A 57,671-nucleotide genomic window follows, 5' to 3' on the forward strand; every position below is an offset into this window, starting at 1 on the left:
AGGGCTCACCCGTGCCGGTGCGCGCGCGGCAGCCGCAGCGGCAGGTGGCTGGTATGCCGGTGCTCGGGGCGCTCCTTCGACGCCCGGTCGACGCTCGCGCCGTAGCGCCGGCTGGCCCAGGCCGCGCTGAGGCCGTGCAGGTAGACGCTGAGCAGGATGGTCCAGCCGGCGACGACGAAGATCTCCTCCCCCATGGCCAGCCCCGCGGTCGTGACGACGAGGACGGCGTAGACGATCGAGGCCAGGCCGCGCGGACCCGCCCACCCGACGTAGAGCACCGTCGCGGCGCTCACCCCGCTGCCGAGCAGGGCGAGCGCCGTGGCCAGCATCCGCACGACGAGCAGGCTCGCCAGGGCGTAGACGACGTAGCGCCACTCCAGGTCGGCGAGGATGTCCCCGACGATCGCCACCCCGAAGAGCAGGAAGGTCAGCAGGGCCAGCAGCTGGCCCTCGGACCGGGCGAAGGTCGTCGTGTGCTCGAGCACCGGCCGGGCCGTCGCCCCGACGACGGCCCCGGCGACGAAGGCGGCCACGAAGCCGTTGCCGCCGAGCACCTCCGCCGCGGAGTAGGCGACCCCGGCCACGGCGACCACCCCGAGGCGCAGCGACGCCGCGGTGGTCCACGAGCGGTCGTGCGCCCAGCGGAGCAGCCGGCCTCCGAGCCACCCGCTCAGCCCGCCGACGAGGAAGCCCAGACCGACGATCTGGGCGAGGAGCACGGCGTAGTCGCCGGACGAACCGGTCCGGCCCAGCGCCACGTCGATGAGGATGACGACGAAGGGCACGGCCAGCCCGTCGTTGAGCCCGCTCTCCACGTTGAGGGTCTGCCGGATGCGGCTCGGCACCGAGGGGCTCTCGACGAAGGACTGGCCGAGGGCCGCGTCGGTCGGGGCCAGGGTGGCGGCCAGGACCGCCAGGGCCACCAGCGGCAGACCCGGCAGCAGGAGCCACCCGGCGCCGGTCCCGATGAGCACCGCGGCCGGCAACCCGACCAGGAGCAGCCGCAGGGCCATGCTGTGCTCGCGGACCACCGTGCGCAGGTCCAGCCGGGAGGCGTCGGTGAAGAGGACCACGACGAGGGTCGCCTCGGCGAGGACGCTGACCAGCTCGTCCTGGGGGTCGAGGCGCACGACGTCCAGCAGCGCGGGACCGAGCAGGATCCCCGCGGTCGTGAAGATCATCGGCATGGTGACTGGGGTGCCGCCGAGCCGCCCGGCCAGCACGCTGAAGGCCAGCACAGCCAGGGCCACCACGAGGATGTCGGTCATCCGCTCAGCGCTCCCACTCGTCGAAGACCAGCCAGGTGCGGGTGGCGCGGACCCCCGGGACACCCTGGATCCGGCCCAGGACGACGTCGCGCAGCTCGTGGTTGTCGCGCGCCCGCACCTCCACGAGCATGTCGAACTCCGCACCCACCAGCGCCACCTTCTCGACCCCGGGCAGCGTCTCGAGCGCGTCCAGGACCTCGCGCCACGCCCCCTGCTCGATGGAGACCGACACGTAGGCCGCGGTCGCCAGGCCGAGCTTGTCCGCGTCGACGCGGGCGGCATACCCCGTGATCACCTGCTCGCGGTGCAACCGCTCGAGCCGGGAGTATGCCGTCGCCCGGCTGATGTGCACGCGTTCGGCGAGCGCACGGACCGACAGCCGGCCGTCGCGGCGCAGCTCGGCGACGATGGCGTGGTCGGTCTCGTCCAGGGCCGCGGCAACCTGTCCGGTCCCCCTCCGGAGGACCGGACCGTCACCGGACGTACGGTCCTCTGCCATGCGCCCATCCTGCCACTCGTCCAGGATTCTCGCCTGATGTCGTCACAGTGTGCGCCGACGCGGGACGATGACCCCTAGACGTCTACGTGAGGACCGAGGACTCGACGATGAGTGACATCACCGAACTGCTCCCCTGCCCCACCCCGGTGCAGCTGCTCGCCGCCGACGGCAGCGCCGTCGACCCGGGCGAGCAGGCGCGGGCCCGCGGCTACGCCATGCCGGCACCCGAGGACCTGCTCGCCGTCTGGCGCGCCATGGTCGTCGGCCGCCGCTTCGACGCCCAGGCGACCGCGCTGACCAAGCAGGGCCGCCTGGCGGTCTACCCCAGCTCGCGTGGGCAGGACGCCTGCCAGGTCGCGCCGGTCCTGGCGCTGGCCCAGCAGGACTGGCTCTTCCCGACCTACCGCGACTCGATGGCGCTGGTGACCCACGGCATCGACCCGGTCGAGGTGCTCACCCTGCTGCGCGGGGACTGGCACTGCGGCTACGACCCACGGGCCACCCGCACCGCCCCCCAGTGCACGCCGCTGGCCACCCAGGCGGTGCACGCCGCCGGTGCGGCCCACGGGCTGACCCGGCGCGGCACCGACGGCATCGCGCTGTGCCTCATCGGGGACGGCGCGACCAGCGAGGGGGACTTCCACGAGGGCCTCAACTTCGCCGCGGTCTTCGGGGCCCCGGCGGTCTTCCTCGTCCAGAACAACAAGTACGCCATCTCCGTGCCGCTCGCCAAGCAGACCAAGGCCCCGGCCCTGGCCTACAAGGGCGTCGGCTACGGCGTGCGCAGCGAGCAGGTCGACGGCAACGACCCCGCGGCGGTGCTGGCGGTCATGCGGGAGGCCTACGCGCACGCCCGGTCCGGGCACGGCCCGGTGCTGGTCGAGGCGCACACCTACCGCATGGAGGCGCACACCAACGCCGACGACGCCACCCGCTACCGCACCGCCGACGAGGTCGACGGGTGGACCGGGCAGGACCCGATCGTCCGGCTCCAGGCATACCTGGTCGAGCAGGGGCACCTCGACGACGCGCGCATCCAGGAGGTCCGCGACGAGGCCGACGCCCTGGCCGCCGACCTGCGCACCCGGATGAACGCCGAACCGACGGTCGAGCCGCTCGAGCTCTTCGACCACGTCTACGACCGGCCGACGCCGCAGCTGCTCGAGCAGCGCGAGATGGTCCGCAGCGAGCTGGACAGCCACGTCACCCAGCAGGAGATGGAGAGCGCGCGATGAGCCCGACCACCTACGCCAAGGCCCTCAACACGGCCCTGCGCGACGCGCTCACCGAGGACCCGGACGTGCTCGTGCTCGGTGAGGACGTCGGTGCGCTCGGCGGCGTCTTCCGCATCACCGACGGCCTGACGAGGGACTTCGGCGAGGACCGCTGCGTCGACACGCCCCTGGCCGAGGCGGGGATCGCCGGTTTCGCGGTCGGCCTGGCCATGCAGGGCTTCCGCCCGGTCGTCGAGATGCAGTTCGACGCCTTCGGCTACCCGGCCTTCGAGCAGGTGGTGTCGCACATCGCCAAGATGCGCAACCGCACCCGCGGCGCGCTGCCGATGCCGATCACCATCCGGATCCCGTACGCCGGGGGGATCGGTGGCGTCGAGCACCACTGCGACTCCTCCGAGGGCTACTACGTGCACACCCCCGGTCTGCACGTCGTCACCCCGGCGACGCCGGCCGACGCCTACTCGTTGCTGCGCGAGGCGATCGCCTCCGACGACCCGGTGGTCTTCATGGAGCCCAAGAGCCAGTACTACGCGAAGGCCGACCTCGAGCTGCCCACCCGTACCGAGCCCATCGGGCAGGCCGTCGTGCGTCGCGAGGGCGCCGACGTCACGCTGCTCACCTACGGCCCGCAGGTCGCGGCCGCGCTCAAGGCCGCCGAGGTCGCGGCCGCGGAGGAGGACTGGGACGTCGAGGTCGTGGACCTGCGCTCGCTCGTGCCCTTCGACGACGCGACGGTCGAGGCGTCGGTGCGCCGGACCGGCCGGGCCGTCGTCCTCGCCGAGGCGCAGGGCTTCGCCGGCATGGGTGCCGAGATCGCCGCGCGGGTGCAGGAGCGCTGCTTCCACAGCCTGGCCGCGCCCGTCCTGCGGGTCACGGGGCTCGACATCCCCTACCCGCCCCCCAAGCTCGAGCACACCCACCTGCCCGGGATCGACCGGATCCTCGACACCATCGCCCGGCTGCAGTGGGACGACGAGCCCGACCTCACCCACGCCCCCGACGAGCACGAGGTGTCGGCATGACGCAGGTCTTCCGCTTGCCCGACCTCGGCGAGGGCCTGACCGAGGCGGAGATCGTCGAGTGGCACGTCGCCGCCGGTGACGAGGTCGGCGTCGACCAGGAGGTCGTCACCGTCGAGACCGCCAAGGCCGCCGTGTCGGTGCCCTGCCCGTATGCCGGCACCGTCGCCCGGGTGCACGCCGAGGCCGGCCAGGTGCTGCCCGTCGGCGAGCCGCTCATCACCATCGGCGAGCCGGACGGGTCGGAGGGCGCCCCGTCGGGCGCGACCGGCGGCGCCGGGGCCACGGGCGGGGCCGGGGCCACGGGCGGGGCCGGAGGCGGGGCCGGGGCCGGGGGCGAGCAGTACCGCGAGGAGGAGCAGGCCGGTGCCCGCCCCTCCGGCGGCCCGGCCCCGGGCGGCCAGGGCGAGGACCAGCCGGAGCGACCGCTCATCGGCTACGGCGCCGGCGAGGGCCCCGCCCGCCGCACCGGCGGCCGCCGCCGCCGAGGCCGCACCACCACGCCCCCGACCGCCCCCACCACCCCACCGAGCGCCGCCAATGGTTCCCCCACCACCCCACCGAGCGCCGCGAATGGTTCCCCCAGCACCCCACCGAGCGCCGCCAATGGTTCCCCCACCACCCCACCGAGCGCCGCGAATGGTGGTCGCGCCGTGCGCGTCATCTCTCCCCTCGTCCGCCGGCTGGCGCACGAGCACGGTGTCGACCTGACGACGGTGACGCCCGGCCCGACCGGGGTCGTCCGCCGGGCGGACCTGGAGGCATACCTCGCCACCCGGGACGCCGGTGACCAGCAGCGCAACGCGCCGGCCGCCGACCCGGTGCCGCCGGCCGGCCGGGACGGGAGCGACACGCGGATCCCCATCCAGGGCGTGCAGCGGCTCATGGTCGAGCGGCTGTCCACCTCGCGGCGCGAGATCCCCGACGCCACCACCTGGGTCGACGTCGACGCCACCCGGCTGATGAAGGCCAAGGACGCCCTCAAGGCCGCGCGGCCCGACGCCGGGATCGGCGTGCTGCCGCTCCTGGCCCGCATCGCCGTGGCGGGCCTGCAGGCCTACCCGGCGCTCAACTCCTCGGTGGACACCGAGGCCGGCGAGATCGTCCACCACGGCGCGGTCAACCTCGGCTTCGCCGCGCAGAGCCCCCGTGGTCTCGTCGTGCCGGTCGTGCACGACGCGGACGCGATGACGACGAGCGAGCTGGCCGCCGCGCTGCGCGAGCTCACCGTCAAGGCCCGCGACGGCAAGGTGTCGCCCGCCGAGCTGACCGGCGGCACGTTCACCCTCAACAACTACGGCGTCTTCGGCGTGGACGGCTCGACACCGATCATCAACCACCCCGAGGCCGCGATGCTGGGCGTGGGGCGCATCGTCGACAAGCCGTGGGTGCACCGGGGCAAGGTCAGAGTCCGCAAGGTCACCCAGCTGTCGTTCTCCTTCGACCACCGGGTGTGCGACGGCGGGACGGCGGGTGGCTTCCTGCGGTTCGTCGCCGACTGCGTCGAGCAGCCGGCCGCCCTGCTCGCCGACCTCTGAGGGGGCGGCGCCCCCGTTCAGGAGGTGAGCCGGAGCAGGGCTCGCCGCACGTCCTCGCCGACCGCGCCGGAGCCACCGGTGAGCACGACCCGCTCGGGCCGGATCCGCTCCAGCGCCTCGCGGGTCGCGGTGGGGACCCGGTCGGGCGCCGTCAGCAGGACCGAGCCGCCCTGGGCGGCGGCGACCGGCCCGGCGGCGAGCGCGTCGGCGAAGGACACCCCGGACCCGACGTGCAGCACCTCGGCGCCCTGCCCGGCGAGCAGCGCCGCCGTGGCGTAGCGGTCGCTGCCCCCGATCCGCTCGACGCTGCTGCCCAGGGACTCCAGGTCCTCCGCGACCGCGCTCGACACGGCCCCCTCACCGCCGACGACGACGATCCGCGCCGGGTCGAGGTCCCGCAGGGCCGCCGCGGTGGCCTCCGGGACCTCCGTCTCGCGCACCAGCAGGATCGGGGCGCCCTGCTGCCCGGCCCGGCCCGCCGCGGCGAGCGCGTCCGGGAAGTCCGCGCCGGTCGCGACGACGACGATGCCCCGCTCCTGCACCGGCTCGACGAGGGCGAGCGCCGCCGCGGTCTCGTGCCGGTCACGGCCCGACACCCGGTCCACCGGGGCCAGCTCGGCGACCTGCTCCGCGACCGTCTCGGGGACGGCGTCCTCACCACCGACCACGACGACCTCGCTCGGGGCCAGCCGCAGCAGCGCCTCGCGGGTCGCGGACGGCAGCGCCGGGCCGCCGGTGAGCAGCACCGCCTCGCCGCCGGCGCCGGCCTTGGCCGCCGCGGCGAGGGCGTCCGGGAAGTCGCGTCCGCTGGTGAGGAAGACCCGGCCACCGGGCTCGACGTCGCGCGTCAGCAGGGCGGCCGTGGCATACCGGTCCGCACCGCCCACGCGGTCCACGGAGGGCCGGTATGCCGCCACCCCGGCCTCGTGCAGGCGCTGGTGCAGCGGGTCGGTCAGGGTGGCGGTGTAGGTCGGGACGAGGTGGGAGCCGCTGCCGTAGAGCTGGGCGCGGCCGACGACGGCAGCGCACCGCGGGCTGAGGTAGGTGGTCGGGCACACCCAGTCGCGCAGGTCGACGAACATCGCGCCCGGCACCCGGTCGGCCGCCTCGCGCATCGAGGGGTTGCCGCTGCGCGACTCCCGCAGCGACACCGCGCAGGACCGCAGGTCACCCCCGTCCGCCAGGGTCTCGGCGACGCAGGCCGAGGGGTTGCCGTCGCTGGGGACCGGTGAGTCCCACAGCCCCACGACCTGCTCCACCCCGAGCTCCTCGCGCAGCCACGTCCAGGTGCGGGTGTAGCCCTCCGGGACCTCGCGCCGCATCCCCCCGGTGAGGACGAGGTCGGGCCGGTGGTCCTGGAGGTGCTCGCGGAGAGCGACCTTGTAGGCGTCGCACTCGGGGTAGCTCGGCTCCGGCTCGTCGACGAAGGAGCAGGCGAGCTTGGTGTACATCCGCAGCCGCCAGCCCTCGCGCAGCGCGATCTCCTCCAGGGCGGGGAAGTACTGCCCCACCTTGGAGGAGCCGAGCACGGCCACCTCGACGTCGCCCTCGGGATCCCCGTAGACGCACCCCTGGGCGACCTCCGTGCCTCGTCGCCCGACGTGGCAGCCGTCGGCGTAGTAGGAGGGGTACATCCGCGTCACGGCGCTCAGCGGCGGTGTCATGGGGTGCACCGGCGCAGCCTGCGTCAGGTCGGCGAGCTCCAGCGACGGCTCGCTCCACCCCTCGTCCCGCAGCGCGCGGGCCCCCAGGTCGTCCTCGTCGCCGGTGAGGGCGGTCGCGGGCAGCGCGGTGAGCGCGGTCAGCGCCACGACGCCGCCGAGCAGGGCGGCGAGGCCGGTGCGCCGGGCAGCACCACGGCGGGGGCGCCGTGCGCGGGGTCGGGGGGACACGCCGGCGAGTCTACGGTCGGGGACATCTGGCACCATCGCCCGCGTGGACCAGTCGGAGGTGGTGGCGGTGGCGCGGGCCCGCCCGTGGGCCGACCAGGAGTGGGCGGCCGCGCTGCTGCAGCGGTTCCCGGACGTCCTGGCCGCGACGGTGCGACGGTGGGACCTGGTCATCGAGCGGGCGCACACCGACGGCGTCGGGCTGCCGGTGCTCGAGGTCCGACGCGGCGGGGAGCCGGCCGCGGTGAAGTTCGACGACGCGGGCACGGACCTGGGCCAGCAGGTACGGGTCATGCAGGCGGCGGCAGGGCGCGGCTACTGCCGGGTCCTGGACCACGAGGCCGACCTCGGCGCAGCCCTCCTCGAGCGACTGGGGCCCTCGCTCGCCCGCACCACCGCCGACGGTCTCGCCCAGGTCGAGGTCCTCGTCGGCCTGCTCGAGCAGGCGTGGGAGCTGCCGCTGGAGGTCGCGCAGGACGAGCAGCCCGGCGAGAAGGCCAGCCAGCTGCTCGCCATCGTGGAGACCGAGATCGCCGACGGCGGCTGGGTGCACCGGCACACCGCGGCCTTCGACCGGGCCGCCGCCCTGTCCCGCGAGCTGGTCGAGCACCCGGACCCGGACCGGGTGGTCGTCCACGGCGACGCCCACAGCCTCAACGCGCTCCAGCGTCCCGGCGGCGGGTATGCCTTCATCGACCCCGACGGCTTCCTCTGCGAGCGCGACTACGACGTCGGCGTCGCGCTCCGCGACCTCATGGCCGAGCTGGAGCAGATCTCCGGCGCCGACGGACCGGCGGCGGCGCGGGAGTGGCACCGCCGGCAGGTCGCCTCGGTGAGCCGACGGCTCGGGCTGGAGCCGGACCGGGTCGACGCCTGGGCCTTCGTGGAGCGGGTGACGACAGGGGTGTGGCTGCACCGGCTGGGCTACGTCGAGGAGGGCGAGCGCTGGCTGAGCACGGCCGGCCTCCTCACATCGCACGCACGGTAGGTCGCGCGTCCGGTGTGTCCCCGTCGCGCGTCCGGTGTGTCCCCGTCACGCGTCCGGTGTGTCCCCGTCACGCGTCCGGTGCGGCCCCGTCACGCGTCCGGTGCGTCCCCGTCGCGCGTCCGGTGCGTCCCGGACGCGCGTCCGGTGCAGATGAAGCAGGGCTAGGAGAGCTCCTCCAGGACCGCCGGGATGACCTCGTGCATGTCGCCGATGACGGCATACCTCGCCTTGGTCACCATCGGGGCCTCGCCGTCGGTGTTGATCGCGATGATCGTCTTGGACGAGCTGCAGCCGGCCCAGTGCTGGATCGCGCCGCTGATGCCGCAGGCCAGGTAGAGGTCCGGCGCGATCCGGCTGCCGGTCTGCCCGACCTGCTCGTGGTGCGGCCGCCAGCCCAGGCTGGTGACGACGCGCGAGACACCGACGGCGCCGCCGAGCCGCGCCGCCAGGGCCTCGACGTCGTCGAACTGGTCGGCCCCGCCGACACCACGACCCGCGCCGACGACGACGTTTGCCCCGGTCAGGGCGGAGGTGTCCCCGCCCTCCTTGGCCTCCACGCGCACCACCTGCGCGACCAGGTCGGCGTCGGTCAGCTCGACGGCGACCTCCTCGACCCGCGCCTCGCCCGGGCTCGGCGCCGGTTCGGGGGCGACAGCATGCCCGGCCACCGAGGCGACCGCGAGGCCGCCCTCGGCCCGCAGCGCGACCCGCTCCAGGACCGCGCCGCCGACGACCTGCCGCTCCACCTCGAGCGGCTCGGTCTGCACCACCGCCACGACGTTGCACGGCATCGGCACGCCGCGGCGTGCGGCGACGTGCGCCAGCACCTCGTTGCCGCGCGCGGTTCCGGCCGCGAGGAGGTATGCCGTTCCACCCGCCTCCGCGGCGGCCTCGACGACCCGCGCCCAGGCGCGGGCGGCATACCGCTCCAGCCGTGGCTCCGAGGTGACGTGCAGCGTCCGCACCCCCTGCTCGCGGCAGTGCGCGAGCACCGCCTCGGGAGGTGTGCCGACCGCACCCACGAGCACGGCGTCGACGTCCTCGCCCGGCAGCGACCGGGCGAAGGTGAGGACCTCCTGGGAGACCACCGACAGCCCGGCGCCCGCGTCGCCCACGTCCTCCGGCTCCACCACGACCAGCACGCTCATCGCACGACTCCCAGCTCTCGCAGCACGTCGACCAGCCGCGGCGCGGCGGCCTTCCCCTCGCCGAGCACCTCGACGTCGCTCTCCGGCGGCGGCAGCACCCGCAGCCCTAGCCGGCCGCTGCCCTGCGGCGCGCCGGAGGGCTCGAGCACCTCGATCCGCGCCTTCTTGGCCCGCATCCGGCCGCTGATGTTGGGGTAGCGGGGCTCGACCCCGCCCTCCCAGATCGTGAGCACGGCCGGCAGCGGGACGTCGAAGACCTCCGTCGGGCCGGACACGCTGGACCGCACGTCCAGCCGGTCGCCGGACACCGCGACCTCCTGCGCGCCCGCCACGACGGGCCGGTCGAGCAGGTGCGCCAGCCGGATCCCGACCTGGTGGTCGCCGGTGTCGGCGGCGTCGTTGCCGACGAGCACGAGGTCGAACGGCCGCCCCTCGGCCTCCCTGGCCCGGACGACCTCGGCGATGGCGGTCGCGACGTCGGCCGGCCCGTAGTCGTCGGCCACCGCGTCGATGCGCACCGCCTCGTCGGCCCCGACGGCGAGCGCGGCGCGCAGCTGCTCGACGCTGTCGTCGTCACCGAGGGTCAGGACGGTGACCGAGCCGCCGGTGTCCCCGGCGACGGCGACCGCGATCTCGACGGCGCACTCCTCGTGGCTGCTCATGGTCCAGCCGGCGTAGCGGCCGTCGACACCGCTCCCGTCGGCGGTCAGGACGACCTCGCCGGAGGTGTCGGGCACCCGCTTCACGCAGACCAGGACGTCGGTCATCAGGCCACCCCCACCGGCTCGGCCGCCGCCGCGGGATGCTCGGCGGGCTGCTCGAGCTCGGCGTACCGGCCCTTGACCCGCAGGTTCTCCGGGTCGAGCAGCGGCGTCGCGTCGACGCTGGCGACGGTCACCGGGTAGAGCTCCTCCATGTAGGACACGGCGAGCCCGGTGCCGACGACGGCCTGCTCGGGCGGCAGGAAGGCCATGAGCACGTGCTTGCCGAGGCTCGGCGCGGAGGCCGCCGAGGTGACGTAGGGGTGGTGCCCGTGGCCGTCGGTCAGCGGCTCGCCGTCGCGCCCGAGGATGGGCTCGCCACCGAGCATGTAGCGCTTGACCCCGCTCGCGGAGGTGTGGTCGTCCACGGTCAGCGCGCAGAGCACCGCCTTCGGGGGCTGCCCGGCCTGGGCCAGCACGGCCTCCTTGCCGATGAAGTCGGCGTCCTTGACCTTGGGCCGCTCCATGCCGGTCTCGGAGAGGGTGCGCTCGGCGTCCAGCTCGGCGCCGTAGGCGCGGTAGCCCTTCTCGATCCGCCCGGTCGCGGTGTAGACCCCGATGCCGACGGGGACGACCCCGTGCTCGCGGCCCGTCTCGATGAGCCGCTCCCACAGCTGCGCGCCGGTCTCGATGGGCACGTAGAGCTCCCAGCCGAACTCGCCGACGTAGGAGATCCGCGAGGCCAGCACCGACAGGTCGCCCACCTCGATGAGCCGGCAGGTGCCGAACCGGAAGGTCTCCGGCGACAGGTCGTCGTCGGTGAGCGCACCGAGCACGTCACCGGCGCGCGGACCCCATACCCCGATCGTGGAGTATGCCGAGGTCAGGTCGACGAGCGAGGCGCCCTCGGGCAGGTGGTCGGCGAACCACTTCTTGTCCACCATGCCGTGCGCCCCGCCGGTGACGACCCGGAAGTGGTCGTGCCCGAGCCGCATGACCGTGAGGTCGGAGCGGAAGCCGCCGGTCTCGTCCAGCACCGGGGTGTAGACCACCCTCCCGATCGCGACGTCGGCCTGGGCGACGATGATGCGCTGCACCGCGTCGAGCGCGGCCGGTCCGACGACGTCGAAGATCGCGAAGGCGGTGAGGTCGACGATGCCGCCGCGGGCCCGCAGGGCCAGGTGCTCGGCGTTGATGACCGGGCTCCACCAGCGGGCGTCCCACTCGTGCTCGCGCGGCATGACGGCGTCGCCGAACTCCTCGAGCAGCGGCTCGTTGGAGGCGTACCACTGCGGGCGCTCCCACCCGGCGGCCTCGTAGAACACCGCGCCGAGCTCGCGCTGGCTGGCGTGCATCGGCGAGAGCCGGATGGGCCGCGAGCTCTGCCACTGCTCGGAGGGGTGGACGATGCCGTAGGTCTTGTTGAACGCCTCGCTGGTGCGGGCGCGGACGTGGGCGCGGGTGCGCTGGTGGGGGTAGAAGCGGGCGATGTCGCTGTGCCCCAGGTCGATCTCCGGGTGGCCGTGGGTCATCCACTCCGCGACCGCGCGGCCGACGCCCGGGCCCTCCTTGATCCACACCGCGGCGCAGCTCCACAGGCCCTTGACCTCGGGGGTCTCCCCCAGCACCGGTGCACCGTCCGGGGTGAGCGAGAGCAGCCCGTTGATGGCGTAGCGGATCTCGGCGCGCTCGTCGCCGAGCAGCTCGGGCATGAGCTCCAGCGCCTGCTCCAGCTGCGGGTCGAAGTCGTCCTCGGTGAAGGGCATCTCGGTCGGCGACAGCTTGGCCTGCGCGATCGAGGGGATCTCGTCCGGCTCGTGCAGGATCGCGCGGTGGGCGTAGGACCCGACCTCCATGTCCGAGCCGTGCTGCCGCTCGTAGCAGAAGGTGTCCATGTCCCGGATGATCGGGAAGCTGATCTCGCCCGGCTTCTCGGCGAGCGGCTCGCAGGGGCCGACCGAGATCATCTGGTGCACGGCCGGGGTCAGCGGGATGTGCGCGCCGGCCATCCGGGCCAGCCGCGGGCTCCAGACGCCGCAGGCGATGACGACGACCGGCGCCTCGATGTCGCCCTTGTCCGTCTGCACGGCGCTGATCCGACCCTCGGTGACGGTCATCCCGGTCACCTCGACGTTGGGGACCGTGGTGAGCACGCCCTTGGCCTGGGCGTTCTCCCGCATGATGGTGCCAGCGCGCAGCGAGTCGACGACGCCGACGCTGGGCGTGTAGAAGCCGCCGACGATGACGTCGGGGTCGAGGAAGGGCACCATCTCGGCGACCTCCTCCGGCGTCACCAGCCGCGACTCGATCCCCCAGGCCCTGGCCGAAGACATCCGCCGCCGCAGCTCCTCCATCCGTTCCTCGGTGCGCGCCACCTCGATGCCGCCGGAGGTGGTGAGCACGCCCATCTCGTCGTACTGCCGCATCGAGTCCAGGGTCAGGTCGGTGATCTCCCGGCTGTGGTCCACGGGGAAGATGAAGTTGGAGGCGTGGCCGGTGGACCCGCCGGGGTTGGGCAAGGGGCCCTTGTCGATCTGCACGATGTCGGTCCAGCCCAGCTCGGCGAGGTGGTGGACCAGCGAGTTGCCGACGATGCCGGCCCCGATGACGAGGACGTCGCAGCGGACGGGGAGGGAGGAGGTGCTCATGGTCGCCCTTCTGGTGGTGCGTATCGCGCAACTGTGCGCGTATCACGCAACCAGTCTCATCACTGGCGACGAGGGTGTCAAGCGTTCGCGCCGCCCGGCGTGCACACGGACGACCACTGCGGGTATGCCCTCACGCACCGCAGACGTGCACGTCGGGTGGTCCAGCGCCGGTCACCGGCAGGGATTGATCCATGGCACCTCGGGGAAGCGGGCGAAGTCGCTGTCGGCACTGACCACCGGCACGCCGTGCTGGAGCGCGAGCGCGGCCAGCTGGGCGTCAGGGATGAGGTTGCCGGTGACACCGTCCTTCATGATCAGCCGTCGCAGGATCGCCCAGGTCGAGGCGTTGGTCTCGGGCATCCAGGCCGCCGGAGCGTGCATCCAGTCGTCGACCAGGGTCGCCGCGAAGGCCGGCTCGAGCGGCTCGGCCATGATCCGGGGGTGGGTCGAGATCCGCAGGAAGGCGGTGACGCTCTGCGACGGTATGCCGACGCGGACATCACCGTTGAGCCGCTCCTCGAGGAAGGCCCTGCTCGACTCGTGGTGGGACGAGGTGCTGTCGACGGCATACAGCAGGATGTTGGCGTCGACGATCACTCGGCGTCCAGAAGGTCGAGCACCTCGCCGATGTTGGTCACATCGACGCGGGAACCGAGGCGCGAGGTGCGTTGCGTGAAGGGCATCGGGGAAGTCTGCCGCGACCGCAGCATCCCGCGACGGGCGAGGAGGACGACGGCCTCGCTCACGCTGAGGCCTGACTCCCGCAGCCGGGCCACTTCAGCTTCGACGTCCGGCGTGAGATTCACCGTGGTGCGCATCACACCAATCTACATCAATGACGCGCATCAAGGTGCATCATTGATGCACCTCAGACCCCTCCACCTCAGGAGGGGCGGGTGCCCTCCGGGGCGACACCGTGGAGGTCGGCCCAGACCTCGGTCATCTCCCGGGTCGCCCCCTCGGCCCCGTCCACGAACATCGCCAACTCGACGTGGGCCGTCAGCCCCTCGACCAGACCGGTGACGTGGGTCCGGCACGCCGCGCGCCCGCGGTCCGCGACGAGGTCTCGCCGGTAGGCACGAGGCGGCTGGTGAAGCCCGGCGCCAGCAGGTCGGGCAGGTCCTCCCATCGGTGGGCGTCGATCGTCTGGACGAGCCGGCGGATCACGTCATCGGCATGCGTGGCCCACTCAGGTGCGTTCGAGGACCTCCACCGACAGGACCGTCGGCAGGTGCCGCGCGATCTCCTGCCAGCTCTCCCCCTCGTCGGCGGTGGCGAAGACCGACCCGGTGTTGGTGCCGAAGTAGAGCCCCGCCGGGTCCCCGGTGTCGCCCGCCATCGCCTGGCGCAGCACGGTGAAGAAGCACGACTCCTGGGGCAGCCCGGCCCGCTGCGCCTCCCACGTCGACCCGCCGTCGGTGGAGCGCCAGACGGCTGCGGCGGCGTCCGGCGGGTAGCGGCCCTCCATGTCGCCGTTGAGCGGGATGGTCCAGATCGTGTCGGGGTCGCGCGGGTGCACCCGCATCGGGAAGCCGAAGGTGGAGGGCAGACCGGCGGTGATGTCGCTCCAGGTCAGTCCGCCGTCACCAGAGCGCCACACCCCGACGTGGTTGCGCTGGTAAAGGACGTCGCCCGGCCCGGGCGCACGGACGATGTGGTGGACGCACAGCCCCACCTCCCCGCCGCCCGGTCCCCCCGGGTGCTCGGCCGCGGCCGCGGCGTCCGGCTCGTCGGGCAGGGCCAGCGCGTTGCGCCGCTCCCACTGGCCGCCGGCGTCCTTCGTGGCGAAGACCCCGGCGGCGGAGATCCCGAGCCACACCCGGGACGGGTCTCCGGGGTCGGCCAGGATGGTGTGCAGCACCAGCCCCGCCGCGCCCGGGTTCCAGTCCTCCGCCGAGGGGTGCTGGCGCAGGCTCTCGACCTCGGTCCACGTGACCCCGCCGTCGTCGCTGGCGAGGAGCGCGGCCGGCTTGGTGCCGGCATACACCCGGTCCCCGGCGAGGCCGAGCGACCACACCTGGCTGAACTCCTCGCCGAACGGCACGTCCTTCGGGCTCCACCCGACCGCCGTGGCGAAGTCGGGGTCGCCCGCGGCCCAGGCGTCCATGGCGCCGGTCGTCAGCTGGCTGAGCTCCCACGTGCCGCCGCCGTCGGTGGAGCGCCAGACCCCCGCGCCCGACCACTCGCCCCCGCCGCCGGCCCAGATCGTCCCGGTCACCGGGTCGCCGACGACATGGTTGATCGGCCACCCGTCGCAGAAGGGGCCCCGCACCGCCCAGCCGACACCGCCCTCTCCCTCGCGCTGCTCGAGGACGAACGCCCCTTTGGTCGTGCCGACCAGCAGCACCGGCCCCCTCGCCATGGCTCCGCCCTCTCCGCGCCGCCGCCGTGGCGGCGCCTCCGTCCCGATCCTGGCACGGCTTACCGACAGACGTCAGCCCTCACCGGGAGCAAAGACACGGCGGCGACACGCCATACGTTGCGTATGACGAAGTTCATTGCACAAGACGAAACCTCGGGTGTAGCGTCCGAAGTACGCTGGAAAACAGCCCACCACCCCGTCGACGCCGATGTCGACCCCGCACGACAGGAGGGCGACGCCCATGGCGGCAACCCCGATCATCACCACGACCGACGACGCGTCGCGGGCCTCGGCCCCGGAGCACGACCAGCCGGTCAACCACAACCACCCGACGGTGCAGCAGGGACGCTCGGTCCCCGTCAACCTCCGGCAGACCGGGCCCACCCCGATGCAGCTGCTCATCTCGACCCGCATCCGCAAGTCGCCCTACTGGCACCTCTCGGTCGAGGCGGGGGCCTGGCGGGCGGAGGTCTACAACCGCGTCTACCACCCCCGGGGCTACCTCTCCATGGAGGAGGGCGGGCCCCTGGCCGAGCACCGGTCGGTCGTCGAGGACGTCACGCTGTGGAACGTCGCGGTCGAGCGGCAGATCCAGGTCAAGGGCCCGGACGCGGAGGACTTCGTCAACTACGTCATCACCCGGCAGGCCAAGACCATCACCCCGATGCACGCCCGCTACGTCATCCTGTGCAACGAGGCCGGGGGGATCCTCAACGACCCGGTGCTGCTGCGGATCAGCGAGGACGAGTTCTGGTTCAGCCTGTCCGACTCCAGCCTGATGTTCTGGCTGCAGGGGGTCAACATCAGCAAGGGGTACGACGTCACCATCGACGAGATCGACGTCTGCCCGGTGCAGATCCAGGGGCCCAGGTCCGAGGCCCTCATGCGCGACCTCATCGGCCCCATGGTCTCCGACATCCCCAACTACGGTCTCGCCGCCGCCGAGGTCGCGGGGCTGCCGGTCATCGTCTCCCAGACCGGGTTCACCGGGGAGAAGGGCTACGAGATCTACCTCTACGACGCCACGCTGCACGCCGAGGAGATGTGGAACGCCATCCTGGAGGCGGGCGAGGCGCACCACCTGCGGGTCATCGCCCCGGCCCACCCGCGCCGCGTGCAGGCGGGCATCCTCTCGTGGGGGCAGGACATGGACGCCGAGACCTCGCCGCTGCAGACCAACCTGGCCTACCAGGTGCCACGCAAGAAGGAGGAGGACTACATCGGCAAAGCGGCGCTCGAGGCGCAGCGCGAGCAGCTCGAGGCCGGCCAGCCCCCGTTCGACCTCATGCTGGTCGGGCTCCGGCTGGGCGGCAAGCCCATCACCGACTACGCCCCCGACTTCTGGCTGGTCAGCACCACGGACTCCGACGACCCGGTCGGTTACCTGACCTCTCCGTGGTACTCCCCCGAGCTCGAGACCAACATCGCCCTGGGCTACGTGCCCGTCGGCATGAGCGGCACCGGCACGCAGGTGCGCGTGTGGCTGCCGGAGGAGTATGCCGAGACGCCCGGGCAGCCGGTCGACGCGGTGATCGTGGACGTGCCGTTCCGCCCGTCCGTCAACCCGAACACCCGCGAGGTGCTCAAGCAGGGACAGCAGTCGTTCTGAGCCCCTGCCGCCGGCCCGCCGGGCCCTGACCGCCGCCGCGGTCGGGGCCCGGTGGGGCGTCAGGCCGGTTCGGGCGCGGAGGCGGCGGGGCCGCGGTGCCAGCCCAGCCGCGACGACACCTCGTCCGCGGCGCTCAGCAGCGACGGGACGAGCTCTCGGATCCGCTCGGCGTCCATCCGGAAGCTCGGACCGGACACGCTCATCGAGGCGCAGACCTCGCCGTGCGCGTTGCGCACCGGTGCGGCCACCGCACTGAGCCCCACGTCGAGCTCGTCCTGCACCACGGCATACCCCTGCTCCCGTGCCGCGTCGACCAGACGGTCGAGCTCGTCGGGATCGGTGACCGTGCGCTCGGTGTATGCCGTGAGGTCGCCCCAGGTGGCCCGCCTCTCCCGGGCAGGCAGCTCGCTCACCAGCACTCGCCCGTTGCTCGTCGCGTGCAGCGGGATGTGCTGGCCGACCCAGTTGTGCGAGGTGATGGTCGACGGTCCGATGACCTGGTCGATGTAGAGCGCCGAGCGTCCGCCGAGAACCGCGATGTTGACCGTCTCGTTGGTGTCGGAGGCCAGCTCCTGGCAGACCGGGCGAGCCTCCTGCACCAGGTCCAGCCGTGCGCTGGTCGACCCCGCCAGGCGCAGGACGCCCACCCCGAGGCGAACCCGCCCACGCTCACCCGTGAGCTCGACGAGATCGTGGGCGGCGAGCGTCGACACGAGGCGGCTGGCCGTGGACTTGTGCACGCCCAGAGCCGCCGCCACCTCACCGACCCCCGCCTCGCCCACCCTGGCCAGGATCTCGAGAACCGTCAGGGCGCGGTCCACGGACTGGACCGCAGACCCGGTGGTCTCCTCGTGATTGCGCATGACGCAACTCTACGCGTCCTGCGCAACGGGGTGCGAGACCGACGCGCCACCCCTTCTGCGCCGGTTTCCCCACCCTCTCACGGACCGACGCTCCGGTCGCGCAGCCGCGCCACAGCGCCCAGCTGCTCGCGACGCCAGGCCTCGGTCTTCTCGATCTGGTTGAAGCTGTAGAGGTGGAGCCCGCCGATGTTGAGGCGCTGGGTACCGGCCAGAGCGGCGATGCGTCGCACGAATCGGGTGGTCGAGAACCCGGGCAGCGCGATCCTGGCGAAGACACCGCGCTGCTTGCGCAGAAAGCGCACCGAGTCCCCGACCCCGATCATGCTCGCCATCCGCAACAGCTTGGCCGGGTCGACCGGTCCGGGAACGCCGACCCAGACCGGGTGCTCGATGCCGCGGCGGCGGACCCGCTCGAGCCACTGGCCCACCTGCTCGTCGTCGAAGGTCATGTTGGAGACGATGTCGGTCGCGTAGCGCCGCTTGTCCCACATGGACTGGACGATGACGTCGTCGTCGATGCCCGGGTGCGACTCGGGGTAGCCGGTGATCCCCACCCGCTCGAAGGGGCGGCCCATCTGCTCCAGCTCGACGAGCAGGTCCAGGGCGTTGGTGAAGGTGGTCTCGGTCGGCACTGCGTCACCCCCCGGAACGAAGACCTCGGTGACCCCCAGGCCCTGGAGGTGCTCCACGAGGCCCGGCAGGTGGTCGCGCTGGATCATGCGCGCCGCCAGGTGGGGCACCACGTGGTAGCGGTCGGCGAGCTGCTCGGTGACCGCGAGGGTGGCCTCCAGCCCCTTGGCGGGGGAGGCCGTCACGGTGACCGTCCGGCCGGGCTCGACGTGAGCATGGACCTGCTCGGCCACCGACGCCGTGGGCAGGATCTCCAGGCGCGCCCGCTCCAGCAACCACTCCAGGGAGGCGGAGGGATATCTGTTGCTCATCATGCAATGCGATTCGTCATACGCACAGCATCAGCCTAGGAGCAGCCTGGGCCCCTGACAAGACCCCGCCGGGCTCAGGTGAGCCGCAGTGTGGTGATGCAGGTCGCGCCCTGCGGGCCGGTGTCGAAGGCCGCCGATCCCGTGTCGCCCTCTCGGGTCATGGTCACGGTGCCCGAGGTACCGCTGGGGAGCCAGTAGCCGACGAATCCGTTGGCGTAGGTCGTCGCCGTCTCCTCGACCAGGACCTCGCCCTGCTCGTCGGTGATGCGCACCTGCACCTCGGTGTCCGCCAGCTCGCCCTGGCACCCCCCGAGCGCGTGGTGGAAGCAGTCGTGCGTGGTGCTCTCGTACGGGGCGACCGACACGTAGACCTCGTCGCCCGGGATGGGCACGACCACCTCCTCCTCGCCGTCGCTGAAGACCACCTCCTGCGCCCGCACCGACCCGGTCACGGCCAGCGGACGCTGCTCCGGCACCTGGTCGAGCGCCTCGATCGCCTCGCGCACGTCGTCACCAGGGATGCCGTAGGGCTCGAGCATGGCGGTCAGGTCCGACACCCCCTCCTCACCCCCTGGTGACGCGGCCACACCCGGATCCTGCGCGTCGGCCGAACAACCCCCGACCACCGCCGTCAGTGCCACCAGCATGGCCGCACCCACCATCCTGCCTACTGCCACCCATCCGTACCGCATACCTCCCCAGGGTACGCACCCGCCCCCTGATTCCGGGGCAGGGGTCAGCGCCGCAGGTGGGTGTCGAGGAACGCCAGGGTGCGCGGCCACGCCGCCGCCGAGGCCTCGGCGTGGTGGAAGGCGGGGTGCGGGTTGTCGAAGGCGTGCCCGGCGCCCTCGTGCCGGACGAACTCCACCCCGTCCCGGTCCAGGGCACGCTCGATCTCCTCGACCGTGGCCGGGGGGATGAACGCGTCCTCGGTGCCCCAGTGGTGCAGGCTCGGGGCGGTGACCTGGGGCGCGAGGTCCAGCAGCTGCGGCAGCGCGGACCCGTAGTAGGACACCAGGGCGTCGACCTCGGTCCGCGCGGCGGTCGCGAAGGCGACCCCGCCGCCGTAGCAGAACCCGACCAGACCGACCCGTCCCGCGAGCTGCCCGCGCAGGTGCTCGGTCGCCGCGAGGGTGTCACTGACCGCGTCGTCCCAGTCGGTCGCGGCCATGAGCTCCATGCCGCGCTCCAGCATCCCCTCGGCCTCCTCGTCGACCTCGTGGTCCGGGATCCGCCAGTAGAGCTCGGGGACGTGTACCTCGTACCCCTGCGCGGCGAGGTCCCTCGCACGGTCGCGCACGTAAGAGGAGACGCCGAAGATCTCCTGCACGAGGACGATGCCGGCGCCGGACGGTTCGGCGGGGCCGAAACGGTGCACCGGCAGGTCGCCGTCCGGTCGGGTCAGGGTGATGACGTCAGGGGTGGACATGGGCCCAGTCTGCGCGGCGGCGGGCGCGGGGGCCACCGGACCGGGGCCCCGGGTCCGTCGGTCGGCGTGGATAGGGTCGGCGCCGTGACCCTGTTCGTGCACCGCGACACCAGCACGGCGGCCCTGGCGGAGGGCCTGGCCGACCTGCTGGCGACGCCGCTGCCGGACCCGTTCGCCGAAGAGGTGGTGGCGGTCCCCGCCAAGGGGGTCGAGCGCTGGCTGGCGCAGCGGCTCTCGCACACGCTCGGGGCCGGGCCGGCGGGGCACGACGGGGTGTGCGCCGGGGTCCGCTTCCTCCACCCGCACTCGCTGGTCTCGATGGTCCTGGGCATCGAGCGCGACGACCCGTGGCACCCGGACCGCCTGGTCTGGCCGGTGCTGGAGTCGATCGACGCCAGCCTGGACGAGGGGTGGGCGGGCACGCTCGCCACCCACCTGGGTCACGGCTCGACCGACCCGACTGCCGGGCTGCGCCGCGGTCGGAGGTATGCCGTGGCGCGCCGCCTGGTGGGCCTGTTCGCCTCCTACGCCTCCTCCCGCCCGGCGATGCTCACCGACTGGCGGGGCGGCGGTCAGAGCGACGGTCTGGGAGGAACGGTCGAGCCGGACCTCGCCTGGCAGCCCCCGCTGTGGCGGGAGGTGCTGCGCCGGGTGGACGCCGAGCCACCGGACGTGCGTCACGACCGGGTGGTCGGGGCGCTGCGGGCAGCCCCGGGCGACCCGACCGGGGCGGGCACCCCGCCGCTCGACCTGCCGGGCCGGCTCTCGCTCTTCGGGCACACCCGCATCGCCCGCAGCGAGGTGGAGGTCCTTGCGGCCATCGCGCAGCGGCGCGACGTCCACCTGTGGCTGCCGCAGGCGTCCCCGGCGGCGTGGGACGCCCTGGCCGGTACCCACCCCGCAGGGCCGGTCCCGCGCGAGGAGGACGACAGCGCCCTGCTCGTCGACCACCCGCTGCTCGCCAGCCTGGGGCGGGACGCCCGCGAGCTGCAGCGCACCCTGGCGCTGGCACCCCATACCCCCGGCGAGCCGCACGCGCGGACCCCGGCCGCCTCCGGCCCACCCGGTCGCGCCGGCGGCCGCACCCCCTCCTCCCCCACGCTCCTGCAGCTGCTCCAGGCCGATCTCGAGGCCGACCACGTCCCCACGGACGCCGAGCGGACCGACCGGCAGGTCCCCGCCGAGGACCGCAGCGTCCAGGTGCACGCCTGCCACGGGCGGTCGCGCCAGGTCGAGGTCCTGCGCGACGTGCTCGCCGACCTGCTGGAGCACGACCCCACCCTGGAGCCGCGCGACATCCTCGTCATGTGCCCGGACATCGACACCTACGCGCCCCTCGTCCACGCCGGGTTCGGGCTGGGCGAGGTGGCGCGCGAGACCGGTCCCGGTGGGGAGGTTCCCGCCACGCACCCCGCGCACACGCTGCGGGTCCGGCTCGCCGACCGCTCCCCGACCGTGGCCAACCCCCTGCTCGCGCTGGCCGCCCGGCTGGTCGGGCTCGCGGGGGGCCGGCTCGGCGCCGGAGAGGTGCTCGACCTCGCCCGCACCGCGGCGGTGCGTCGCCGCTTCGGGCTGGACGACGACGACCTGGAACGGATCGGTGACTGGGTGGGTGCCGTCGCGATCCGGTGGGGCCTGGACGACGCCCACCGCTCGGACTACGCCCTGCCCGGGCTGAGCCAGAACACCTGGGAGTCCGGGCTCGCCCGGGTGCTCGTCGGCGCCGCCGTCGACGGCGAGGAGCTCGACCACCTCGGTACGACCCTCGGCCTCGACGACCTCGACAGCGCCGACCTCGACCTGGCCGGGCGGCTGGCCGAGCTCGTCGCCCGGCTGGGCGCCACCCTGCGCGCCCTGCGCCGGGCCGACACGGTCGCCGAGTGGGTCGGGACGCTCACCGACGGCGTCCTCGGGCTGGCCGACGTCGCCCTGTCGGACGGCTGGCAGGTCACCCAGCTGCGTCGCGAGCTCGACCTCGTCGGGACGCACGCCGGCACCCGGGCGGGGGACGGTCCGGGGCTGTCCCTCTCCCTCTCCGACGTGCACGCCCTGCTCGAGGAGCACGCGGCCGGGCGGGCCACGCGGTCCAACTTCCGCACCGGCACGCTCACCGTCTGCACCATGGTGCCGATGCGCTCGGTCCCGCACCGGGTCGTCGCCCTCGTCGGCCTCGACGACGGCGTCTTCCCCCGCACCACGGCCCCGGACGGTGACGACGCCACCGCGCGTCGCCCGGTCACCGGGGAGCGCGACCCGCGCAGCGAGGACCGCCAGCTGCTGCTCGACGCGGTCATGGCGGCCGGCGACACGCTCGTCATCACCTACACCGGTTTCGACGAGCACACCGGTGCAGCGCGTCCGCCGGCGGTGCCGCTGGGCGAGCTGCTTGACGCGGTCCGGCGGACCGCGGACCCCTCCTCCCCGGGGGTATGCCGCGTGCTGGCCCACCATCCGCTGCAGCCCTTCGACCCGCGCAACCTCGGCGCCTCGCACCCGGGCGCGCCGGCGCTGCTGCCCGACGGCGGGCCGTTCAGCTACGACCCGGCGGCGCTGGCTGGGGGCCGGGCCGCCGTCTCCCCCCGGGCGCCGCGACCCCGACCCGTCGACCCGGGCCTGGAGCCCCTCCCCGGTGACCAGGTCGAGCTGGACGCGCTGCTGCGCTTCTTCGACCACCCCGCCCGCGCCTACCTGCGCGACCGGCTGGGCCTCGTGCTCCCCGAGGTGCCCGAGGAGCAGGGCGAGGGCATCCCCATCGACCTGGGCGGGCTGCAGAAGTGGGCGGTCGGCGACCGGGTGCTGCAGGCGGTGCTGGCCGGGCGCGACCCGGGGGCCACCGTCGACGCCGAGCTGTGGCGCGGCGAGCTGCCGCCCCGCGCGCTCGGGGCCGGTGTCCTGCGCGAGGTCACCGAGCAGGCGCAGATCGTGGCCGAGGCCACGTGGCGCACGGCCGGGCGGGGCGGCTGGGGGGTGCCCCTGGAGCGGGAGACCCTCGACGTCGACCTCGTGCTGCCCAGCGGCACCCGGCTGACCGGCACCCTCACCGGGTTGGTCGGCAGCCGCGTCGTCACCGCGACCTACTCCACCGTGCGGGCCAAGCAGCGGCTGCGCTCCTGGATCACCTCCCTGGTCCTCGCCGCCGCGCTGGGCCCGGAGGCGACCAGCCACCTCCTCGGGGCCCAGAAGCGCGGGCGTCGGCCGGGGGGTGTGCACCTCACCCACGGCCCGCACGACCCCGACCGCGCCCTCGCGCTGCTGGACCAGCTCGTCGACCTGCGCTCGCGCGGGCTCGTCGAGCCGCTGCCGCTGCCGCCGCGGACCGCGCTGACCTGGGCGGAGGCATACCTCCGGGGCCCGGGCGACGCGCACGCCGCGACCCTGGACGCGGTGCGCGAGTGGCGCACCGACGACACCTTCGAGACGGCCTTCCCCAAGGAGCAGGACGACCCGAGCCACGCCTACGTCCACGGCGACGCGGTGCCCCTGCGCGACATCCTCGGCGTCCCCCGCGACGACGAGCGGTGGACCCCGGGCGTGGAGCACCGGCTGGGGCAGCTGGCGCTGCGGGTGTGGGGCCCGGTGCTGACCGACGGCGCCGAGCGCAAGGAGCGGCTGTGAGCGCACTGACCCCCTTCTCGATCACCGACCCCCTGCCCACCGGCACCGTGCTGCTCGAGGCCAGCGCGGGGACCGGCAAGACGTGGACCATCGCGGCGCTGGTGACCCGCTACGTCGCCGAGGGTGTCGTGACCCTCCCGGAGATGCTGGTCGTCACCTTCGGCCGGGCCGCGAGCCAGGAGCTGCGCGCCCGGGTGCGCGAGCAGCTGGTCGCGGCCGAGCGCGCCCTGGCCGACCCGCCGACCGGGGGCGGGGACGACGACCTGGTCACGCTGCTGCTGGACGCCGACGAGCAGGAACGGACGGTCCGCCGCCGACGGCTGCGGACGGCCCTCTCCGACATCGACGCCGCCACCATCGCCACCACGCACCAGTTCTGCCAGCAGGTGCTGCGCAGCCTGGGTGTCGCGGGGACGGCGGACGCCGACGCCGAGCTCGTGGACGACCTGGACCGGCTGCTCGTCGAGGTCGTGGACGACCTCTACCTGCGCGCCTTCGCGCTGCGCGACGACGAGCCCTTCTTCACCCGCCGGGAGGCGCTGCAGATCGCCCGGACCGTCGTCGACGACGTCCACGCCGAGCTGCGCCCCACCGCCGCCGAGCCACGCTCGGTGCCCGACCGACGGGTCCGCTTCGCCCGGGCCGTGCGGGAGGAGCTCGACCTGCGCAAGCAGCGGCTGCAGGTGCTGCACTACAACGACCTGCTCACCCAGCTCGCCGGCGCGCTGGAGGGCGAGCAGTCCCCTGCGCGGACCCGGATGCGGCAGCGCTGGCGGGTCGTGCTCGTCGACGAGTTCCAGGACACCGACCCCATCCAGTGGTCGGTGCTCGACCGTGCCTTCTCCGGCCACGCCCACGCGATGGTGCTCATCGGCGACCCGAAGCAGGCGATCTACGCCTTCCGGGGCGGCGACGTCCCGACCTACCTCACGGCCGCAGGGACGGCGGACCAGCGGCGCACCCTGCTGCGCAACTACCGCTCCGACCCCGGCGTGGTGCAGGCGCTGGGGGCGATGCTCTCCGGGGCCCAGCTCGGCGACGAGCAGATCGTCGTGCACCCGGTCACGGCGCACCGGGACGGTCCACGGCTGCACGGCGCCCCCAGCACCGCGCCCGTCCGGCTGCGGCAGGTGCTGCTGCGTGACCACCTCGGCGGCGACACCCGGATGCCGACCGTCCGACCGTGGATCGCGCGCGACCTCGCCCACGACGTGGCCGCCCTGCTGGCCTCCGGGGCCACCTTCGACAGGCGGCCGGTGCAGGCGCGTGACGTCGCCGTGCTGGCCCACCGCGCCAAGGACCTGCACGAGGCGCAACGCGCGCTGCGCGAGCTCGGGATCCCCGCCGTGAGCACCGGCGGCTCCACGGTCCTGCACAGCCGCGCCGCGCACGAGTGGCTCGCGCTGCTCGAGGCGATGGCCGCGCCGCACCGCCCCGTGCTGACCCGGGCGGCCGCGCTCACCGACCTGCTCGGGTATGCCGTCGCCCGGGTCGGCGACCGCGGCGAGCGGCAGGACGACGAGCTCGAGGACGAGCTGGCCCTCACCTGCCGGGAGCTGGCCGGGCTCTACGCCCGGCAGGGGATCGCCGCGGTCCTCGAGCTGCTCACCGCCCGCGGGCTGCCCGGGCGGGTGCTGGCCCAGGTCGGCGGAGAGCGCACGCTCACCGACCTGCGGCACGTCGCCCAGCTGCTGCACGAGACCGCCCGGCGCGACCAGCTCGGCCTGGTCGCGCTGCTGGAGTGGCTGCGCGCCGGGATGGCCGAGGACTCCCCGCAGAGCGCCGGTGCGCGGACCCGTCGCCTCGACAGCGACGCCGCCGCGGTGCAGCTGGCGACGATCCACGGCAGCAAGGGCCTGCAGTACCCCGTCGTCTACCTGCCCTCGCTGGGCGACCGGTGGGTCAGCGACTCCCCCGCCATCCCGCTGTTCCACGACGAGCCGCCGGAGCGCACCCGCTGCCTGGACGTCGGTGGCGACGACCGCGCCAACCCTGGCTGGGCCGAGGCGGTGCGGCGGCACAAGGAGGAGGACGCCGGGGAGTCGCTGCGGCTGCTCTACGTCGCGCTCACCCGCGCGCAGAGCCAGGTGGTGACCTGGTGGGCGCCGGTCAACAACGCCAGCAGCTCGGGCCTGCACCGGGTGCTCTTCGGGCGCGAGCCGGGGGAGGGCGAGGTGCCGCACCAGGTGCCGGTGCAGCGCCAGGACGACGCGGCGACGCAGCGGCTGGGGCGGTGGGCGCAGCAGGGGGCCTTCGCCCTCGAGCGGGCCGACCACGCGGGCGACGTCGTGCCCGCGCCGTCACCGGAGGCGCCCGGGCTCGCGGTCGCCCGGTGGACGCGCCGGGTCGACCACGACTGGCGGCGCACGTCCTACACCGCGCTGTCCACGCCCGCCGAGACCAGCCTGGACACCGCCGCCGGGGTGGCCTCCGAGCCCGAGGTCGGCCTCACCGGCCGGGAGGACGAGCCCGGCGGCCCCGACCCGGTGGCCGAGAGCGTCCCCGCCCTGCCCGGCCTGGGCGAGGTGGTCCCTGCGCCCGGCGCCGGGGTGCCCTCGCCGATGGCCGACCTCCCGGTCGGCGCGACCTTCGGCTCGCTCGTGCACGCGGTGCTGGAGCACGCGGACCCCGGCGCCGAGGACCTGGCCGGCGAGCTGCGCGTCCACCTGCGCGAGCAGCGGGTCCAGTGGCCGGTGGACCTGGGCGAGGACGGGGAGGACCAGCTCGTCGACGCCCTGGTCGCCGTCTGCCGCACGCCGCTGGGGCCGCTCGCCGGTGGCGCCACGCTGCGCGACGTCGGGACCTCGGACCGCCTGTGCGAGCTCGACTTCGAGCTGCCGCTGGGCGGCGGCGACCTGCGCCGTGGGCTCCCGGGCGACGGCGCGGCCGTGCTCGGGGACCTGGTGCCGCTGCTGCGCGGCCACCTGCCGCCGGGCGACCCGGTGCGCGGATGGGCCGAGGTGCTCGAGGCGGCTCCGGACCTCGCGGGTCAGCAGCTGCGCGGCTACCTCACCGGGTCGGTCGACGTCGTGCTCCGGGTCCGCGCGACGGGCGGTGACACCTTCCTCGTCGTCGACTACAAGACCAACTGGCTGGGCAGCCCGGAGGAGCCGCTGACCGCCGCGGACTACCGCCCGGAGCGGTTGGCCGAGGCCATGGGGCACTCCTCCTACCCGCTGCAGGCGCTGCTCTACGCCGTCGTCGCCCACCGCTTCCTGCGCTGGCGGCTGCCCGGCTACGACCCCGAGCAGCACCTCGGCGGCGTGCTCTACCTCTACCTGCGCGGCATGTGCGGACCGGACACCCCGGTCGTCGACGGTGTGCCGTGCGGCGTCTTCTCGTGGCGACCGCCGGTGGCGCTGGTCGTCGGCGTCTCCGACCTGCTCGACGGGGCGGACCGGACGACGGGGGTGGTCGCGTGAGCGAGCCGACCGGTGACCCGACCGGCACGGCGGACGTCGTGGACGCTGTGACCACCGGAGGCGGAACCGGGACGGCGGCCGGTGCGGCCGGTCCCCGTGACGACGTCGAGGCCGGTGCGGCCGTGCTGGACCTCGTCGCGCCCCTCGACGAGCACGACCGCCGCCGGGCCCTGACGACGGCCCCCGGCACCGTGCTGCGTGCCTTCAACGACGCCGGTCTGCTCACCGCCGCCGACGTGCACGTGGCCACCGGGCTGGCACGGGCCGCCGACGAGAAGGACGTCCACGTCGTCCTCGCCGCGGCGGTCGCGACCCGGGCCGTCCGCTCGGGGTCGGTGGCCGTCGACCTCGCCGCCCTCGCCACCCAGGGGGCGCAGGCCCTCCCCGACCTGCCGTGGCCGGACCCGGCGGGGTGGGCCGAGGAGGTCGCCGGGAGCCGGCTCGCGGCCGCGGGCGGGCTCGTCGTGGAGGAGGCCAGCGGTCTCGTCTACCTCCAGCGCTACCACCACCAGGAGGGCCAGGTGGCGGCCGACCTGCGGGCCCGGGCCGCGCTCGGCCCTCCCGAGGTGGACGAGGAGGTGCTGAGCGCCGGGCTGGCCCGGATCTTCCCGGGGGCGGGATACGCCGAGCAGCGAGCGGCGGCCGAGGTGGTCGTCCGCTCCCGGACCGGCGTCATCACCGGCGGTCCGGGCACCGGCAAGACGACGACCGTGGCGGGCGTGCTGACCCTGCTGGCCGAGCAGGCCCTCGCCGCCGGTGAGCGACCACCCCGGGTCGGGCTGGCCGCGCCGACCGGCAAGGCCGCCGCGCGGGTCAAGGCGGCGGTGGACCGGGCGCTGGACGAGATCGAGGCCCGCACGCCGGCGTCCTCGGACAGGGCCGTCGTCGACCGGCTGCGCGAGGTCGAGCCGCGCACCCTGCACCGGCTGCTCGGGTGGCGGCCCGGCTCCCGCAGCCGCTTCCGGCACCACCGCGGCAACCGCCTCCCCCACGACGTCGTCCTGGTCGACGAGGCCTCGATGGTCTCGCTCACCCAGATGGCCCGGCTGCTGGAGGCGCTGCGGCCCACCGCCCGGCTCGTGCTCGTGGGGGACGCCGACCAGCTCGTCTCGGTCGAGGCAGGCGCGGTGCTGGCCGACCTGGTGGCCGCCGTCCCCGAGCGGGACGCCCCCGGTCGGGACACGACCGACCACGACGCGCCCGAGACCTCCGGCAGCCAGGACGGCCCCGCCAGCCAAGACGCCCCCGCCGAGGCGCCGCGGCCGGCTCCGCTCGCCCTCGTCCGGCTGCGGACGGTCCACCGCTTCGGGGAGACCATCGGCGCGCTCGCCCACGCCCTGCGGGTCGGTGACGCGGACGCCGTGGTGGCCGCGCTCTCCGCGGGCAGCGACGAGGTGCGCTGGGAGCGCGGGAACGAGCCGGAGGCATACCTGCGGCAGGTCCTCACCGGGCAGGCCCTCGACATCCTGCGGGCCGCCCGGACGGGGGACGACGACGCCACCCTCGCGGCGCTGCACCGCCACCGCCTGCTCTGCGCCCACCGGGAGGGTGAGCGCGGGGTGCGCCGGTGGAACCACCTCGTCGAGACGTGGATGGCCGAGGAGACCGGGCTGAGCTTCTACGAGCCGATGTACCTCGGCCGGCCGCTGCTCGTCACCGCCAACGACTACGCCACCGGCGTCCTCAACGGCGACACCGGCGTGGTCGTGGCCTCGCAGACGCCCGCCGGGGTCCCGGTGCGGATGGCAGTCATCGACGGCACGGGGGGACGCACCCGGTATGCCCCCTCCCGCCTCGGCGACGTCGAGACCATGCATGCCATGACGATCCACAAGGCGCAGGGCAGCCAGGCCCGGGAGGTCACCGTGCTGCTCCCCGAGCTGGACAGCCCGCTGCTGACCCGGGAGCTGTTCTACACCGCCGTGACCCGCGCCGAGCGGCAGGTGCGGGTGGTCGGGTCCGAGGAGGAGGTCCGGGCCGCCGTCCAGCGACGGGTCGTCCGCGCCAGCGGGCTGCGCCAGCGGCTGAGCTGAGCGCAGGCTGCAGGGAGCCCTCCCTGCACGCAGCCATGGGCCTCGTCACGGACGACGACGTCCGGACAGAAGTCTCGGCGAGCCCTCGGACCCCGCCGTGCACTGACGTCCCCTCAGCCGGGTGGGGTCGCCCATCCTGGCAGCGGGTCCGACGACTCGTCCGCCTCCCACGACTCCAGGATCTCGAAGCCGCTGGCGGTGCCCGTCAGGCGAAGAGCGCCGCTGGGTTCGGGGCCGGGAGCGCCCGGCCATCTGCCCACGGCGATGATCTCGGTGTTCCCTGAGATGTACCAGGTGTCCAGGCACGGGTTCTGCGGCGACGCCACGTCGCACGTCTCGGCCTCGCCCAGCTCCCAGAACTCGCTCACCGCGACGCGCGGGTCCCATCCCTCCAGGACCTCCCCCACCGGGTAGTTCGCCAGCCGTTCCTCCTCAGCGGCCTCGGCCTCCGACTCCTGGGCGTCCAGCTGGGTCTGGTACTCGTGGAGGCCCAGTGCGAAGCCTGCTCTGTATGCCTGCTCCGCCTCCACGCCGGCGAACGAGCCCTGCTCGCTCACGGTCCTCGGGTCGTAGTAGTCCTCCCGGCCGTAGAGCCCTGCCTGGTGGCCGCTGCGGAACGCCCCCTCGAATCCTGGATGGTCCTCGGCCGACGCGTCGGCGTCCGGCTCCGGCGGCATGTCCATGTCGACGGCATCACTCACCTCGACGGCGGACCCGGAGCCGTCGTCCGCTTCGTCCATGGCAGCGCCCTGCGGCGCCTCGTCCTCGGCCTCGGTCGGCGCCGCCTCAGTCGTGGACCCGCCCGCGCCTCCGACGTCCTCGCTCTCGCCGCACCCAGCCAGGACGACCAGCAGTGCCAGGGCCGGGATCGATGACGCCCCGGACGAACGTCGAGTCACGTGTGCCTCCCACGGATGAGGTGCAGCGAGCGTAGCGGTGCCGGCCGCCCACGCGCCAGTGCCCGACGGCACCCGGAGACGGCGGATGCGACACCCGCCCCGACGGTGTCCTCGGCCGGTCCTCCTCCGGCCCGGAAGGGCGCGACTGCGCCGGGTATGCCGTGGAATCACCCTGGTGGACGACATCACCGCTGCAGTCGCGCACCAGCGGACGCAGGACGTGCCAGGGGCCGGCCGGGAGTCCCTGCCCGACCGGCCCCGTCGGGCCTGCCACCCGCCACGCGGGGAGACCCCAGGGTCGGGGGCGATGAGTCCCTGCACCGCCCCCGACCGGTCTCAGGCGGCCGCCAGCCCCTCCGCGGGGCTCACCCGGGCCGCCCGCCGGGCGGGCAGCACGCTGGCCAGCACCCCGGCCAGCAGCGCCACACCGACGATGACACCGACGCGGGCCCAGGGCACCGCCAGCGACAGCGGGGTGCCCTCCGGGAGGATCGTCTGGACGCCGAGCGCGGCATACCCGATCCCGAGCGCGAGGCCCAGCCCCGCGCTGACCAGCGCCAGCAGGACGCCCTCGGTGAGCAGCATCCCCCGCATCTGGCCACGGGTGAGCCCGAGCCCGCGCAGCAGGGCGTGCTCGCGGTGCCGCTCGATGACCGACAGCGACAGGGTATTGGCGATCCCGACGACCGCGATGAGGACCGCCACACCCAGCAGGGCGGTGGCCACGAGCACCATGACGTCCAGCACCTGGGCGACGAGCGCGCGCTCGGCGGCCGCCCCCTGGACGGTCATGCCGCTGTCCTCGGCGACCTCGCCGACCGCGGTCATCGTGTCGCCGACGTCCGCGTCGTCGTCCAGCCGGAGGAGCACCGCACCGGGCTGCGGCGCCTCGCCGGTCAGCGCCTCCAGGTCCGCGGGCTGCACCGCGAGCCCCGCGGCGCCCAGGCCGAGCTCGATGACGGTGAGGTCGCGGCTCCCGCCGGGGCCACTCACCGTCAGGGTGTCCCCCGCCTCGACGCCGTAGGCGACGCGGTCGAAGGACCCGAGGCCCACGGTGCCCGGCTCCAGCGCGTCGACGAGCCGCTCGCTGCGCAGGACCTGCCGCGCGGTGTCCGGGTCGAGGACGGCCACCGGGACGGCGCCGAGGTCGCCGTCGCCGACCTCGAGGTATGCCGTCTCCACCAGCTCCGCGGCACGGACGCCGTCCACCGCAGCCAGCCGGCCCACCAACCCCTCGTCGACGGGGGTGGGCACCGGCACGTCCGCCTCCATCCCTGGCTCGGTCTGCGCGACGAGGTCGACGGCGTAGGCCTGGTCGATCTCGCCGAGCGCGGTGCGCTCGCCGGAGGCGGCGCCCACCGAGGTCATGGTGATGAGGGTGACCCCGACGAGGAGGGCGGCGCTGGTCGCGGCGGCCCGTCCCGGGTTGCGCACGGCCCCGGCGACCGCGAGGCGGCCCGGCACGCCGGCCGGCCGCGCGGCCACGCCGAGCAGCCGCACCAGCACGGGCACCAGCACCACCGCCGCCAGCAGGACGCCGGCGAAGGAGACCAGCCCGCCGGCGACGCCGATCAGCACCTGCCGCAGGAGGGCGGCGAGCACCATGAGGACGGTGCCGCCGGCGACGAGGAGCACGGCGAGCAGCACCCGCACCCGGCTCACCCGCGTGGCGGCGGCGGGCTCCCCGCTGGGACGCAGCGCCGCCAGCGGCGACACCCGGGTGGCGCGACCCGCCGGCCACCAGGAGGCCAGCAGGGTGATCACCACACCCACGACCACCGGCACCACCAGGCTGAGCCAGCCGACCTCGAGGCCGGTGCCGAGCGGGATGCCGAGGTCGGTGCCCCGGGCCAGGCTCAGCAGCAGCTGGGCGACCCCGATCCCGGCGCCGACCCCGACGACGGAGGCCGCCGCCCCGAGCACCAGCGCCTCCAGGAGGACCGAGCGCCGCACCTGCCCCCGGGTGGCCCCGACGCAGCGCAGCAGCGCCAGCTCTCCGGTCCGCTGGGCCAGGGTGATGGTGAACGTGTTGGCGATGACGATGGCGGCCGTGGCCAGCGACACCGCGCCGAAGCCCAGCAGGACCGACCCGAGCACGAAGGTCTGCCCGGTCAGGCCGGCGACCCGCTCCGCGGCCGCCTCCGACCCGGTCCGGATGACCCCACCGGGCACCGCCTCGGCCAGCGCGTCCCGCACCTCGTCCACCGTGGCGGTCCCGGCCACCGTGACCTGCGCGGACTGGTAGGACAGCCCCGGGTCCAGCTTTCGCAGGGCGGCGTCGGCGGCGAGGAACCCCTCGTTGTAGCTGAGCGTGTGCACCTCACCGGGGTCGACCACCCCGACCACGGTCAGCGTCAGCGGGTCACCGGGGGCGCCCTCGGCGGTGCGCGTGGTGAGCGTGAGCTCGTCCCCGACGGCCACCTGGCCGGCCAGGGCCTGGTTGACCGTGGCCTCGTCGTCGGCCGTCGGCATCCGCCCCTCGAGCAGGGTCATCCCGCCGGCCGGCACCGAGGTGCCCACGAGGAAGCTGCTGCCGCGGTCCACACCCACCGTCGCGTCCGCGACGACCCGGTCCACCCCGGTCGTCCCGGACACCCGGTCCACCTGCTCGGCCTCCAGCCACGTGTCGTCGGCCCCGCTGACGACCAGGTCGGCGTCGCGGAGCCCGCCGGCCACGGCCTCCTCCAGCCCGGCCTGGGCGGTGGCGACGACCACCAGGCTGGTGGTGAGGAACCCGACCCCGATGAGGATCGCCACCGCCGCCGACACCAGCCGGCGGCCCCGGGAGGCCAGTCCGGCGGCCATCCACCGGGCCGCCATCAGCCGACCTTCCCGAGGTCGCGGATCCCGGCCAGGACCGTGTCGGCGTCCGGGTCGAGGATCTCCCCGGCGATCCGGCCGTCGGCGATCAGCAGCACCCGGTCGGCCACCGCGGCGGCGTTCGGGTCGTGGGTCACCATGACCACCGTCTGGTGCCACTCCTCGGTCGACCGGCGCAGCAGCGCCAGCACCTCGGCGCCGGTCGTGCTGTCCAGGGCGCCGGTCGGCTCGTCGGCGAAGATCACCTCGGGCCGGGTCACCAGGGCGCGCGCCAGGGCGACCCGCTGCTGCTGACCGCCGGAGAGCTCCCCGGGTCGATGGTCCAGCCGTCCGCCCAGGCCGAGGGCCTCGACCACCGTGCCCTCCCAGCCGGCGTCGGCGGGGCGGCCGGCCAGGTCCAGCGGCAGGCGGATGTTCTGCCGCGCGGTCAGCGTCGGCAGCAGGTTGAAGGCCTGGAAGACGAAGCCGACCGAGCGCCGGCGCAGCCGGGTGAGCTGGGCGTCGGACAGCGAGGTCAGCTCGTGCTCCCCGAGGTAGCTCCGGCCGCTGGTCGGGGTGTCGAGCCCGGCCAGCAGGTGCATGAGGGTCGACTTGCCCGAGCCGCTGGGCCCCATGATCGCGGTGAACCTGCCCGCCTCGATCCCGACGGACACGCCGTCGAGGGCGGTGACCGCGGCCTCGCCGCGGCCGTAGGTCTTGGTGAGGTCGAGGGCGCTCGCGGCCAGGGCGCTGCCCTGCCGGGTCGTGCCGGTCCGTCCGTGCTGAGGTGTCGTGGTCGTCATACCCAGGACGCTAGGGACCAGCCACCACTCAAGACATCATCCACCAGTCGTGACCTGCGACGACGCAGGTCCACCCCCGGTATGACGTGCGCTCGCCGATCCGCCCGCCGCGGGCGGACCGACCCGCCCGGGAGGCTACTCCGGCCGGCCGACGAGCCCGGTCTGGTAGGCGGTGATGACCATCTGCACGCGGTCGCGCAGGTCGAGCTTGGCCAGGACCCGCCCGATGTGGGTCTTGACGGTCGCCTCGGCGAGGAAGAGCTCCGCGGCGATCTCGCCGTTGGTCAGACCTCGGCCCACCGCCTCCAGCACCTCGCGCTCCCGCTCGGTCAGCGGGTCCAGGCGCGACACCGCGGCACGCCGGCGGGCGGCGGTGGTGCTCTCGGCCCCGGCATCGGGCAGGTCGGGCACGAAGCGTTCCAGCAGCCGCCGGGTCGTCGAGGGCGCCATCGCCGCGTCGCCGGCGTGCACGGCCCGGATCGCGGCCAGCAGCTCCTCGGGACCCGCGTCCTTGAGCAGGAAGCCGGAGGCCCCCGCCCGCAGCGCGGCGAAGACGTAGTCGTCCAGGTCGAAGGTCGTCAGCACCAGCACCTTGGGCGGTTCCACCGGGCCGGGGTCGCGCAGCAGGCGGCGGGTCGCCTCGACCCCGTCCATCCGGGGCATCCGGATGTCCATGAGCACGACGTCCGGGCGGGTCTGGGCGATGGCGTCCAGCGCAGCCGACCCGTCGCCGGCCTCGCCGACCACGCTCATGTCGTCCTGCGCGTCGAGCACCATCCGGAACCCGGCGCGCACGAGCGCCTGGTCGTCGACGAGGAAGAGGCGGATCGGGGTCATCGGGTCCCTCCTGAGGTATGCCGTGCTGCCGGTTCGGCGTCGTCGGACCGGTCGCGCGGCGCACCCGGCTCGTCCGTGGCGCGCGCGACCGGCAGGGTGGCCACGACCTCCCAGCCGCGCCGCGCCCGGGGCCCGGCGCTCACGCTGCCCCCCAGGACCTCGACCCGCTCGCGCATGCCGATGAGACCGTTGCCCTCGCCGTCGTGGTCGTCCTGGGCGGCTCCGTCGCCGTCGTCGGTGACCCGCACGAGCAGCACCTCGGGCGTGCGCAGCAGGTCCACGTCGACCGAGGCGCCCGGGCCGGCGTGCTTCATGGCGTTGGTCAGGGCCTCCTGCACCACCCGGTAGGCGGCGAGGTCGACGTCGCGGGGGAGGTCGGCGACCTCCCCGCGCACGTGCGCCTCCACGTCGACGCCCGACCCGCGGACCCGTTCGACGAGGTCCTCCAAGTGGCCCACCCCCTCCAGCGGGGCGTACTCCGCGCCGCTGCCGGTGTCCCGCAGCACCCCCACGAGCCGTCGGGTGTCCGCCAGGGAGGTCCGCGCCGTCTCCGCCAGCGTCTCCAGGGTCCCGGCCGCACGCTCCAGCGCCGCCCGGTCGGCGGCCATGCCCGGCTCCTTCGCCAACGCCTGGCGCGCGGCGTACAACCCTCCGTCGGCCTGGACCACCACCACGGCGAGGGAGTGCGCGACGACGTCGTGCATCTCCCGCGCGATGCTCGCCCGCTCGTCCTGCGCCGCGAGCCGGGACCGCTGGGCCTGGTCCCGGGCGAGGGCACGGTTCTGCTCCTGCAGCCGGAGGACCACCTCGCGGCGGCGGCGCATGACGTCGCCGAGCGCCCAGGCGACCCCGACGAAGCAGGCCATGAAGAGGGACTGCACGGCCACGATGCTGAGGTAGGAGCCGAGGCCGAAGTAGAACGACCAGCGCAGGGCCCCGAGCACGGCGCCGGCCAGGGCCATGGCGAGGACCGTGCGGGCGGTCCGGCGGGTGCCGAAGGCCGCGGCGCTGTAGACCACGACGAGCACGGCGATGTTGGTGGGCATCGGGCCGTCGTTGAGGACCAGCTGCAGCAGGCAGCCCGCGGCGGCCACGACGGCCACCCGCATGGGGTGACGACGCCGCCAGAAGAGGGGCACGATCTGCAGCAGGCTGTAGAGAATCGAGCCCGGCCCGCCCCAGCCGGTACCGCTGACGAGGTAGAGCAGCAGGAAGGCCACCACGACGGCCGCGTCCGGCAGCCACGCCCGGGAGCGCACGCCGCGCGCCAGGTCGGACGCCTGCTCCCGGACGGCCTGCAGCGTGTCGCTCATCCCTGGAAGCCTAGGTGCTGACCGGGCGGCGGCGCGTCATACCGGGGTCGCGGCCTGCTCCGCCCACGGGCGGACGCTCAGATCTCCAGCGCCCGCACGATCGGGACCCCGACGCGGTAGGGGATGTGCAGGAAGCTGGGGGCGGCGACCACCGCCAGGTCCGCGCGCCGCCCGACCCGCACCTGGCCGAGGTCGTCGCGGCGCAGGGCGCGGGCACCGCCGACGGTGGCGGCACGCAGCGCCTCCGCGGGGGCCATGCCCATCTCCCGCACGGCCAGCGCGATCATCAGCGGCATGGACGAGGAGCTGCACGTCCCGGGGTTGCAGTCGCTCGCGAGGGCGACGTCGACGCCGGCGTCGAGGAGGCGCCGCGCGTCGGGGTAGGGCTGGCGGGTCGAGAACTCCACGCCCGGCAGCAGCGTCGCGACGGTGCCGCTGCCGGCGAGCGCGTCGACGTCGGCGTCGGTGAGGAAGGTGCAGTGGTCCACGCTGGCCGCGCCCAGCTCGACGGCGAGCTGCGCGCCCGGCCCCTCGGACAGCTGGTTGCCGTGCACCCGCAGCTCGAGCCCCGCGTCCCGGCCCGCCTCGAGGACGCGCCGGGACTCCTGCTCGTCGAAGGCATACCTGCTGGCCGGCTCGCAGAAGACGTCGACCCAGCGCGCGTGGGGCGCGCAGGCAGCGAGCATCTCGCCGCAGACGAGGTCGAGGTAGGCCTCCCGCCCGCCCTCGCCGCGGGCGTCCGGCGGCACGACGTGGGCCCCGAGGAAGGTCGTCTCGGTGGTGACCTCGCGGGCCAGGCGCAGCGCGCGCACCTCGTGCTCGACGTCCAGGCCGTAGCCGCTCTTGATCTCGACGGTGGTGGTGCCCTGGGCGCGCATCTCGGCGACCCGCGCCTGCAGGAGGGCCCGCAGCTGGGCGTCCGTGGCCTCCCGGGTCGCGGCCATGGTCACGGCGATGCCGCCTCCGTCGTAGGCCTGCCCGGTCATCCGCGCCGCGAACTCGGCCGACCGGTCCCCCGCGAAGACGAGGTGGGAGTGGCTGTCGATGAAACCGGGCACGACCGCCTGGCCGCCGAGGTCGATGGCCCAGTCGGCCTCGGGCGCCTCACCGGCCGGGCCGACCCACTCGACGACGGGGGCCGAGTCCTCGCCTCCGCCCCCGACGACGAGGGCGGCGTCCTCGACCACCCCCAGCCCTCGGGTCAGCGGCGACCCGCCGCCGTCCTCGCGGGTGTCGTCACAGGTGACGAGCTCACTGATGCCGGTGATGAGCATGCTCATGCGTCGATCCTCTCGTGTCTCAGGAGTTGCACATCTGCTGCGCGCCGGGCGCGCGGTGTCGGTGGGTCAGTCCTGCCACAGCGGGGCGATGGCCTCGGTGAGCAGGCGGCCGACGTCACCGAGGCGGTGCCGTCCGCCCTCGACGACGACGCCGCCGTCGACCACCACCGTGTCGACGTCGGCCGCGCCGGCCGCCAGCAGGATCTGCGCCGGGTCGGCGCCGGCGGTCCGCACGGTGTCGTCGCGGACGGCGACGAGGTCCGCCCTCGCACCGACCTCGAGGCGACCCGCGTCGGGCCAGCCGATGCTCTCGTGCGCGGTGGCGGCCGCCAGCAGGTCGGCCGGGGCGAGGCGCCCGCGCTCGAGCGTGGCGAGCCGCTCGTGCATCTCCAGCGCCCGCGCCTCCTCCAGGAGGTCGACGACGGCGTGCTGGTCGGACCCGAGGGACAGGCGGGCCCCGGCCTCCCGCAGCGCCCGCGCCGGCCCGATGCCGTCGGCCAGGTCGCGCTCGGTCGTGGGGCAGAAGCAGGCCCAGGCCCGGTGCCGGCCGAGGAGCTCGACATCGGCCCCGGTGAGGTGGGTGGCGTGCACGGCGGACAGGTCGGGCCCGAGGACCCCCTCGGCCGCGAGCAGCCCGGTCGGGGTGAGGCCGTGGGCGGCGAGGCAGGCGTCGTTCTCGGCCGGCTGCTCGGACAGGTGCAGGTGCAGCGGCCGCCCGGCCCGGTCGCCAGCACCGCCCGGTCCCCCGTCCACCGCAGCCCGGTGGCGACCGGCGGCGCCGGCGCCCTGGTCGGCTCGGGCCCAGTCGGCCACCACGCCCAGCTGCCCGCGCGGCACCGCCCGCACCGAGTGGATCGCCGCCCCCACCCGCAGGTGCGCCGGGCCGCCGTCGGTGTGGTCGCGCACGTCCTCGACCCGCAGCGCCCACGTCTGCGCGTCCAGGTCGCCGAAACGCAGCTGCGGCCCCTCCAGCTCGGCGTACCCCGCGCCGTCCAGCCCGCCGGCGAGGTAGCACGCGTCCAGCAGGGTGAGCCGGATCCCGGCGTCCTGCGCGGCCTGCACCAGCGCGTGCCCCATGGCGTTGGGGTCCATGTAGCGCCGGCCGCCCGGGGCGTGGTGCAGGTAGTGGAACTCCCCCACCGCCGTGACCCCGGCGAGCGCCATCTCGGCGTAGGCCGCCCGCGCGAGGGACAGGTAGGAGTCCGGGTCGAGGCGCGCGGCCACGGCATACATCCGCTCGCGCCACGTCCAGAACGTCCCGCCGCCGTCGTGGGTCCGCCCGCGCAGCGCCCGGTGGAAGGCGTGGCTGTGGGCGTTCGCGAGGCCCGGGAGGACCACACCGGGCAGCCGGTGGTCGCCCGCCTGCGCAGGTATGCCGTCGCTCACCTCGAGGAGTCGCCCCGCCTCCACGACGAGCCGGACGTCGCGGCGCACCCCGTCGGGCAGGTGCGCAGCGGTGGCGTGGAAGGCGGTGCGCCCGCTCACGACGGCTCGCCCACGAGGTCGGCCACGCAGGCGGCCAGGGCGTCCACCCCGGCGTGGCAGTCGTCGGGCTCGGCGTGCTCGGCCGGGCTGTGCGACACCCCGGTGGGGTTGCGGACGAAGAGCATGGCGGTGGGCACGCCGGCCCCGGCGAGGATGCCGGCGTCGTGCCCCGCGCCGGTCCCCAGCACGGGGACGCTGAGCTCGTCCTCGCGGCCGAGCACCCCGCGCAACCGGGCGGCGAGGTCGGTGTCGAGGCGGGTGGTGGGGGTCCACGACTCACGGGTCACCGTGGCGCCCGCCGCGGCAGAGCTCCGGGTGAGGTCGGCGACGAGCGCCTCGACCTGCGTCTCGTCGGCGCCGCGGGCGTCCAGCCAGCCGGTGACGTGGGAAGGGATGGCGTTGACGCCGCCCGGGGTGACCGCGACCTTGCCCACCGTCGCGACGCAGCCACGGCGCTCGGCGGCCTCACGGGCTCCGAGCACGAGGCCGGCGTACCCGAGCATCGCGTCGCGGCGGTCCTCCAGCCGCGTGGTGCCGGCGTGGTCGGCCTCCCCCGGGAAGTCGAAGCGCCAGCGGCCGTGCGGCCAGATGTCGCTGCCGACCGCGACCGGGGCGTCGAGATCGACCAGGGCCCGGCCCTGCTCGACGTGCAGCTCGACGAAGCACCCGACCCGGGCGAGGGCCTCGTCGTCGCGGCCGAGCCGGCCGGGGTCGCGACCGGCGGCCGACAGGGCCTGCGCGTAGGTCACGCCGTCGGCGTCGGTGAGCGCCCGGGCCCGGTCCGCGTCCAGCGCCCCGGTGAGCACGCGGGAGCCGGCGCAGGCGATCCCGAAGCGGGCCCCCTCCTCGTCGACGAAGTGGACGACGGCGACGGGAACGGCGGGGACGACCCCCTGGGCCCGCAGCGCGTCCAGGGCCGCGAAGGAGCTCACCACCCCCAGCGGCCCGTCGAAGGCGCCGCCGTCGGGCACCGAGTCGAGGTGCGACCCGATGACCACCCCGCGGTGCCCGGCGCGCGCGGCGTCGTCGACGCTGCCGGGCCCGTCCCACCACCAGGCCCACTGGTTGCCGACGCGGTCCTCGACGAGGTCCAGCCTGCGCGCGGCCGCCTCGCCGGCGAACCACTCCCGCAGCGCGGCGTCCTCCCTGGTCCACACGAAGCGGCGGTAGCCCCCGCTCCCCACCCGGCCGACCGGGTCGAGGTCGGCCCACAGGCGGTCGAAGGTCCTCAGGTGCTCGTCGCCGGGGGTGCTCACCTGCCCGACTCTAGGGGCGCCGACGCCCGGCCGGCAGGGGTGCGCGGGCCCCAAGGTCTCGGATCCCGGACGGCCTACGCTGGTCCGCATGAGTGAGGAGCGCGCCGTCGCGGCGGTCGAGGCCGCCGGGCTGGAGTATGCCGTGACCCGGCACGGCCGGGTCGGCAGCCTGGAGGAGGCGGCCCGGGCCCGAGGGGTCGAGCCGCGTGACATCGTCAAGACGCTGGTCGTGCGCCGCGGGGAGGGCGACCACCTCTTCGTGCTCGTGCCCGGCGACCGGGAGATCTCCTGGCCGCGGCTGCGCGCGCTGCTGGGCGTGAACCGGCTCTCCATGCCGGACGCGGAGACGGCACGGGAGGCGACGGGCTACGAGCGGGGCACGATCACGCCGTTCGGCTCGACGACGGCCTGGCCGGTCGTCGCCGACGCCTCGCTGGTCGGCGACCCGGGGCGGCTCATCTCGCTGGGGGCGGGCGCCCACGGCGTCGCGGTCACCGTGCCCGCCGAGGCCGCGCTGCAGGCCCTGGACGCGCAGGTCGCCGAGGTGACCGAGGTCGTCGGCGCCAGCGGGTGAGGTCGGCGAGCGGGCCGCGTCAGCGGGTGAGGTCGACCGGACGCAGGCTCACGGCGAACGGCTCGGCGACAGCAAGGCTCTCGTCGCCCTCCGCGACCTGCTCGGGCACGTAGGCGCCGTCCTCGAGCCGGAGCACCCGGACCGCCGGCTCGTCCGGGTCCACCACCCAGTAGTGGGGACACCCGAAGCGCGCGAGGACCTGCGGCTTGGCGACGAGGTCGGTGCGCCGGCTCGACGGGGAGAGGATCTCCACGGCCAGGACCGGCGGGGTCTCGACCTGGCCGCCGCTGCGCAGCTCGCGGGGGACGACCAGCAGGTCCGGCTGCAGGATGCTGCGCTCGCCCGCACGGACGTCGAGGGGTGCGGCGAGGACGCGCAGGTGGGGAGGGCAGGCAGTGCGGAGGACCGCGAAGAGCTCTCCGCTGACGACCTGGTGCAGGACCGCCGGGCTCGGTGACACGACCAGCTCACCCTCGATGAGCTGGATGGTCATGTCGTCGCGCTGCTCGCGGTAGGCATACAGGTCCTCGATCGTGTAGATGCCCACCTCGGTGATGCTCATGGCGCCCATCGTGCCCCTCCCCCGTCATGCCGTCCAGCATGGTGCATCCGCGGACACCCCGGCCGCGTCGTCCACAGCCGCACGGCCATCAGGCGGCAACGTCCTCCTCGGGCCGGACGAGGACGACCACGTCGCCGTAGCTCAGCTTCTTGCGACGGCCGGCGAGCGTGCCGAGGACGCGGAAGACCCGAGCCTGCCAGCCGTACTTCGCCCGCACCGCGGCCTGGACCTCCTCGAACTCCGGCCCGGCCTGCACCATCTCGGCGGTGGCCTGGACCGGCACGGTGCCGGGCGTCGGGGTGCCGGTGCGCGAGCACGGCTGAACGAGGACGCGCGGGGTGTGCCGCATCCGCTTGGTCTTGCCCGTGCCCATGGTCGTGTAGAACCCGATGCGATCGCCGTCGCGCAGCGGCACCACCCAGACCGGCGTCGGCACACCCTCGCCGCTGCGCCGGAAGGTGGTGACGAGGATGAACTCCTCGGCGCCGAGCCGCTGCACCTGTGGTGTCGTCATGACCCCGAACCTACGCCGCTGCGGCTAGAAGAGCAGCAGCCCCACCGGGATGGCGATGACCAGGCTGAGGCACACCCGCTCGAACCAGATGAGCAGCAGCCGCGGGATCGAGACCGGGATCTGGGTGCCGACCAGCGAGGGCACCATCGCGGAGAAGAAGATGACCTGGCTGACGCAGACCACCCCCACGACATACTTCACCGACATCGCCGAGTCGGCGACCAGCGCGGCAGGCAGGAACATCTCGGAGACGCCCAGCGCGGCGGCCTTGGCGACGAGCAGCGGCTCGGGGATCTGCAGCGCCCAGGTGATGGGGTAGAAGAGGTAGCCGAGCCAGTCGAACAGCGGCGTGTACTCCGCCAGCACCAGCCCCAGCAGCCCGATCGACAGGATGCTCGGCAGGATCGCCATCGCCATCTTCACCCCGTCGACGAAGGTCGAGGCGACCACCCGGCCGATGCCCGGGTCCGCGGCGACGGTATGCCGTGCCTCACCCCACGCGGCGGCGAGCCGGCTGCCCTCGACGTCGCGCTCGGGGCGCGCCTCGACCCCGGGTGCCGTCTCGTCCGGCATCCGGCCCAGCGGCGGGATCCGGACCGTGACGGCGGTGACCACGAAGGTGATGAGCAGGGTGGACCAGAAGTAGAGCGACCAGTGCTGCATGAGGTCGAGGGCGTTCGCCACGACGATCATGAAGGTCGCCGACACGGTCGAGAAGCCGGTCGCGACGACCATCGCCTCCCGGCGCGAGTACTTCCCCTCCAGGTAGACCCGGTTGGTGATGAGCAGGGCCAGGGAGTAGGACCCGACGAAGCTGGCGACCGCGTCGATGGCCGAGCGGCCGGGGGTGCGGAAGACGGGGCGCATGACCGGGCGGGCCAGCACCCCGATGAACTCCATCAGCCCGTAGCCGGTGAGCAGCGCCAGGAAGATCGCCCCGATGGGCACCAGCAGCCCCACCGGGACGACCAGCGAGTTCAGCAGGAACGGGCCCATGCCGTCGGCGAAGAGCCAGGCCGGGCCGATGCCCAGCACGAGCATGACGCCGACGACCAGCCCGACGACGCGGGCCAGGGAGAAGACGAGGTCGGTCGTGCTGCGTCGCCAGCTGCCGGTGACCCAGGGCTGGACGGCACCGGCGAGGATGAGGGCGAGGGCGTACCACGGCAGGACGGCCGGGACCGCCTCGCGCAGCCAGGACACCACGTGGTCCAGGGGGATGGTGCTGCGACCCCCGAGGGTGACCGGCACGAAGAACATGAGGACGCCGACGGCGGAGTAGACGACGAACTTCCACATCGGGGCCCGCTCGGGAGCGACGCCTTGCCCGGTCTCGACGCTCACCTCACTCCCCCTCCCGCATGGGCACCCGCACGCCGCGCTCGGCGGCGACCTCGTCGGCGCGGTCGTAGCCGGCGTCGACGTGCCGGATGACGCCCATCCCGGGGTCGTTGGTGAGCACCCGCTCGAGCTTGCGCCGGGCCAGGTCGGTGCCGTCGGCCACGCTGACCTGTCCGGCGTGCAGCGAGCGCCCGATGCCGACACCGCCGCCGTGGTGCAGCGACACCCAGGACGCCCCGGACGCGGTGTTGACCATGGCGTTGAGCAGCGGCCAGTCGGCGATCGCGTCGGAGCCGTCGGCCATCGCCTCGGTCTCCCGGTAGGGGCTGGCGACGGACCCGCAGTCCAGGTGGTCGCGGCCGATGACCAGCGGGGCGCTGACCTCGCCGGAGGCGACCATGTCGTTGAAGCGCACGCCGGCCAGGTCGCGCTCCCCGTAGCCCAGCCAGCAGATCCGCGCCGGCAGGCCCTCGAAGGCGACCTTGTCCTGCGCTCCGCGGAGCCACGTCTGCAGGTGGTCGTTGTCGGGGAAGAGGTCCATGACCGCCCGGTCGGTGGCGGCGATGTCCTTCGGGTCCCCGGAGAGCGCGGCCCAGCGGAACGGGCCCTTGCCCTCGCAGAACAGCGGCCGGATGTAGGCCGGGACGAACCCGGGGAAGTCGAAGGCCCGGTCGAAGCCGCCCTGCCGGGCCTCGTCGCGGATGCTGTTGCCGTAGTCGAACACCTCGGCACCGGCGTCCAGGAACCCCACCATCGCCTCGACGTGGCGGGCCATGGACTCCTGCGCCCGGTCGGTGAACTCCTCGGGCTTCTTCTGCGCGTAGTCGTGCCAGTCGGCGAGGTCGATGCCCGTCGGCAGGTAGGACAGCGGGTCGTGGGCGGAGGTCTGGTCGGTGACCACGTCGATGTCGACACCCCGGCGCAGCAGCTCGGGGAACACCTCCGCCGCGTTGCCGACGACGCCGACCGAGAGCGCCTCGCGGCCACCCTTGGCCGCGAGGACCCGCTCCAGCGCGGCGTCGAGGGAGTCGGCGACCTCGTCGAGATAGCGGGACCGGACCCGACGCCGCAGCCGCGCCTCGTCGACGTCCACGACGAGGCATACCCCGCCGTTGAGGGTGACCGCGAGCGGCTGCGCGCCACCCATGCCCCCGCAGCCGCCGGTGAGCGTGAGGGTGCCGGCCAGCGAGCCGCCGAACCTCTTGGCGGCGACCGCCGCGAAGGTCTCGTAGGTGCCCTGGAGGATGCCCTGGGTGCCGATGTAGATCCACGACCCGGCGGTCATCTGGCCGTACATCGTCAGCCCGAGCTGCTCGAGCCGCCGGAACTCCGGCCACGTCGCCCAGTCGCCGACGAGGTTGGAGTTGGCGATGAGCACCCGCGGCGCCCACTCGTGGGTCTGCATGACGCCGACCGGGCGGCCGGACTGGACCAGCATGGTCTCGTCCTCGCGCAGGTCGGTGAGGGTGCGGACCATGGCGTCGAAGCTGCGCCAGTCACGGGCGGCGCGGCCGGTCCCGCCGTAGACGACGAGGTCGTCCGGACGCTCGGCGACCTCGGGGTCCAGGTTGTTCATGAGCATCCGCAGCGGGGCCTCGGTGGCCCAGGAGCGGGCCGTGAGCCGGGTGCCGCGAGCTGCGCGGACGGGGCGGGCGCCTTCCATGGTCGTCTCCTTCGACGTGTCGGTGTGCGGTCAGGCGAGCAGGCCGGTGACCCGCTCGGCGGCGGCGCGGACGCGGCCGTCCGCCACCAGGTCGACGACGGTCTCGATCTCCGGACTGAGATGGCGGTCGGGGCCGGGCCCCTCGACGCCGGACTCCCGCAGCAGCGCCACGACGGCGGCGGTGGCGGGCGCGGGGGTGAGCGGGGCCCGCAGGTCGAGCGCGCGCGCAGCCGTGAGCACCTCGACCGCGACGACGCGGGCCAGGCCGTCGACGGCACGGCGCAGGGCGCGGGCCGCGCCCCACCCCATGCTCACGTGGTCCTCCTGCATGGCCGAGGACGGTATGGAGTCCACGCTCGCCGGGGCGGCGAGCCGCTTGAGCTCGGCGACGACCGCGGCCTGGGTGTACTGCGCGATCATGAGCCCGCTGTCGGTGCCGGGGTCGTCGGCGAGGAAGGGCGGCAGCCCGTGGCTGCGGGCGACGTCGAGGAACCTGTCGGTGCGCCGCTCGCTGATGCCGGCGACGTCCGCGGCGACGATGGCCAGGAAGTCCAGCACGTGGGCCACCGGGGCGCCGTGGAAGTTGCCGTTGGACTCCACCCGCCCGTCCAGGGTGACGACCGGGTTGTCGATGGCGGCGGCGAGCTCGCGGTCGGCGACGGTGCGGGCATACCCGCAGGTGTCGCGGGCCGAGCCGTGCACCTGCGGCGAGCAGCGCAGGGAGTAGGCGTCCTGCACGCGGGTGCACGCGTCGGTGCGGTGGGACTCCCGGATCGCGCTGCCGGCCAGGAGGGCACGCAGGTTCTCGGCGGAGCGGGCCTGGCCGGGGTGGGGACGCAGGGCCTGCAGGTCGGCGGCGAAGACGTCGTCGGTCCCCAGCTGGCCCTCGACGCTCATGGCGGCGGCGACGTCGGCGCTGGTGAGCAGGGTGCCGAGGTCGTGCAGGGCGAGGACGAGCATGCCGAGCATGCCGTCGGTGCCGTTGATGAGGGCGAGCCCCTCCTTCTCGGCGAGCTCGACCGGGGCGATGCCCGCCCGGGCCAGGGCCTCGCCGGCGGGGAGGAGCTCCTGGGGCGTCTGCGTCCAGGTCGCGTGGTCGGCGCCGGCCGCCGGCCCGACGCGCACCATGCCCTCGCCGATGACCGCGAGCGCGCAGTGGGCCAGCGGCGCGAGGTCGCCGGAGCACCCGAGGGAGCCGTGCTCGCGCACGACCGGGGTGATGCCGGCGTCGAGGAGCGCGGCATACGCCTGGGCGGTCTCGAGCCGGACGCCGGTCCGGCCGGTGGCCAGCGTGGACAGCCGCAGCAGCATGAGGGCCCGGGTCACCTCGCGCTCCACCTCCGGGCCGGAGCCCGCGGCGTGGCTGCGGACCAGGCTGCGCTGCAGCTGGGCGCGCTTGTGCGGCGGGATGCCCGTCGTGGCGAGGGCCCCGAAGCCGGTGGAGATGCCGTAGTGCGGCCGGTCGTCGCCGGCGAGGTCCTCGATGATGCGGCGGGTCGCGGTGATGCCGTCGACGGCCTCGGCGGACAGGGTGACGCGGGCGCCGTGGCGGGCGACGGCCACCACCTCGGTGAGGGACAACGGGCCGACGCCGACGACCACCTCGGTCGGGCTGTCGGGTTCGGGAAGGCGGCTCATGCAGACCATTGGACCGCCGCCGGGCCTCCACGTCACCAGCCCTGGGCGTCTCGGTGTCTCAGATCCCGGACGCCATGCCGTCCGTGCGACGCCGACCCGCCCCGACCCGCCCCCGAGCCCGACCCGCCCCCGGAGGCAACCTGAGCAGAGAAATGCTCCCGAGGCAGGCGCTGCAACCCCTGCCTCGGGAGCTCTTCTCTGCTCAGGTCGGCAGGAGAGGGGTTTGCGCTGCTCAGGCTGGCGGGAGTAAGGCCTTCTGGGCTCAGGCCGGCCGTCCGAAGCGCTGGACGAAGGCGGGCAGCAGGCCGCGGACGGGCCCGAGGTCCACCGACCTCGCCTGCGCCACGATGGGCGCGACCTCCTCGGGCTCGCAGTAGCCGTGCCCCGCGTAGATGTGCAGCCGGCGCTCCAGCGACTCCGCGTCCAGCTCGGGGTGGAACTGCGTGGCGTAGACGTGCCGCCCGATCCGGAACATCTGCGTCGGGCAGCCCGCCGAGGACGCGAGCAGGACGGCCCCCGGCGGCAGCACGGCGCAGGCCTCCTTGTGGCCGACGATCGCGTGGAACGGGTCCGGCACACCGGCGAGCAGGGGGTCGGTGCGGCCCTCCTCGGTGAGCGAGACCTCCACCGCGGCGGGCGCCTCGCCGTACCTGCGGTCGACCGTCCCCCCGCAGGCCAGCCCCAGCAGGCCGATCCCGTAGCACGCACCGAGGAACGGCACGTCCGCCTCGACCACCCGGCGGACCAGCGCGGCGAGGTCACGCTCGACCCGTCGCTGCACCTCGCCCTTGTGCTCGTCAGAGGCGTTGAACGGGCTGCCGCCCAGGACGATCCCGCTGTATGCGGTGAGGTCGACCTCCGGCAGCGGCGCCGCCTCGACGCGGACCCGATGCAGCTCGCTCTCGCGCAGCCCGGCGTAGCGCAGGAAGCCCGCGTACTCGTCGTCCGCGGCGTCGTCCTCGGCGCGCGTGCCGAGCAGCAGGAAGGGCCTCACACCCGCAGAGCCTAGGGTGGGCGGTGTGGACGAGCCGACACCGACCGACCAGGAGCAGAGCCGGCGCGACCGCGCGATCGCGGCCTTCTGGGCCGACGCGCGCATCCGCGGCAAGCTCAACCGCATCGAGGTGTATGCCGGGGGGCAGGTGAGCGACACCCTCCCGCCCCCGGCGTGGAGCTTCGGCGACGAGGACGACCCGGCCACCGCCGACCGGCTGCTCGAGCTCGTCCTCGACGGCCGCAAGACCGCGACCGCGAGCGCCTACCGCGACTACGAGGAGGAGGCGCGGCAGCGGGGGCCCGGACCCGGCGACGACGGGCCCGGCGACACCCTCACCCGCGCCGGGGTCGACCTCGACCTGGCGCTGCCCGAGCCTGGGCTGCTGTCGATCATCCTCGACGGGGCCGGGCAGCCGCGGGCCCTGGTACGGATCACCGACGTGCAGGTGTGCCGTTTCGCCGACGTCACCGAGGAGCACGCCCGCCTGGAGGGCGAGGGCGACCAGAGCCTGGAGGAGTGGCGGGCCGTGCACCGCGACGCCTTCGCCGCCACCGCGCCGCACGGCGAGCCGGTCGACGACGACACCCTCGTGGTGCTCGAGCGGTTCGAGGTGCTGGTGCCGGCCTCCGCCCGCAGGGCCGCTCGACGGCATACCTGAGGACCCCGGGCCCGCCGGCCTGGCCGGGGTCGGGCCCGGCGGGCTCAGACGCGCACGAGCATCTTGCCGGTGTTGTCCCCGCGCAGCAGACCGAGGAACGCGTCGACCGCGTGCTCGATGCCCTCGACGACGGTCTCGCGGGACTCCAGCTGCCCCGAGGACAGCCACCCGGCGGCCTGCTCGGCGAACTCGCCCGCGAGGTCCTGGTGGTCCGAGACGAGGAAGCCGGTCATCGTGCCGCGCACCTGGATGAGCCGGGCCAGGTTGCGCGGGCCCGGGGCCGGCTCGGTGTCGTTGTAGCCGGAGATGGCGCCGCAGATCGCGATGCGCCCGCCCTGGCGCAGGGCACCGATCGCGGCCTCCAGGTGGTCGCCGCCGACGTTGTCGAAGTAGACGTCGATTCCGTCAGGCGCGTGCTCGGCGAGCTGGGCGGCGACGTCGCCGTCCTTGTAGTTGAAGGCGGCGTCGAAGCCGAGGTCGTCGACGAGGTGGTCGACCTTCTCCTGGGAGCCGGCGCTGCCGACGACCCGGGACGCGCCGAGGGCCTTGGCCACCTGACCGGCCACGCTGCCGACGGCGCCGGCGGCACCCGAGACGAAGACGACGTCGCCCTCGCGCAGCCGGGCCACCCGTACCAGCCCGGCGTAGGCGGTGAGCCCGGTCATCCCCAGCACCCCGAGGTAGGCCGAGGCGGGTGCGGCGTCGGTGTCGACGACCCGCGCCGAGGCCGCGTCCACCACCGCCTCCTCGCGCCAGCCGAGCTGGTGCAGGACGTGGTCCCCCACGGCATACCCCTGCGCCCGGGACTCCTCGACGACCCCCACGGCCCCGCCCTCCATCGCCCGGCCCAGCTCGAAGGGCGGGACGTAGGAGCGGGTGTCGTTCATCCGGCCGCGCATGTAGGGGTCGACCGAGACCAGCTCGTTGCGCACCCGGATCTGCCCGTCGCCGAGCTCGGGCAGCTCGCTGGTGGCGAGCTCGAAGTCGGACGGCTCGGGCCAGCCGTGCGGGCGGGCGACGAGACGGACCTCGCGGGCGGGGGCGGACTGGTGGGCAGTGGTCACGGGTGGGTACCTCCGGTGTCGGGTGCGATCCTCCTGGCTCTCGCTGCCAACACGCGCTTGACGTGAGGTATGCCCCGCCACCCCCGAGGCCCTACTCTTACGACTCGTGACCTCCACGCACCCGCAGCCTGTGATCACCGACGAGAGCCCGTCCGCCGACGCCAACCGGCGGGGTCCGAGCTTCGAGGCCACGCACGAGCTCGCGACCGGCCCGGTGGCCTCGCCCCCGGCCACCGTCGACGGCTTCGTGCGGGAGTTCCTCGACCAGCTCAACTTCGGCCAGGGCGTCAAGCTGTCGCAGTCGACGATCAACGACCAGTACATGGCGCTGGCGCGGACGGTCCGCTCCTACCTCATGGCCTCCTGGCTGGAGACCGGCCACCGCCGCCGCAAGGAGGAGACCAAGGTCGTCGGCTACCTCTCCGCGGAGTACCTCCTCGGCCGCCAGCTGGGCAACAACCTGCTGGCCAGCGACCTGCAGGACATCGCCGACCAGGCGATGGAGCGGTGCGGGATCGACATGGCGGCGGTCCGCGGCCAGGAGGTCGAGCCCGGCCTCGGCAACGGCGGCCTCGGGCGCCTCGCCGCGTGCTTCGTCGACTCCCTGGCCACGATGGACGTCGCCTGCATCGGCTACGGCATCCGCTACGAGTACGGCATCTTCCGGCAGACCTTCGTCGACCACCGCCAGGTCGAGGAGCCGGACAGCTGGCTGCGGCTCGGCAGCCCGTGGGAGTTCCCGCACCCCGAGCGCGCCGTCCAGGTCGGCTTCGCCGGGCACACCGAGACGTATGCCGACGAGCAGGGCCGCGAGCGCACCCGCTGGGCCCCGGCCTGGCAGGTCCGCGGCGTCCCCTACCACTACATGGTGCCCGGCTTCCGCAACGGCGTCGTCAACACCCTGCGCCTGTGGAGCGCCGAGGCCAACCAGGCCTTCGACCTGCAGACCTTCAACCGCGGCGACTACGCGCAGGCCTCGCGGGCCGAGATCTTCGCGGAGAACATCTCCAAGGTGCTCTACCCCGACGACTCCACCCCGCAGGGCAAGGAGCTGCGGCTGCAGCAGCAGTACTTCTTCGTCGCGTGCTCGCTGCGCGACTTCATCGAGAACACCCTGCCCCGGGACTTCGACCTGCACCGGCTGCCGGAGCGGATCATCTTCCAGCTCAACGACACCCACCCGGTCATCGCGGTCCCCGAGCTCATGCGCATCCTCGTCGACGAGAAGGGCTTCGACTGGGACGAGGCGTGGGGCATCACCCGCCGGTGCTTCGCCTACACCTGCCACACCCTGCTCCCGGAGGCGCTCGAGGTGTGGCCGGTCGAGCTGCTCGGCCGGCTGCTGCCGCGCCACCTGGAGATCATCTACCGCATCAACGAGGAGTTCCTGCTCGAGGTGCGCGAGGCCTTCCCGGGCGACGAGGGCCGCATCCGCCGGATGTCGATCATCGCCGAGCAGCCCCAGCGGGCCGTCCGCATGGCCTACCTCGCGACCGTCGCCGGCGCCAAGGTCAACGGGGTCGCCGAGCTGCACAGCCAGCTGCTGCGTGACGACGTGCTGCCCGACTTCAACGCCATGTGGCCGGACAAGTTCACCAACGTCACCAACGGCATCACCCCGCGCCGCTTCCTGCGGCTGGCCAACCGCAAGCTCTCCTCGCTCATCACCGACACCATCGGCGACGGCTGGGTCACCGACCTGGACCGGCTGCGCGAGCTGGAGCCGTATGCCAACGATCCCGAGTTCCGGCGGCGGTTCCGGGAGGTCAAGGCCGCCAACAAGGCGCGCCTCGGCGACCTGCTGCAGGTCCGCGACGGGGTCGAGCTGCGCCAGGACCACCTGCTCGACGTCATGGTCAAGCGGCTGCACGAGTACAAGCGGCAGACCCTCAAGCTGCTGCACGTCGTGTCGGTCTACGAGGGGGTCCTGTCCGGCCGCACCCCGGTCGAGCAGGTCACCCCGCGCACCGTGCTCTTCGGGGCCAAGGCGGCGCCCGGCTACCACATGGCCAAGGAGATCATCTACCTCATCAACGCGGTCGCCGCGAAGGTCAACACCGATCCGGTGATGGACGGCCGTCTGCAGGTCCTCTTCCCGGCCAACTACAACGTCACCCTCGCCGAGAAGGTCATCCCCGCGGCCGACCTGTCCGAGCAGATCTCGCTGGCCGGCAAGGAGGCCTCGGGCACCGGCAACATGAAGTTCGCGCTCAACGGCGCCCTGACGATCGGCACCCTGGACGGCGCCAACGTCGAGATCCTCGACCTGGTCGGCGAGGACCACTTCTTCCTCTTCGGCATGACCGAGCCGGAGGTCGAGCAGCTGCTCCAGCGCGGCTACGTCCCCAGCGCCTACTACGACCAGGACCCGGTGCTCAAGGCGACCATCGACCTCATCGGCAGCGGCCACTTCACCGGCGGCGACCCAGGTGCGGTGTCGGCGGTGCTCGACAACCTGCTCAACCACGACCCGTTCATGGCGCTGGCCGGCTTCCACGCCTACCTCGGGGCGCAGGACCGCGTCGAGCGCGCCTACGCCGACCCCGAGGGGTGGAGCCGCTCCACCATCCTCAACGTCGCCCGGTGCGGCTTCTTCTCCTCCGACCGCTCCATGCGCGACTATCTCGACCGCATCTGGGCCCCCGGGCAGGCGTGAGCGCGAGCGGGGACGCGTAGGCGCATACCCTCGGGCTCATGGCCACCGGCAACGCCCCCGCCGCCGGGCACGCCCTGGCCATCCTCACCCTGCTGGCCCGGCACGCGACGCCGGTCGCGGCGGCGACGATCGCCCGCGAGCTGGGGCTGCCGCGGTCCACGACCTACCACCTGCTCGCGGTCCTCGTCGAGCAGGGGTATGCCGTGCACCTGCCCGAGGAGCGGCGTTACGGCCTGGGTGTCGCCGCCTACGAGCTGGGCTCGGCCTACACCCGGCAGGCGCCGCTGCAGCGTCTGGCCCGGCCCCGGCTGACCCGGCTCGCGGACGCGTCGGGGCACAACGCCCATCTCGCGGTGCTGCACGGCCCGGACGTCCTCTACGTCATCGAGGAGCGGGTCGCGGGCCGGCCCTCGCTCGTCTCCGACGTCGGGGTGCGGCTGCCGGCGACCCTGACCGCGAGCGGCCTGGCCATCCTCGCCGCGCTCCCGGAGGCCCAGGCGCGCGCGCTCTTCCCCTCCCGCGAGTCCTTCGTGCAGCGACACGGCGCCGGCCCTCGCTCCCTCGTCGAGCTGCGTCGCGAGCTCTCCGCCACCCGCGCCCGGGGGTATGCCGTCGAGGACGGCCTCGTCACGCCCGGTCTGGCGTCGGTCGCCTCGGCGGTGCTCGACCATGCCGGCCACCCGGTGGCAGGGGTGGCCGTCACCTACCCGGCGGAGCCGGACGTGCAGATCGAGCCCGTGGTGCAGCTGGTCCGGCAGACCGCCACCGAGCTGTCCGCGCGGCTCGGTCACCGCGACCAGGGGCGCTCCCCGGTGGGCTGAAGGCTGATCCTGCTGTCGTCGCCGACCTCGACCGTGGAGGAGCGGATCGTCGGGGTGCTGCCGATGTGGTCGGTCCAGCTGAACAGGCTCGACCTGGACTCGTAGCGCACGATCCACGCGTGGTCCGTGGCGTTCTCCAGCCAGCAGTGATCGGTCAGGGAGCCGAAGAAGAGCGCGCTGATCCGGTCGGCGGGCACCGGCAGCTCGCACCGCCACGGGTGCTCGTAGCGGAGGTTCTCCACAGTGTCGAGGACGAGCCAGTTCGCCGATACCTCCCGCTGGGCGCCGTCGACATCGCTGAACCTCATGACCTCTGCGGCAGACCACCCGTCGGGAAGGACCGCACCAGCGGGCTCGTCGAGAACGAGGCCGACGAGGTGCGGGTGCCACGCGCTGACGAAAGTACGCCGGGAGAGCACCTCGAGGGTGACGACGCCCCGCCGATCCCGGGTCATCGTCCAGGTCAGTGCGCCTTCCGTAGCGCTCGCCACCGAGGAGGACCGACTGACCACCCTCGAGCCCGTGAGCCATCCCGGAAGCTCCATGCTCAGTCCTTCCCTCCGCCGCTCAGGTACCCGGGCGGAAGTAGCTGAGCAGCCCTCGGCCCGACGTCTTCTTCTCGCCAGGAAGGTCGCCGCTGTCCCGCAGCCGATCCACCAGCGCATCGACCTCCTCCCGGTTGAGCTCGAGGTAGTCGTCGACCTGGTGCCAGTACGGGTCGGTTGCCGAGCCTTCGACCTGACGCCGCCGCTCGTTCGTCACGAACTCGACCTGTCGGCCGCCATCTCGATCCGCGACCAGCCTGAACTGGGTCCAATCGACGTCGCAGGTCATCTGCGAAATGGCGAGATAGGCGTCGTAGTCGTCGACGCCGGTGTAGTACTTCGTAACGACCTCCCCGTCCTCCCAGCACAAGACGCGATTGAGGTAGATATCGCCTTCAGCTGGCGTCCCAGCGCTGTCCTGCAGCCGCCCCACCCACGCCACCGCTCGAACCCACTGGGAGTGTTCGGCAGTCAGGACTGCAACAACGTGCTCAACGTGTTCATCAATCAGCGTGTCCTGGCTCATAGTGCTTCCTTACTTGTTGACGAACGGCCCGAAGCGCCGGAGCCGGCCATCGCCCTCCCCATCGTCCTGTCTGATCCCTGCTCAGCGCTGCGGGCGCTCGCCGTGCTCGGCGACCCACGTCGCGAGGTAGTCCTGGAACCGCCCCATCGACTCCTCGTCCTCGATCCCGAGGCTGCGCTTGGGCTGACCGTAGCCGAAGCTGGTGCGGAAGGCCCCGTCGGCGTCGACCTCCAGGTCCAGCACCGTCCACCGGTCACCGTCGGCCGCCATCGCCTCGTGCAGCTCGACCACCAGGTCGTAGAGCCGCTCGTCGAAGTCGAACTGGCCGGCGCCCCACCGGTCCTGCAGGTCCACGACGCCGAGCGTCACGTAGTTGAGGTTGACCCGCCCGTCGACCCGGGTCGCCTCCCAGTTGCCGACGAGCCGGGCCCACCCGGCGGGCGCGATCTCGACGAAACGCTGCGCGACCGCGCGCACCGCCTGCTGCTGCTCGCTGGGCTCCACGACCGCTCCCCTCGCGTCGACTGGTCGTGGGCCCACCCTACCCACCCCCGCCACCCGACCCCGCCTCACGCGGTACCGTCGCCGCACACCTGCGACGACGCATACCGGGAGGTCCAGCATGGATGTGCTCTGGGGCATCGGCGGCATGGCAGCCCTCATCGGGCTGGCCCTGCTGCTCTCGACGAACCGACGGGCGGTGCGCTGGCGCACCGTGCTCGCGGCGCTGACGATCCAGGTCGTCTTCGGCGTCCTCGTCCTCTACTGGTCCTGGGGGCAGCGCGCGCTGGAGCAGGTGTCGCTGGGCGTGCAGGCGGTCATCAACTCCGCCAACGCCGGCATCGAGTTCCTCTTCGGGCCGGTGCTGCCGCAGGGCGAGGACGCCGGCTCGGTCTTCGCCTTCCAGGTGCTGCCGGTCATCATCTTCTTCGCCTCGCTGACCGCGGTGCTCTACCACTTCAAGATCCTGCAGTTCGTCGTCGAGCGCCTCGGCTCGGCGCTCGGCTGGGCGCTGGGCACCCGCAAGGCGGAGTCGGTCAACGCCGCGGCCAACATCTTCGTCGGGCAGACCGAGGCGCCGCTGGTCATCCGCCCCTACCTGCGCGGTCTCACCACCTCCGGGCTCTTCGCGGTCATGGTGGGCGGCCTGTCGACCGTGGCCGGCTCGGTGCTCGTCGGCTACTCGCTGCTCGGCGCGCCGCTGGAGTACCTCATCGCCGCCTCGTTCATGGCGGCACCCGGCGCGCTGCTCATGGCCAAGCTCGTGCTGCCGGAGGAGGTCGACGACGTGCCGCCGGAGGAGGAGGGCGAGGCGGCCGCCGCGGACGAACCGGCCGACGAGAGGGCGACGTCGACGGGCGACGAGGACGACGACGAGCTCGAGGGTATGGAGTACCGCAACGTCATCGACGCCGCCGCCTCGGGCGCCGCGGACGGGCTCAAGCTCGCGCTCAACATCGGCGCGATGCTGCTGGCGTTCATCTCCCTCATCGCGCTGGTCAACCTGCTCATCGGCACGGTCGGCGGGTGGTTCGGGGCGCCCGACCTCACCTTCGAGCAGCTCCTCGGCTACGTCTTCGCGCCGCTCATGACCGTCATCGGCGTCCCGTGGGGCGAGGCGACCAGCGCCGGCAGCTTCGTCGGGCAGAAGGTCGTCGTCAACGAGTTCGTGGCCTTCTCCAACTTCGCGCCGGTCATCGACGAGTTCAGCCCGAAGACCGCGGCGATCGTCACCTTCGCCCTCACCGGGTTCGCCAACCTCGGCTCGCTCGGCATCCTGCTCGGCGGGCTGGGCGGCCTCATCAAGGACCGGCGTCGCGAGATCGCCCAGCTCGGCATCCGCGCCATCCTCGCGGCCACGCTGGCCAACCTCATGAGCGCCGCGATCGCCGGCATCCTCATCGGCTAGCGACCACGGCGCGCCCCGCGAGCTCCCCGTCCGACCGGTCGCCGCGGGTCTAGAGTGATCCGGCTGGGTCGCCCACGGCCCGACCGGGCCGGCGGCAGCGGGCAGGAAGGGACTCGATGGTCAACGTCATGCTCGCCGGCGGGCTCGCGATGCTGCTCGCGCTGCTCTGCACGCCGCTGTTCATCCGCTTCCTCGTCCGGCGCAGCTACGGCCAGTTCATCCGGGACGACCTGACCCACCACCACGTCAAGCGGGGCAAGCCCACGATGGGCGGGGCGGTGATCATCGGGGCGGCCCTCGTGGGCTACTTCGGCTCGCACGGCGCGGTCCTGCTCCTCGACCTCACGGGGCTGATCGACGTGAGCGCCACCCCCGTCTCGGTCAACGCGCTGCTCGTGCTCTTCCTGCTCACCGGCCTGGGCGTCATCGGATTCTTCGACGACTACACCAAGATCCGCAAGGAGCGCAGCCTCGGGCTCACCTCGGGACAGAAGCTCGTGGGCCAGACGCTCGTCACGGTCGTCTTCGCGCTCGCCGCGCTGCTCGTCGAGGACGAGCAGGGTCGCTCCCCGGCCTCGACCGCCATCTCCTTCGTCCGCGACACCCCGCTGGACCTCGCCTTCGCGGGCCCGGTGGTCGGGCTCCTCCTCTTCCTCCTGTGGTCCAACCTGCTCATCACCGGCGCCTCCAACGGGGTCAACATCACCGACGGCCTGGACGGGCTGGCCACCGGGGCCTGCACGATGGTCTTCGGCGCCTACGTGGTCATCGCGATGTGGCAGCACAACCAGGCCTGCGGCATCGAGCCCGGCTCCAACTGCTACTCCATCAGCAACGCGCTGGACCTGGCCGTGGTCGCCGCCGCGATCTCCGGGGCCTGCGCCGGCTTCCTATGGTGGAACGCCTCCCCCGCCGCCATCATCATGGGCGACACCGGCTCGCTCTCCCTCGGCGCGGCCCTGGCCGGTATGGCGATCCTCACCCACACCCAGCTGCTCCTGGTGGTCCTCGGCGGGCTGTTCGTCATCATCACGGCCTCGGTCATCATCCAGGTCATCAGCTTCAGGACGACCGGTCGCCGGGTCTTCCGGATGGCCCCGCTGCACCACCACTTCGAGCTGCTGGGGTGGGCCGAGATCACCATCGTCATCCGCTTCTGGATCGTCGCCGGGATCTGCGTCGCCGCCGGGCTGGGGCTGTTCTACGCCGAGTGGGTCGTCACCCTCTGAGCCACCGGGCGGCCCGGCCGCGGGTCGGTCCTGCCGACCGTTACGTTGGGGTCATGCGAGCGATCACCATCCCCGAGCCCGGTGAGGCCGACGCCCTCGTCCCCGCCGACGTGCCCGCCCCCACCGCCGGCGCCGGCGAGGTGCTCGTCGACGTCGTCGCCGCCGGCGTCAACCGCGCCGACGTCATGCAGCGCAAGGGCGCCTACCCGCCCCCGCCCGGTGCCTCGGAGCTGCCCGGTCTGGAGGTCAGCGGGCGCATCAGCGCCCTCGGCGAGGGCACCGAGGACGCCGGGTGGTCGGTCGGCGACGAGGTGTGCGCCCTGCTCGCCGGCGGGGGGTATGCCGAGACCGTCGCCGTCCCGGTCGGTCAGCTGCTCCCCGCTCCCGACGGCATACCTCTCGAGGACGCCGCCGCGCTCCCGGAGGTGGCGTGCACGGTGTGGAGCAACCTGGTCATGGAGGCCGGGCTGAGCGAGGGTGAGACCGTGCTGCTGCACGGCGGCTCGAGCGGCATCGGGACGATGGCCATCCAGGTGGCCAAGGCCCTCGGCGCCCAGGTGGCGGTGACCGCCGGGTCGGCGGACAAGCTCGCGGCCTGCCGCGATCTCGGCGCCGACGTCCTCGTCAACTACCGCCAGCAGGACTTCGTCGAGGAGGTCAAGGCCGCGACCGACGGCCGGGGTGCCGACGTCATCCTCGACGTGGTGGGCGCGAAGTACCTCCCGGACAACATCCGCGCCCTGGCCCGGGACGGCCGGCTCGTGGTCATCGGCCTGCTCGGTGGACGCACGGGCGAGCTCGACCTGGGGGCGCTCCTGGCCAAGCGTGGCCGGGTCCAGGCCACCTCGCTGCGCTCCCGGCCGCCCGAGGGCAAGGCCGAGATCGTCGCGGCCGTCCGCGAGCACGTGTGGCCCTGGGTGGCGCAGGGGCGGGTGCGCCCGCTCGTCCAGTCGCGCCACCCGCTGGAGGAGGCCGCCGCCGCGCACCGCGAGATGGAGGCCAGCCAGCACATCGGCAAGATCCTGCTCACCGTCGTGGGCTGAGGACCGGACCCACCCAGCGGGCCAGGCATACCGGGCGGTCCGGGCCCACCCA

At 73.9% G+C, this 57,671-nt stretch carries 47 protein-coding genes; 15 read left to right on the forward strand and 32 right to left on the reverse strand.

All coding sequences use genetic code 11. The features are described from left to right. Positions 1–5 precede the first annotated feature (5 nt). Complete coding sequence (locus tag AVL62_RS04140; RefSeq protein WP_058890411.1) at positions 6–1,268, reverse strand: cation:proton antiporter; 1,263 nt, start codon at positions 1,266–1,268, stop codon at positions 6–8. Positions 1,269–1,272: 4 nt separating this feature from the next. Next, positions 1,273–1,767, reverse strand: coding sequence for an Lrp/AsnC family transcriptional regulator (locus tag AVL62_RS04145; protein ID WP_058890412.1), 495 nt, complete (start codon positions 1,765–1,767; stop codon positions 1,273–1,275). A gap of 107 nt (positions 1,768–1,874) precedes the next feature. On the opposite strand from AVL62_RS04145, the gene pdhA reads away from it, so the two are divergent. From pdhA to AVL62_RS04160, 3 genes are read left to right on the forward strand one after another with little or no spacing between them, the layout of a single operon-like run. Beyond that, the gene (pdhA, locus tag AVL62_RS04150; RefSeq protein ID WP_058890413.1) at positions 1,875–3,002 is read left to right on the forward strand and encodes a pyruvate dehydrogenase (acetyl-transferring) E1 component subunit alpha; all 1,128 of its coding nucleotides are present in this window, start codon (positions 1,875–1,877) and stop codon (positions 3,000–3,002) included. Next, positions 2,999–4,024: an alpha-ketoacid dehydrogenase subunit beta gene (locus tag AVL62_RS04155; RefSeq protein ID WP_058890414.1), complete on the forward strand. Its 1,026-nt coding sequence runs from the start codon at positions 2,999–3,001 to the stop codon at positions 4,022–4,024. The genes pdhA and AVL62_RS04155 overlap by 4 nt, the downstream gene beginning before the upstream one ends. Beyond that, positions 4,021–5,559, forward strand: coding sequence for a dihydrolipoamide acetyltransferase family protein (locus AVL62_RS04160; protein ID WP_058890415.1), 1,539 nt, complete (start codon positions 4,021–4,023; stop codon positions 5,557–5,559). Before AVL62_RS04155 ends, AVL62_RS04160 begins: the two co-directional genes overlap by 4 nt. 17 nt (positions 5,560–5,576) lie before the next feature. Here the strand turns inward: AVL62_RS04160 and AVL62_RS04165 are convergent, their stop codons facing one another. Next, complete coding sequence (locus AVL62_RS04165) at positions 5,577–7,451, reverse strand: cell wall-binding repeat-containing protein (protein ID WP_058890416.1); 1,875 nt, start codon at positions 7,449–7,451, stop codon at positions 5,577–5,579. A gap of 43 nt (positions 7,452–7,494) precedes the next feature. On the opposite strand from AVL62_RS04165, the gene AVL62_RS04170 reads away from it, so the two are divergent. Continuing rightward, positions 7,495–8,436 (forward strand): aminoglycoside phosphotransferase family protein, encoded by a 942-nt coding sequence (locus tag AVL62_RS04170; protein ID WP_058890417.1) that lies wholly within the window; start codon positions 7,495–7,497, stop codon positions 8,434–8,436. Between the two features lie 161 nt (positions 8,437–8,597). Here AVL62_RS04170 and AVL62_RS04175 read toward each other — a convergent pair whose 3' ends face one another. From AVL62_RS04175 to AVL62_RS04200, 7 genes are all read right to left on the reverse strand, one after another. Continuing rightward, positions 8,598–9,584, reverse strand: a complete 987-nt coding sequence (locus AVL62_RS04175) for an electron transfer flavoprotein subunit alpha/FixB family protein (RefSeq protein ID WP_058890418.1) — start codon at positions 9,582–9,584, stop codon at positions 8,598–8,600. Further along, positions 9,581–10,351 carry an electron transfer flavoprotein subunit beta/FixA family protein gene (locus tag AVL62_RS04180; RefSeq protein ID WP_058890419.1) on the reverse strand — a complete coding sequence of 257 codons (771 nt, stop codon included), beginning with the start codon at positions 10,349–10,351 and terminating at the stop codon, positions 9,581–9,583. Before AVL62_RS04180 ends, AVL62_RS04175 begins: the two co-directional genes overlap by 4 nt. Further along, positions 10,351–12,933: a GcvT family protein gene (locus tag AVL62_RS04185; RefSeq protein WP_058890420.1), complete on the reverse strand. Its 2,583-nt coding sequence runs from the start codon at positions 12,931–12,933 to the stop codon at positions 10,351–10,353. The genes AVL62_RS04180 and AVL62_RS04185 overlap by 1 nt, the downstream gene beginning before the upstream one ends. A 171-nt stretch (positions 12,934–13,104) precedes the next feature. Then, positions 13,105–13,530 carry a TA system VapC family ribonuclease toxin gene (locus AVL62_RS04190; RefSeq protein WP_058890421.1) on the reverse strand — a complete coding sequence of 142 codons (426 nt, stop codon included), beginning with the start codon at positions 13,528–13,530 and terminating at the stop codon, positions 13,105–13,107. Continuing rightward, positions 13,527–13,751 (reverse strand): hypothetical protein, encoded by a 225-nt coding sequence (locus AVL62_RS04195; RefSeq protein ID WP_058890455.1) that lies wholly within the window; start codon positions 13,749–13,751, stop codon positions 13,527–13,529. The genes AVL62_RS04190 and AVL62_RS04195 overlap by 4 nt, the downstream gene beginning before the upstream one ends. Before the next feature lie 65 nt (positions 13,752–13,816). Next, positions 13,817–14,062 (reverse strand): hypothetical protein, encoded by a 246-nt coding sequence (locus AVL62_RS16955; protein WP_153011663.1) that lies wholly within the window; start codon positions 14,060–14,062, stop codon positions 13,817–13,819. A 60-nt stretch (positions 14,063–14,122) separates the two neighbouring features. Further along, the gene (locus AVL62_RS04200) at positions 14,123–15,295 is read right to left on the reverse strand and encodes a WD40/YVTN/BNR-like repeat-containing protein (protein WP_058890422.1); all 1,173 of its coding nucleotides are present in this window, start codon (positions 15,293–15,295) and stop codon (positions 14,123–14,125) included. A 241-nt stretch (positions 15,296–15,536) separates the two neighbouring features. Here AVL62_RS04200 and AVL62_RS04205 point away from each other — a divergent pair, with 241 nt between their 5' ends. Beyond that, complete coding sequence (locus AVL62_RS04205; RefSeq protein WP_083518680.1) at positions 15,537–16,904, forward strand: aminomethyltransferase family protein; 1,368 nt, start codon at positions 15,537–15,539, stop codon at positions 16,902–16,904. Between the two features lie 59 nt (positions 16,905–16,963). On the opposite strand, the gene AVL62_RS04210 is transcribed toward AVL62_RS04205, so the two are convergent. The 4 genes from AVL62_RS04210 to AVL62_RS04225 all read right to left on the reverse strand — a co-directional run bounded on the left by AVL62_RS04210 (position 16,964) and on the right by AVL62_RS04225 (position 20,137). Further along, positions 16,964–17,767, reverse strand: a complete 804-nt coding sequence (locus AVL62_RS04210; protein WP_058890423.1) for an IclR family transcriptional regulator — start codon at positions 17,765–17,767, stop codon at positions 16,964–16,966. Positions 17,768–17,844: 77 nt separating this feature from the next. Further along, positions 17,845–18,708 (reverse strand): methylenetetrahydrofolate reductase, encoded by an 864-nt coding sequence (locus AVL62_RS04215; RefSeq protein ID WP_058890457.1) that lies wholly within the window; start codon positions 18,706–18,708, stop codon positions 17,845–17,847. A 74-nt stretch (positions 18,709–18,782) separates the two neighbouring features. Next, positions 18,783–19,295 carry a CueP family metal-binding protein gene (locus AVL62_RS04220; RefSeq protein WP_235585523.1) on the reverse strand — a complete coding sequence of 171 codons (513 nt, stop codon included), beginning with the start codon at positions 19,293–19,295 and terminating at the stop codon, positions 18,783–18,785. A gap of 149 nt (positions 19,296–19,444) precedes the next feature. Further along, positions 19,445–20,137, reverse strand: a complete 693-nt coding sequence (locus AVL62_RS04225; RefSeq protein ID WP_058890425.1) for a dienelactone hydrolase family protein — start codon at positions 20,135–20,137, stop codon at positions 19,445–19,447. An 84-nt stretch (positions 20,138–20,221) separates the two neighbouring features. On the opposite strand from AVL62_RS04225, the gene recC reads away from it, so the two are divergent. From recC to recD, 3 genes are read left to right on the forward strand one after another with little or no spacing between them, the layout of a single operon-like run. Beyond that, complete coding sequence (gene recC / locus AVL62_RS04230; RefSeq protein WP_058890426.1) at positions 20,222–23,752, forward strand: exodeoxyribonuclease V subunit gamma; 3,531 nt, start codon at positions 20,222–20,224, stop codon at positions 23,750–23,752. Continuing rightward, the gene (locus tag AVL62_RS04235) at positions 23,749–27,174 is read left to right on the forward strand and encodes a UvrD-helicase domain-containing protein (RefSeq protein ID WP_083518682.1); all 3,426 of its coding nucleotides are present in this window, start codon (positions 23,749–23,751) and stop codon (positions 27,172–27,174) included. Before recC ends, AVL62_RS04235 begins: the two co-directional genes overlap by 4 nt. Beyond that, positions 27,171–29,207 carry an exodeoxyribonuclease V subunit alpha gene (gene recD, locus AVL62_RS04240; RefSeq protein WP_235585525.1) on the forward strand — a complete coding sequence of 679 codons (2,037 nt, stop codon included), beginning with the start codon at positions 27,171–27,173 and terminating at the stop codon, positions 29,205–29,207. Before AVL62_RS04235 ends, recD begins: the two co-directional genes overlap by 4 nt. 113 nt (positions 29,208–29,320) lie before the next feature. Here the strand turns inward: recD and AVL62_RS04245 are convergent, their stop codons facing one another. The 8 genes from AVL62_RS04245 to AVL62_RS04280 form a co-directional block, all read right to left on the reverse strand. Next, on the reverse strand, positions 29,321–30,106 hold the full coding sequence (locus AVL62_RS04245; protein ID WP_058890428.1) for a hypothetical protein: 786 nt from the start codon (positions 30,104–30,106) through the stop codon (positions 29,321–29,323). Between the two features lie 336 nt (positions 30,107–30,442). Then, positions 30,443–32,926: an ABC transporter permease gene (locus AVL62_RS04250; RefSeq protein ID WP_058890429.1), complete on the reverse strand. Its 2,484-nt coding sequence runs from the start codon at positions 32,924–32,926 to the stop codon at positions 30,443–30,445. Next, the gene (locus tag AVL62_RS04255; RefSeq protein ID WP_058890430.1) at positions 32,926–33,708 is read right to left on the reverse strand and encodes an ABC transporter ATP-binding protein; all 783 of its coding nucleotides are present in this window, start codon (positions 33,706–33,708) and stop codon (positions 32,926–32,928) included. Before AVL62_RS04255 ends, AVL62_RS04250 begins: the two co-directional genes overlap by 1 nt. A 135-nt stretch (positions 33,709–33,843) precedes the next feature. Continuing rightward, the gene (locus AVL62_RS04260) at positions 33,844–34,545 is read right to left on the reverse strand and encodes a response regulator transcription factor (RefSeq protein ID WP_058890431.1); all 702 of its coding nucleotides are present in this window, start codon (positions 34,543–34,545) and stop codon (positions 33,844–33,846) included. Further along, complete coding sequence (locus AVL62_RS04265) at positions 34,542–35,858, reverse strand: sensor histidine kinase (protein ID WP_058890432.1); 1,317 nt, start codon at positions 35,856–35,858, stop codon at positions 34,542–34,544. The genes AVL62_RS04260 and AVL62_RS04265 overlap by 4 nt, the downstream gene beginning before the upstream one ends. 77 nt (positions 35,859–35,935) lie before the next feature. Further along, positions 35,936–37,138 (reverse strand): imidazolonepropionase, encoded by a 1,203-nt coding sequence (gene hutI / locus AVL62_RS04270; RefSeq protein ID WP_058890433.1) that lies wholly within the window; start codon positions 37,136–37,138, stop codon positions 35,936–35,938. Between the two features lie 66 nt (positions 37,139–37,204). After that, the gene (locus AVL62_RS04275) at positions 37,205–38,623 is read right to left on the reverse strand and encodes an amidohydrolase family protein (protein WP_058890434.1); all 1,419 of its coding nucleotides are present in this window, start codon (positions 38,621–38,623) and stop codon (positions 37,205–37,207) included. Next, positions 38,620–39,879: an allantoate amidohydrolase gene (locus tag AVL62_RS04280; protein ID WP_058890435.1), complete on the reverse strand. Its 1,260-nt coding sequence runs from the start codon at positions 39,877–39,879 to the stop codon at positions 38,620–38,622. The genes AVL62_RS04275 and AVL62_RS04280 overlap by 4 nt, the downstream gene beginning before the upstream one ends. A gap of 88 nt (positions 39,880–39,967) precedes the next feature. Here AVL62_RS04280 and AVL62_RS04285 point away from each other — a divergent pair, with 88 nt between their 5' ends. Beyond that, positions 39,968–40,453, forward strand: a complete 486-nt coding sequence (locus tag AVL62_RS04285; protein ID WP_058890436.1) for an aminoacyl-tRNA deacylase — start codon at positions 39,968–39,970, stop codon at positions 40,451–40,453. Positions 40,454–40,472: 19 nt separating this feature from the next. Here AVL62_RS04285 and AVL62_RS04290 read toward each other — a convergent pair whose 3' ends face one another. The 6 genes from AVL62_RS04290 to AVL62_RS04315 all read right to left on the reverse strand — a co-directional run bounded on the left by AVL62_RS04290 (position 40,473) and on the right by AVL62_RS04315 (position 47,165). Further along, a complete protein-coding gene (locus tag AVL62_RS04290) occupies positions 40,473–41,015 on the reverse strand; it encodes a Uma2 family endonuclease (RefSeq protein ID WP_161937835.1) in 543 nt (180 codons plus the stop codon). A gap of 88 nt (positions 41,016–41,103) precedes the next feature. Continuing rightward, positions 41,104–41,529: a PPOX class F420-dependent oxidoreductase gene (locus AVL62_RS04295; protein ID WP_058890438.1), complete on the reverse strand. Its 426-nt coding sequence runs from the start codon at positions 41,527–41,529 to the stop codon at positions 41,104–41,106. Positions 41,530–41,553: 24 nt separating this feature from the next. Then, the gene (locus AVL62_RS04300) at positions 41,554–42,873 is read right to left on the reverse strand and encodes a YjiH family protein (protein ID WP_419177481.1); all 1,320 of its coding nucleotides are present in this window, start codon (positions 42,871–42,873) and stop codon (positions 41,554–41,556) included. Between the two features lies 1 nt (position 42,874). Beyond that, positions 42,875–44,533, reverse strand: coding sequence for a urocanate hydratase (gene hutU / locus AVL62_RS04305; protein ID WP_058890439.1), 1,659 nt, complete (start codon positions 44,531–44,533; stop codon positions 42,875–42,877). A 30-nt stretch (positions 44,534–44,563) separates the two neighbouring features. After that, positions 44,564–46,171, reverse strand: a complete 1,608-nt coding sequence (gene hutH, locus AVL62_RS04310; RefSeq protein WP_058890460.1) for a histidine ammonia-lyase — start codon at positions 46,169–46,171, stop codon at positions 44,564–44,566. A gap of 262 nt (positions 46,172–46,433) precedes the next feature. After that, entirely contained in the window at positions 46,434–47,165 is a 732-nt protein-coding gene (locus AVL62_RS04315; protein WP_058890440.1) for a glutamine amidotransferase, read from the reverse strand. Between the two features lie 25 nt (positions 47,166–47,190). On the opposite strand from AVL62_RS04315, the gene AVL62_RS04320 reads away from it, so the two are divergent. Beyond that, positions 47,191–47,826 carry an ASCH domain-containing protein gene (locus AVL62_RS04320; RefSeq protein ID WP_058890441.1) on the forward strand — a complete coding sequence of 212 codons (636 nt, stop codon included), beginning with the start codon at positions 47,191–47,193 and terminating at the stop codon, positions 47,824–47,826. 44 nt (positions 47,827–47,870) lie between these two features. Here AVL62_RS04320 and AVL62_RS04325 read toward each other — a convergent pair whose 3' ends face one another. Then, on the reverse strand, positions 47,871–48,890 hold the full coding sequence (locus AVL62_RS04325) for an NADP-dependent oxidoreductase (protein ID WP_058890442.1): 1,020 nt from the start codon (positions 48,888–48,890) through the stop codon (positions 47,871–47,873). Between the two features lie 106 nt (positions 48,891–48,996). Between AVL62_RS04325 and AVL62_RS04330 the strand changes: the two genes are divergently transcribed. Further along, positions 48,997–51,546, forward strand: a complete 2,550-nt coding sequence (locus tag AVL62_RS04330) for a glycogen/starch/alpha-glucan phosphorylase (protein WP_058890443.1) — start codon at positions 48,997–48,999, stop codon at positions 51,544–51,546. Between the two features lie 38 nt (positions 51,547–51,584). Next, positions 51,585–52,367 (forward strand): IclR family transcriptional regulator, encoded by a 783-nt coding sequence (locus tag AVL62_RS04335; RefSeq protein ID WP_058890444.1) that lies wholly within the window; start codon positions 51,585–51,587, stop codon positions 52,365–52,367. Here AVL62_RS04335 and AVL62_RS04340 read toward each other — a convergent pair. The 3 genes from AVL62_RS04340 to AVL62_RS04350 all read right to left on the reverse strand — a co-directional run bounded on the left by AVL62_RS04340 (position 52,334) and on the right by AVL62_RS04350 (position 53,942). Continuing rightward, positions 52,334–52,822, reverse strand: coding sequence for a hypothetical protein (locus tag AVL62_RS04340; protein ID WP_153011665.1), 489 nt, complete (start codon positions 52,820–52,822; stop codon positions 52,334–52,336). The genes AVL62_RS04335 and AVL62_RS04340 overlap by 34 nt on opposite strands. 112 nt (positions 52,823–52,934) lie before the next feature. Then, a complete protein-coding gene (locus AVL62_RS04345; RefSeq protein ID WP_058890446.1) occupies positions 52,935–53,438 on the reverse strand; it encodes a hypothetical protein in 504 nt (167 codons plus the stop codon). An 81-nt stretch (positions 53,439–53,519) separates the two neighbouring features. Then, entirely contained in the window at positions 53,520–53,942 is a 423-nt protein-coding gene (locus tag AVL62_RS04350; RefSeq protein ID WP_058890447.1) for a hypothetical protein, read from the reverse strand. A 118-nt stretch (positions 53,943–54,060) separates the two neighbouring features. On the opposite strand from AVL62_RS04350, the gene AVL62_RS04355 reads away from it, so the two are divergent. The 3 genes from AVL62_RS04355 (at position 54,061) to AVL62_RS04365 (ending at position 57,619) form a co-directional block, all read left to right on the forward strand. Beyond that, on the forward strand, positions 54,061–55,347 hold the full coding sequence (locus AVL62_RS04355) for a NupC/NupG family nucleoside CNT transporter (protein ID WP_058890448.1): 1,287 nt from the start codon (positions 54,061–54,063) through the stop codon (positions 55,345–55,347). A gap of 116 nt (positions 55,348–55,463) precedes the next feature. Further along, positions 55,464–56,576 carry a phospho-N-acetylmuramoyl-pentapeptide-transferase gene (gene mraY, locus AVL62_RS04360; RefSeq protein ID WP_058890449.1) on the forward strand — a complete coding sequence of 371 codons (1,113 nt, stop codon included), beginning with the start codon at positions 55,464–55,466 and terminating at the stop codon, positions 56,574–56,576. A gap of 53 nt (positions 56,577–56,629) precedes the next feature. Continuing rightward, positions 56,630–57,619, forward strand: coding sequence for an NAD(P)H-quinone oxidoreductase (locus tag AVL62_RS04365; protein ID WP_058890450.1), 990 nt, complete (start codon positions 56,630–56,632; stop codon positions 57,617–57,619). Positions 57,620–57,671: the final 52 nt, after the last annotated feature.

It is taken from the genome of Serinicoccus chungangensis (assembly GCF_001483745.1).
Lineage (GTDB): Bacteria > Actinomycetota > Actinomycetes > Actinomycetales > Dermatophilaceae > Ornithinicoccus > Ornithinicoccus chungangensis_A.

Coding starts and splice junctions, on each gene's coding strand:
- AVL62_RS04140 (WP_058890411.1), bottom strand. CDS start 1,268: ATGACCGACATCCTCGTGGTGGCCCTGGCTGTGCTGGCCTTCAGCGTG.
- AVL62_RS04145 (WP_058890412.1), bottom strand. CDS start 1,767: ATGGCAGAGGACCGTACGTCCGGTGACGGTCCGGTCCTCCGGAGGGGG.
- pdhA (WP_058890413.1), top strand. CDS start 1,875: ATGAGTGACATCACCGAACTGCTCCCCTGCCCCACCCCGGTGCAGCTG.
- AVL62_RS04155 (WP_058890414.1), top strand. CDS start 2,999: ATGAGCCCGACCACCTACGCCAAGGCCCTCAACACGGCCCTGCGCGAC.
- AVL62_RS04160 (WP_058890415.1), top strand. CDS start 4,021: ATGACGCAGGTCTTCCGCTTGCCCGACCTCGGCGAGGGCCTGACCGAG.
- AVL62_RS04175 (WP_058890418.1), bottom strand. CDS start 9,584: ATGAGCGTGCTGGTCGTGGTGGAGCCGGAGGACGTGGGCGACGCGGGC.
- AVL62_RS04180 (WP_058890419.1), bottom strand. CDS start 10,351: ATGACCGACGTCCTGGTCTGCGTGAAGCGGGTGCCCGACACCTCCGGC.
- AVL62_RS04185 (WP_058890420.1), bottom strand. CDS start 12,933: ATGAGCACCTCCTCCCTCCCCGTCCGCTGCGACGTCCTCGTCATCGGG.
- AVL62_RS04195 (WP_058890455.1), bottom strand. CDS start 13,751: ATGCGCACCACGGTGAATCTCACGCCGGACGTCGAAGCTGAAGTGGCC.
- AVL62_RS16955 (WP_153011663.1), bottom strand. CDS start 14,062: ATGGGAGGACCTGCCCGACCTGCTGGCGCCGGGCTTCACCAGCCGCCT.
- AVL62_RS04200 (WP_058890422.1), bottom strand. CDS start 15,295: ATGGCGAGGGGGCCGGTGCTGCTGGTCGGCACGACCAAAGGGGCGTTC.
- AVL62_RS04205 (WP_083518680.1), top strand. CDS start 15,537: ATGGCGGCAACCCCGATCATCACCACGACCGACGACGCGTCGCGGGCC.
- AVL62_RS04210 (WP_058890423.1), bottom strand. CDS start 17,767: ATGCGCAATCACGAGGAGACCACCGGGTCTGCGGTCCAGTCCGTGGAC.
- AVL62_RS04215 (WP_058890457.1), bottom strand. CDS start 18,708: ATGAGCAACAGATATCCCTCCGCCTCCCTGGAGTGGTTGCTGGAGCGG.
- AVL62_RS04225 (WP_058890425.1), bottom strand. CDS start 20,137: ATGTCCACCCCTGACGTCATCACCCTGACCCGACCGGACGGCGACCTG.
- AVL62_RS04250 (WP_058890429.1), bottom strand. CDS start 32,926: ATGGCGGCCCGGTGGATGGCCGCCGGACTGGCCTCCCGGGGCCGCCGG.
- AVL62_RS04255 (WP_058890430.1), bottom strand. CDS start 33,708: ATGACGACCACGACACCTCAGCACGGACGGACCGGCACGACCCGGCAG.
- AVL62_RS04260 (WP_058890431.1), bottom strand. CDS start 34,545: ATGACCCCGATCCGCCTCTTCCTCGTCGACGACCAGGCGCTCGTGCGC.
- AVL62_RS04265 (WP_058890432.1), bottom strand. CDS start 35,858: ATGAGCGACACGCTGCAGGCCGTCCGGGAGCAGGCGTCCGACCTGGCG.
- hutI (WP_058890433.1), bottom strand. CDS start 37,138: ATGAGCATGCTCATCACCGGCATCAGTGAGCTCGTCACCTGTGACGAC.
- AVL62_RS04285 (WP_058890436.1), top strand. CDS start 39,968: ATGAGTGAGGAGCGCGCCGTCGCGGCGGTCGAGGCCGCCGGGCTGGAG.
- AVL62_RS04290 (WP_161937835.1), bottom strand. CDS start 41,015: ATGAGCATCACCGAGGTGGGCATCTACACGATCGAGGACCTGTATGCC.
- AVL62_RS04295 (WP_058890438.1), bottom strand. CDS start 41,529: ATGACGACACCACAGGTGCAGCGGCTCGGCGCCGAGGAGTTCATCCTC.
- hutU (WP_058890439.1), bottom strand. CDS start 44,533: ATGGAAGGCGCCCGCCCCGTCCGCGCAGCTCGCGGCACCCGGCTCACG.
- hutH (WP_058890460.1), bottom strand. CDS start 46,171: ATGAGCCGCCTTCCCGAACCCGACAGCCCGACCGAGGTGGTCGTCGGC.
- AVL62_RS04335 (WP_058890444.1), top strand. CDS start 51,585: ATGGCCACCGGCAACGCCCCCGCCGCCGGGCACGCCCTGGCCATCCTC.
- AVL62_RS04340 (WP_153011665.1), bottom strand. CDS start 52,822: ATGACCCGGGATCGGCGGGGCGTCGTCACCCTCGAGGTGCTCTCCCGG.
- AVL62_RS04345 (WP_058890446.1), bottom strand. CDS start 53,438: ATGAGCCAGGACACGCTGATTGATGAACACGTTGAGCACGTTGTTGCA.
- AVL62_RS04355 (WP_058890448.1), top strand. CDS start 54,061: ATGGATGTGCTCTGGGGCATCGGCGGCATGGCAGCCCTCATCGGGCTG.
- mraY (WP_058890449.1), top strand. CDS start 55,464: ATGGTCAACGTCATGCTCGCCGGCGGGCTCGCGATGCTGCTCGCGCTG.
- AVL62_RS04365 (WP_058890450.1), top strand. CDS start 56,630: ATGCGAGCGATCACCATCCCCGAGCCCGGTGAGGCCGACGCCCTCGTC.